This is a genomic window from Pseudomonas sp. UMAB-40, from assembly GCF_900095275.1.
Lineage (GTDB): Bacteria > Pseudomonadota > Gammaproteobacteria > Pseudomonadales > Pseudomonadaceae > Aquipseudomonas > Aquipseudomonas mandelii_B.
On sequence record NZ_LT607551.1, the window covers coordinates 113,497 to 168,153 of the forward strand.

Sequence of the window (54,657 nt, forward strand, 5' to 3'; positions counted from 1 at the left end):
CGCTTTCCATTAGCTCATTGAAAAATTTGCTCATGGTTATCTCCGGTATTTGACGCTCGACGTTCCAAGAGCCGAACGAGGAGCGTCCGTAGAGGCATTCCCACGCGGAGCGTGGGAACGATCTTCTTACTCGACGTCAGGCGGGTGCTTTCCAGCCGATCATGCGTTGTTGGGCGACTTGCAGTAGGTCGCAGCCGTCCTGGGCCAAGAGGTAGAGCGCGTGGGTGATGTGCGGAATGTCTTCGACGTCGCCGTGTTTGAAGCAAACGCAGTGCAGGGTTTTGAGGAGGTCGCTGGAGGCTCGGATGCGCTGGAGGGCGGCTTCGAGGATGTCCTGGGGGTTGGCCTCTGTGTCGATGATCAGGGGCGGGGAATCGGTGAGGTTGGTTTGCAGTGGGAGGTAACGATTGTTTGAAAGCGGATTCCATTTTTTCATAGTGAGAATTCTCAAGTACATCGGGGAAACCGCCACCAGCGTGACCAAGCGATGGAGGCGGACTGTGTTCGGGTTGGTCAAACCGGTGAGAACTCACTTAGCCGGTACGCCCGTAGGCGTCCCGAACACAGCCACCATATAGCGTGCAGCACTTGAGGTGCCGCAGCATACAACGGAAGCGAAATGAGTTCTCTAATCAGGTGACCAAGCCCGAGTCGCGGATTCGCTGCGACAATCACGACTATAGGTGTGAGCCGCCGAGTAGCGATAGGCGACAAAGAGTCTTCGCTTGTAGGACCCGGACGAAGCTTTGATAGGGCGTTGCCTACGGATTTATCCCCGGCCGCCAATTCTCTCGTTTGCTACCAGGTGCACCGCGTCATCGTTCATCGCGAGCAGGCTCCCACAGTGGATTGTGGTGAATGCGTCAATCGGTGGTGGTTTTTGGCAGGCGCTGTCGGGCGATGTCGAGCAGTTCATTGCCGTCCTGGGTCAGCAGGTACAACCCGTTGATGATGTTGGGGATGTCGTCCGCATTGGCCTGTTTGAAGCACAGGCAATACAGCGTTTCGAGCAGATCGCTGGCGGCGCGGATGCGTTGTCGGGCAGCGTCGAGGATGTCGTGAGGGTCGGCCTCCGTATCGATGACCAACACGGGCGTTTCGCTGTAGCTGGTTTTGAGCGGGCGATAGCGGTCTTGCATGAGGTCTGTCCTGTATTCAGCGGCGCGGCAAACTATAGAGGCGCGCATCCAGGCGTCGCAATACCGCGCAAATGGACGGGGTTTGTAGGGGATTTACCTGCGTTGTGGCCTTTTGCCTACGTGTTCCCCGAGGCTTTTTTCAGCAATTCCCCTAGAGGTCGAATTTCCTACGTGTTTGTCAGGCGAAGCGCATCAATCCTCTGTAAGGTGCGCGCCAGAATCTGTAGGACGTTTCGAAAAACGTCCTTTCAACGCTTAAAGGGAATTAAGTATGCAATGGCTACGTATGGCCTCGGTTTTGTTGCTGTGGGCGGGTGTTTGTCGGTTGGCGAGCGCAGCTGACGCTAGCAACCCGATGGTCCTCGCCAATATGGATCGCACCGGTTGGCCGGATGCCCTGACCAGCCAGGCGAACGTGGACACCGCGTCCCGCGCCGAGGTGTTGATGTTCGGCAAGGCACTGCTGGCCAGTGAAATGCTCGACGAACACAGTCTGAAACAGCGACTGGGCGTGCAGGATGTGAAGCTCAAGTCGGTCAGGCAGGTGCGTGACGGGTTGTGGGATCGGTTACTGGCCACTTACCGCGGCGCCAGTCAGAACTGCGACGACGAACCCTTCTGCCCCCGCGTGCGAAGCGTCGCCGACTTGCGTCAGTTGGCGGCGGCTTTCACGGGGGAAATCAGCCCGGCCCATGCGGTTTGGGCGAGTAGAAGCCAGGTGTTTCATGAGCAGGCGCTGAATGAGCAACTGCGGGTGGCGGTGTTGGTGCCCTGAGTCAATTCCGGTTGTTGCGCTGACTTGACTGGCCTCTTCGCGAGCAAGCTCGCTCCCACATTGAAATGCATTTCCCTGTGGGAGCGGGCTTGCTCGCGAAAGCAATCTCCCCACCGCCCGAATCCTCAAGTCTGACCTTGTCCATGTTGCATCCGCTGTATCATCCCGTATCGTTTTGGTCCCCGACCTTTTCTCGACTCGCTGCGTTTGCCGGCTAGGCTTTGGGCTTCGCAGCGGTCAACGGAGTGACAGCTTATGCACAACACCCTGGAACAGGTTTTCGGTTATCCACAGTTTCGGCCTGGCCAGGAGGCGGCGGTCAGCGCGGTGTTGGCCGGGCGCTCGGCGGCGGCGATTTTCCCCACCGGCTCGGGCAAGTCCCTTTGTTATCAATTGCCGGCCCTTTTACTGCCGCATCTGACGCTGGTGGTCTCGCCACTGCTGGCATTGATGCAGGATCAGTTGGCGTTCCTTCAACGCCATGGCATTGCAGCGGGCAGCATCGATTCGGCCCAGAGTCGGGACGACGCAAGTGATGTGATGGCCCGGGCCAGGTCCGGCGAGCTGAAGATTTTGATGATCTCCGTGGAGCGCCTGAAGAACGAACGCTTCCGCAATTTCCTGCAGCAGGTGCCGATCTCGTTGTTGGTGGTGGACGAGGCCCACTGCATCTCGGAGTGGGGCCACAATTTCCGCCCCGACTACCTCAAGCTTCCCGACTACCAACGCCAGTTCAACATTCCGCAGGCGCTGCTGCTGACCGCCACTGCGACGCCCAAAGTGATCGCGGACATGGAGGCCAAATTCGCCATCGCCCCCGAAGACGTGGTGACCACCGGTTTCTACAGGCCGAACCTTAATCTGCTGGTCGAGCCGGTACGTGGTCAGGACAAACGCCGACGACTCGTCGAATGGATGAGCGAACGTCCCGGTCAGCCGAGCATCGTCTACGTCACCCTGCAAAAAACCGCCGAACATATCGCCGAACACCTGGGACGCAACGGCATTCAGGCCGAGGCCTATCACGCTGGTTTGCCCCACGAACAACGCGAAGCCATCCAGAAACGCTTCATGGGCGGGCAGTCGAATTGCATCGTTGCCACCATTGCCTTCGGCATGGGCATCGACAAGAGCGACATCCGCAACGTCGTGCATTTCGACCTGCCCAAATCCATCGAAAACTACAGCCAGGAAATCGGCCGCGCCGGACGTGACGGGCAGCCATCCGACTGCCTGGTATTGGCAAACCGCGACAGCCTCAACGTGCTGGAAAATTTCGTCTACGGCGACACGCCAGAACTGGACGGCATTCGCTGTGTACTCGATGAGATGCAAGCTGCTGCGCCGGAGGGGCAGTGGGAGTTTCTGTTGGGACCCTTGTCGGACCAGAGCAACATTCGCCAGCTGCCGCTCAAGACCTTGTTGGTGCAACTCGAACTGCGTGGTTTGATTGCCCCGCGTTACGCCTATTACGCCGAATACCGCTTCAAGTATTTGCAAGAACCGGAAGCTTTGCTGGCCCGCTTCGAGGGCGAGCGCAAAGACTTTGTCGCGGCCATTATCCAGACCTCCAGCCGCGCCCGAACCTGGGCCACAGTGAATTTCGATGCGCTCTATGAACAGCACCAAGCCGAGCGCAACCGGGTGGTCAAGGCGCTGGATTATTTCCAGGAGAAAGGCTGGGTCGAACTGGAAAGCAAGCAAATGACCGAGGTCTACAGCCTGCTGCAAGCGAATGTCGACAGTCAGGCACTGAGCGCCGAACTGCACGCCTATTTCACCCAGCATGAACGTACCGAGATTGCTCGGATTCACGCGATGCTGGATCTGTTCGCCACCGACCATTGCCTGGGCTATCGCCTGGCCGAGTACTTCGGCGATGAAAACGCGCCTCGTCAGTGCGGGCATTGTTCGGTGTGTCATGGGCAAGTGGCGCGGCTGCCATCGCCGCCGGAATTGCCGGCGCTTGTGGATAAAAACTTTGAAGCGCTGTGCGGTGATTTTATCCACAGGCATGAGCAGCACACCGGCAATGTGCCGTCGGCTGAACGCGTCACCCGGTTTTTGTGCGGGATCAGCGTGCCGCTGTTTACCAAGCTCAAGGCGCGTTCGATTTCGGGATTTGCGGCGCTGGAGAATTATCCGTATGCCGACGTGCGGGAGTGGGCTGAACAACATCTCGCAGGCTGAATTGTGCCCCACTGTGGGAGCGAGCTTGCTCGCGATGGCGGCGCTACAGTCAACATCAATGCTGAATGTGATGGCCCCATCGCGAGCAAGCTCGCTCCCACAGGGATTTGCATTAATCCTGCGGGCTCATCCATCCGCTGAATGTTGCTCATCACAGGAATAAATTTCAAAAATACCCAGCGGCTGACTATGGTGAGGTCTGTCTATGGATCGCCAACAAGAGAGCAAACATGAGCCAGACACCGTTCAACATTCAGCGCGCCGCCGTGATCGGTGCAGGCACCATGGGTCGTGGCATTGTCATGTGCCTGGCCAACGCCGGCGTTCCGGTGCAGTGGGTCGATAACAATCCGCAGATGCTGGAACAGGCGCTGGCCACCGTGGCGGACACCTGCGCGCACAATGTGCGCCAGGGTCGCATCGATCAGGCCGAGGCGGATGCGCGCATCGCACGGGTCACGGCGGCGGCCGATTATGCGTCGATCCGCGAGGTTGATCTGGTGATCGAAGCGGTTTACGAAAACCTTGAGCTCAAGCAAAAGATCTTCCGCGAACTGGACGGGCTGCTCAAACCCGAAGGCATTCTGGCCAGCAACACGTCGGCGCTGGATATCGACGCCATCGCCGCGGCGACTCGCCGTCCGGCACAGGTCTTGGGGCTGCACTTCTTCAGCCCGGCGCACATCATGAAATTGCTGGAAATCGTTCGCGGTGCGCAGACTTCGCCCGCCGTACTCGATGCGGCGCTGGAGCTGGGCAAGCGCATGGGCAAGGTCAGCGTGGTAGCGGGCAACTGCAACGGTTTCATCGGCAACCGCATGCTCAATACCTACGTGCTCGAAGCACGCAAGATGCTGCTTGAGGGCGCTTATCCCTATCAGGTGGATGCGGCGCTGCAAGGTTTCGGTTTTGCCATGGGGCCGTTTCGCATGTACGACGTGGTTGGCGTCGATCTGGGATGGCGCGCTCGGGAATTGGCTGGCGAAGGGCAGGATGCGCCTGAGGTTCAGGTGGATAACCGCTTGTGCGAATTGGGGCGTTTTGGTCAGAAGAGCGGCAATGGCTATTACCACTATGAACCGGGCAGTCGACAGGCTGAACACGATCCTGAAGTCGATGCGCTGGTGCTAAATGTTAGCGAAGGGCTTGGCTTCCAGCGTCGCGAGATAAGCCCTGAGGAGATTCTCGAGCGCTGTCTGCTGGCGCTGGTCAATGAAGGCGCGAAGATCCTTCAGGAAGGTATTGCGGGGTCGGCGCACGACATCGATCTGGTGTACCTCAACGGGTACGGTTTCCCGGCGGACAAGGGCGGGCCAATGGCGTGGGCGGATCAGCAAGGGCTGGCGGATATTCATCAGCGGTTGATGGCGCTGGAGACCCGTCAAGGCGATCACTGGAAACCGGCGCGCCTGATTGGTGAGTTAGAGGCGGTGGGTAAAGGGTTTGCGGATCGGTAGACTTCATCCACTTCAAGACGAGAGCTGCGCATGAACCAACGCACCGACTACCCGCACTTCCAGCCCATCACCACCCGTTGGCACGACAACGACGCCTACGGTCACGTCAACAATGTCACTTACTACAGCTTTTTCGACACGGCAGTGAACACCTACTTGATCGAAGTCGGCGGCCTGGATATCCATGACGGCGAGGTGGTGGGTTTTGTGGTGAGTTCGTCTTGCGATTACTTCGCCTCCATCGCCTTTCCAGACCGAATCGAGATCGGTCTGCGGGTGGGCAAGCTGGGCAACAGCTCGGTGCAGTACGAACTGGCGGTGTTCAAGGCTGGGGAAGACGAGGCCTGCGCGGCGGGGCGCTTCGTGCATGTGTTTGTGGATCGGACGTCGAATCAACCGGTGGCGATTCCAGCCGGATTGCGTGGTGCATTGGAGCGTCTGGTGGTTTGACGGACAAAAAAAATCGCAGCCCTTGGGCTGCGATTTTTTATCTATCGATCAGCGAAGCCGTTCAGGCCTCAATGATGACGATAGTGCTTGTTATGTTTGCGATGACCATAGGCATGACCTCGGCCCGGGTGGCCGTCACGGTAGTAACGACGGTCATCACGGCCGCCGCGATACGAGCGACGATCATCGTCTTCATCGCTCTTGTTGCCCATATAGTTACCCAGCGCGCCACCGGCGCCGCCGCCTGCTGCGGAGCCGATCAGGCTGCCGGTGGTGCCGCCCATGCTGCGGCCGACCACGTTACCGCCTGCTGCGCCCAACGCACCGCCAATGGCGGCTTCGCCACGGCTGCGTTTGTCTGCGCCGACTGCGCTACCACCCGCGCCGCCCAGGGCCGCGCCAATGGTGGAACCTGTATTGCCGCCCAGCGACTGACCGACGACCGAGCCAAGAACCCCGCCCAATGCGCCGCCCACTCCTGCTTCGGTGGTGCCTCCGGCAGAAGCGAAGCCACTGACCAGGCCAAGGGACAACAAGAGAATCGAGGAGAACTTCATAGAGGAACCTCAAGGGGATGACGGCGCGATCCTGAGGCTGTGTCCTGGTCGTGACAATCGAAATCCGACGAGTAACACGACTTGAGCACATTTCTATAAGTTACTGTTTTTTGGGCGGAACTTAAGGGTTTTTCGCCGGTCTTTAGCTACTTCGGATAGGCCGTTTTTGTGAAAAAACGGCCTTTTTTGTGGGCGATTGGAAAGTTGCGGGAGGCGATCATGTGTTGCCCTTGCGGGCGCCTTCGCGGGCAANAACCTGTGGGAGCGAGGCTTGCCCGCGAAAAGTCCGGACCTGCTGTCGCGTTAAGCCGACTTGGCCAAAATCAACCCGGTATCACTCGCCATTTCCAGACGGATCGCCACAAACTTCGACGTCGGCGTATGGCTGCCATCCCCGGTGCTTTCCAGTGGCACCAGCGGATTCACTTCTGGATAGTAAGCCGCCGCCTGCCCCGCAGGAATATCAAACGCCAGCAGCGTAAAGCCCTTCACCCGACGCTCACGCCCATCGTCCCAGATCGAAACGATGTCAGCCTTCTGCCCAGGCTTGAACCCCAGGCGGATGATGTCCGCTTCATTGACGAACAACACATCCCGCTGACCCTTCACGCCACGATAACGGTCATCCAGCCCATAAATCGTGGTGTTGTACTGATCGTGAGAACGCATCGATTGCATGATCAGGTCCGGCAACACGCCCGTAGCGCGGGTGCGTTCGTGCACCAGGTCTTTGGGCAGGACGTTCGGGCGGAAATTGGCGCGCCCTGACGGGGTGTTCCACTTGCGTGCCCCGGCGCTGTTGCCGAGGTAGAAACCGCCCGGATTCTTGATCTTCTCGTTGAAGTCGCGAAAGCCCGGAATGGTATCGGCGATCAGATCGCGAATGCGGCTGTAATCGGCCACGAGCCAGTTCCAGTCCACCGGTTTGCTGCCCAAGGTCGCGGCAGCGATGCCGGCGATGATCCACGGCTCCGAGCGCATCTGGTTCGACAGTGCCTGCAACTGGCCGTTGGAGGCGTGGACCATGCTGAACGAATCTTCGACGGTCACCGCTTGCGCGCCTTCGGTCTGGATGTCGATGTCGGTACGGCCCAGGCACGGCAGGATCAGCGCCTCTTTACCGTGGGCCAAATGGCTGCGGTTGAGCTTGGTGCTGATCTGCACGGTCAGGTCGCAATTGCTCAGGGCCTGGAAGGTGCGCGGGCTGTCCGGGGTCGCCTGGGCGAAGTTGCCACCCAGACCGATAAAGACTTTGGCGCGACCTTCGGCCATCGCGTGGATCGCCTCGACCACATTATGACCGTTTTCACGCGGCACCTTGAACTGGAAGCGCCGCTCCAGGGAATCGAGGAACGCCACCGGCGGACGTTCGTTGATGCCCATCGTCCGGTCGCCTTGCACGTTACTGTGGCCGCGCACCGGGCACAGGCCGGCGCCGGGCCGGCCGATGTTGCCGCGCAGCAACATCAGGTTGGCGATTTCCTGGATGGTTGCCACCGAGTGGCGGTGCTGAGTGATGCCCATGGCCCAGCACATGATGACGTTCTTGCCTTTGGCGTACATGCGCGCCGCTTGCTCGATTTCCACCAGGGTCAGGCCGGATTGCTCGACGATCTGCGCCCACGGCGTGTCATCAATGGCGCCCAGGTATTCCAACACGTTGGCGCTGTGTTCATTGAGGAAGTCGTGATCGAACACGGAAGGGTTACCGGTCTGCTGCGCTTCGCGCTCCCAATGCAGCAGGAATTTCGCCATGCCGCGCAACACCGCCATGTCGCCGCCGAGCGCCGGGCGGAAGTAGGCGGTGTTAGTCGGCTTGTCGCCGTTGGTGAGCATTTCGATCGGGTGCTGCGGGTGCTGGAAGCGTTCCAGGCCCCGCTCTTTCAGTGGGTTGACGCACACCACTTGCGCGCCGCGTTTCACGGCTTCGCGCAAAGGTTCGAGCATCCGCGGATGGTTGGTGCCCGGGTTCTGGCCCCAGACAAAAATCGCATCGGCGTGTTCGAAGTCGTCGAAGGTCACGGTGCCTTTGCCGACGCCGACGCTTTGCGCCAGTGCCACACCGCTGGCCTCGTGGCACATGTTCGAACAGTCGGGGAAATTGTTGGTGCCGTAGGCGCGCACGAACAGCTGATACAGGTACGCCGCTTCATTGCTGGCGCGGCCCGAGGTGTAGAACTCGGCCTGATTCGGGCTCGACAGGCCCTGCAAATGTTTGGCGATCAAGGCGAACGCCGCTTCCCAGCTGATCGGCTTGTAGCGATCTGTTTCCGCGTCATAGCTTAATGGCTCGGTCAGACGGCCCTGATATTCCAGCCAATAGTCGCTCTGTTCCAGCAACGAGCTGACGCTGTGCTTGGCGAAGAACGCGCCATCGACACGCCGCTTGGTGGCTTCCCAGTTCACCGCTTTGGCGCCGTTCTCGCAGAACGCCACCATGCCGGCTTCGTTGGAATCGCCCCAGGCGCAACCGGGGCAGTCGAATCCGCCGTTCTTGTTGGTTTTGAGCATCATGCGCAGGTTTTTCAGCGCGTTGTCACTGGTCAACCAGGCCCGGGCAACGCTGGCCAGTGCGCCCCAGCCGCCGGCCGGGCCTTTGTAGGGCTTGTAGCGAGGGACGGGTTTCTGGTCGGCTTGACGGTGTTGACTCACGCTTGTTTCTCCAATGCCGGGCTGTAGACCCGCGGTGCATTCTTCTGGGGCAGATGGATGAGGTTGAGGTTGTGACGACGGGCCCATTGCACGGCGAGGCCCGTGGGCGACGACAGGCTGACCAGGGTCTGGATGCCGGCGCGCAGTACTTTCTGAATCAATTCGAGGCTGCAACGGCTGGTGACAATCGCCAGGCCGCCTTCAGTCGGGATCTTCTGGCGGATCAGCCCGCCAATCAGTTTGTCGAGAGCGTTGTGCCGGCCGATGTCTTCGCGGCCCAGCAGCAATTCGCCCTGACCATTCATGAACACCGCTGCATGCACTGCGCCGGAGTACTGGCCAAGAGGCTGGAACGCACCGATGCGCTGGCGCAAACCGTCCAGCCATTCGGCGGGAGGCAGGGGCGCACCGGGCAACACTTTTAGGTCCGGCAATGCCTGTTCCACCGCCTCCACGCCGCAGAGCCCGCAGCCGCTGGTGCCGGCCATTTGCCGACGCTGCTGCTTGAGGTTCCAGAACGCGCGATTGGCGATGGTCACTTGCGCGTATTGCGCCGAGCCCGAACCGCTGAGTTGCAGGTCATAGATGTCGGACGCGTCTTCGATGATGCCGCTGCCGAGGCTGAAACCGACGATGAAGTCTTCAAGATCAGTCGGCGTGACCAACATCACCGCCTGGCTGATGCCGTTATAAGCGATTGCCAGCGCGACTTCCTCGGCGAGCGCGGTGCTGGCCGATTCGGTGTATTGAAGGTCGTTGTAACTGTAGGTCTGGCTGGCGGCGGGCGCGGGCGTTTCTGTGGCCGGCACCGGGCAGGCAGGGCGCTTGGCGTTCATGGGGCATCACCGACGGTTTGGTCAGGTTTAAGCCTAGGCGCGTCAACATGTCGCGTCTAATCGCTATTACTGATCTGCCGATAGATGACGTCGATCAAGAAGCTGTCAGCGATTTCTGATAGATCGCAAAGCAGGCTTCGGCCAGCGCTGAGCGCGGGGCGCTGCGGCGCATGATCAGCCCAAGCCGGGCAAGGGTTTTGGCGTTTTCGATGGGTTGCAAACGCAAGTGATCGGTGAGGTTTTCCAGGCCGCCATCCAGCGGCATCACCGCGCAGCAGAGGCCACCGTGCACCGCTTGTAACAATTGATGGACGGCGTCGGTTTGCAGAAGCGGCTGGGGCGTCAGGCCGCGGCTGTGGAAATTGTGATCGATGGACTGGCGAAAGTGCATGCCGCTGGTGAGCATGCCCAAGGGCAACTCGATCAATGACTCCCAACTCAACGGCGCCTCGCCGAAGCTGAAGAAGCGCTGATCGTAGAGCAGGCCCATGCGGGTTTCGCTGAAGGCCAGGGAGTCGAAACGCTCGTTGTCCAGTCGCTCCAGGTACGACACGCCTAGGTCCAGGCGATTGTTCGCCAGTTGTTCGAGGATTTGTTCGGAGCTCAGGGCCGAGAGTTCAAAGCGCAGGTTCGGGTGTTCGGCATGCAGGCGTTGCATCAACGGCAGCGGATCGAAACTCGACAGCGGCACCACGCCCAACCGCAGCGTACCGACCAGATTGCCGCGACAGGCGGCGGCCTCGGCCTGCAAGCCGTCATAGGCCGCCAGCACCGTGCGCGCCCACGCCAACACGCGCTCGCCCGGCGCAGTGAACCCTTCGAAGCGCTGGCCACGATTGACCAGCGGCAGGTCGAGTTCTTCTTCGAGGCTGCGCAGGCGCATAGACAGGGTCGGCTGGGTGATATGGCAGCGCGCGGCGGCCTGGCCGAAGTGGCGGGTTTCGTCGAGGGCGATGAGGAATTTCAGCTGCTTGATGTCCATCTTCGCTCCAGGGTGCGGTGAGGGTCGGGATTCTAGCGCTTGTGCCGGATCAGCGTCATTGGTCGGGTTGGAATCGGGGGTTTCAAGCTTGGTCTAGGCTTTTGCGTCTGGAACCTAAAACCCAAGGAGAGTGCACCATGAGTATTTTTAGCTTTGTGAAAGAAGCAGGCGAAAAACTTATCGACCTGCTGACGCCGGGCAACGCCAATGCCAGCGAGCAGTTGAAGGAACACATCAGCAAAGTCGGACTGGGTAACCCGAATGTGCAGGCCACGGTGGATGGCGACAAGGTCACCGTGACGGGTGAAGTCGGCAGTCAGGAAGAGAAGGAGAAGATCCTGCTGGCCGTAGGCAATATCGCCGGTGTTGGTAGTGTGGATGACCAGATTACTGTGACCGGGCCGGTGGTAGTGGCCGCAAAGTTTGTCACCGTCGTGAAGGGCGACACTCTCAGCGCGATTTCCCTGCGCGTGTATGGCGATGCCAACAAGTACAACAAAATCTTTGAGGCCAACAAACCGATGCTCAAGCACCCGGACAAAATCTATCCGGGGCAGTCGTTGCGGATTCCTGAGTAACCCTCAAGACCATGTGATGGCCATCGCCAGCAAGCCGGCTCCTACAGGATTGAGTCGTACGCACTATTTGTGAACGACACAAAACCTGTAGGAGCCGGCCTGAACTGGCGATGAAGGCGCCTCGGTCTAAAGCCCTGCAATCAACTCCCGATAATCCCCCACCGCCGCAAACTCCGCCGTGTCCTTCGGCCCTTTGCGACTGTCCGGCTCACTCACCGCCAACAGGTGCGCCACCCCAAACCTGCGCGCACTGCGCAGGATCGGCAACGTGTCGTCAATAAACAGGCTGCGCGCGGGGTCGAACCCGATGTCGGCCTGCAACGCCTCCCAGAACTGCGGATTCTCCTTGGGAAAACCGTAGTCATGCGAGCTGATCAACCGTTCGAAGTAGGGTGCCAGTTCAATCCGTTCCAGTTTCAATGACAGCGAGTCACGGTGCGCATTGGTGATCATCACCACGCGTTTGCCCGCCTGTTTGATCGCCGCCAGAAACGTGTCCGCATCCGGGCGCAGGGCGATCAGGTGTGCGGTTTCCAGTTTCAACTCACGCACCGGCAGTTTCAGCTCGGCGCTCCAGAAATCCAGGCAATACCACTGCAACTGACCGGCGTTGCGTTCGAACAGCGGCTGCAATTCCATCTCGGCCATGGCCCGGCTGACCCCGTGCAACTCGGCATAACGCTGAGGCAGGTGCTCCATCCAGAAATGGTTGTCGTAGTGCAGGTCCAGCAGCGTGCCGTCCATATCCAGCAGAACGGTGTCGATGTCGCGCCAGGGCAGCAGGGACATAAAAAACTTCTCCAACGGTAAAAAAGATATCCGAGGTCAACAATCAGGATAGGCCGGGTATAGTAACCCGCTTACGCCAAGGAGCCTTTCATGCGCCAGAAACCCACCGTACTCGCCCGCGAGATCGTCGCCACCAGCCGTTTATTCTGCGTCGAGGAGCTGAAGCTACGCTTTTCCAATGGCGTGGAGCGCACTTACGAGCGCTTGGTCGGCAAAGGCGCCGGGTATGGCGCGGTGATGATCGTGGCGATGCTCGATGCGGATCATGCCGTGCTGGTCGAAGAGTATTGCGGCGGCACCGATGCCTATGAACTTTCGTTGCCCAAAGGCTTGATCGAGCCGGGCGAGGACGTGCTGGCGGCGGCCGAGCGCGAGCTCAAGGAAGAGGCCGGGTATGGCGCGCGGCAGCTGGAGCATCTGACCGAGTTGTCGTTGTCGCCCGGTTACATGAGCCAGAAGATCCAGGTGGTGCTGGCCACCGATCTGTACGAAGAAAGTCTGGAAGGCGACGAGCCCGAGCCGATGGGGGTCGACAAGATCAACCTGCGCGAGCTGTCGGCCCTGGCGCAGAACCCGCGATTCACGGAGGGCCGTGCCTTGGCGGCGCTGTATCTGGCCCGTGATCTGTTGACTCAGCGTGGGGTGTTTGTGCCATGAATTTCCCGCATCCGTTGATGGCGCCGGTGGTGGAACTGGCGTTGAAGGCTGGCGAAGCGATTTTGCCGTTCTGGCGCACGGGGACTGCGGTGACGGCGAAGGCTGACGACTCGCCGGTCACCGCCGCTGACCTGGCGGCTCATCACCTGATTCTGGCCGGGTTGACGGCGCTGGACCCGAGTATTCCGGTGCTGTCCGAAGAAGACGCCAACATTCCCCAAATCGTGCGAGCCGGCTGGCAGCGTTGGTGGCTGGTGGACCCGTTGGACGGGACCAAGGAGTTCATCTCCGGCAGCGAAGAGTTCACCGTCAACATCGCGCTGATCGAGCAGGGCCGGGTGGTGTTCGGCGTGGTGTCGATGCCGACCAACGGGCGGTTTTATGTCGGCGGTGCCTGTCTGGGCGCGTGGCGCGGTGATAAAGGTGCCGAGGCGTTGCCGATTCAGGTTCGCGAGGTTCCTGCTGCGGGTGAGGCGTTTACCGTCGTCGCCAGCCGCCGGCATTCAAGCCCCGAGCAAGAGCGTTTGCTGGCCGGGTTGAGCGCCAGTCTGGGTGAGTTGCAACTGGCGAACATCGGCAGTTCGTTGAAGTTTTGCCTGCTGGCGGAAGGTGCGGCGGATTGTTATCCACGGTTGGCGCCGACTTCGCAGTGGGACACGGCGGCAGCGCAAGGTGTACTGGAAGGCGCTGGCGGTGAAGTGCTGGATTTGAGCGGTGCGCCGTTTTGTTATCCGGCGCGGGAATCGCTGTTGAATGAGTTTTTCCTGGCGTTGCCGGCGAAGGCCGCGTGGCGAGAGAAGTTACTGGAACTGGCCCGATCCTGAGTTCACCCAAACCTGTGGCGAGGGAGCTTGCTTCGGCTGGGTTGCGAAGCGGCCCCAAAACCTGCAACTCAATTACACCAGGCAAACAGTGGTGACAGGAATGGGAGTGCTGCGCACTCCAACGGGAGCAAGCTCCCTCGCCACAGGTTTTGTGTCTTTACCGGTGGAGGACGTACTGCCCGGTAAACCTCACCGCATCGTCATCGCTATCGGCATTGACGATCCTTGAATGCAACGTCAACCGCGCCCGCCCGTATCGCTCATACGTCGCCAGAAACTTCTTCCACACCACCGCACTCGGTGCCTGGCAAATCGCGATCGCGTCCATGGTCACCGGCAGTGGATAAGTGATGTGCCCTTCGTGAATCACGATGTGCCCGCCTTCAATCCCTTCTTCATGCAAGCGCAAATGCAGCCAGCCCCAGCCTGCCAGCACCGCGCCGCAGTACAGGCTGCCGCCGAACATGGTGCTTTTGTGATTGACGTTGGCCTCTAGCGGCATATGCAGGCGCAGTTGCTGGTCGTGCCAGTCGAGCACTTTGAGGCCCATGTCCCGGGTCAACGGAATATCGCGGTGGAGGACTGATTCCAGGTGACGACTGTCGCGGCTCATTCACGGGTCTCTTTTTTAAAGATGATGATGGGACGGTAGCTCAATCGAGTTCGTCGGTGTGGCTGCTGGCGCCACCGTCGGCGAAGTTCAGGCCGTGCTTGCGCAGTTTGTCGTGCAGAGTCTTGCGCGGAATGCCGAGGGCTTCGGCAAGGCTCCGCACCGAGCTGTGAGGGCGCGCCAGTTCGGCGGCAATCAACGATTTCTCGAAGTTTTCCACTTGCTCGCTCAGGCCGCCGCTGACCACTTCGACCGTCATGCCGGCAGCGCCCTCCGGTGCGTTGTTGTCCAGGGCCAGTTCCAGACCCAGGGCGAAACGTTCGGCTGCGTTTTGCAGTTCCCGCACGTTGCCCGGCCAGGTGTGGCGCAGCAGCAGGGCGCGTTGCCCCGGTTGCAGTTCATGGGGCGGCAAGCCATGGCGGGCGCTGGCTTCGTCGGCAAAATGCTGGAACAGCATCAGCGCGTCTTCGCCGCGTTCACGCAACGGTGGAATACGCAGCGGCGCGACGTTCAGGCGGTAATACAAGTCGGCCCGGAAGCGACCCTGATCGGCAGATTGACGCAGGTCTTCCTTGGTCGCGGCGATGATGCGGATGTCCAGCGGGATCAGTTGATTACCGCCCAAACGCTCGACCACGCGCTCCTGAAGCAAGCGCAGCAATTTCACCTGCACATCCAGGCTCATGCTTTCGATTTCATCGAGGAACAGCGTGCCGCCGTTGGCGAATTCGAATTTGCCGATGCGGCGCTTTTGCGCGCCGGTGAAGGCGCCCGGCTCGTGACCGAACAGCTCACTTTCCACCACCGATTCGGCCAACGCCCCGGCGTTGATCGCCACGAATGGGCCATTACGCCGGTTCGACAAATCATGCAGCGCCCGGGCGACCACTTCTTTGCCGGCACCGGTTTCGCCAAGAATCAGCACGTCAGCCTTGGTCGCCGCCAATGCACCAATCTGCTCACGCAAGCGCAGCATCGGCGCCGATTGCCCGACCAGTCGGGTGCTCAGTTCATTGCGATCGCTCAGGGCCAGACGCAGGCTGCGGTTATCCAGCACCAGTCGGCGCAGAGCCAATGCGCGGCGCACGCTGTCGAGCAGCGCGTCGCTGGCGAAGGGTTTTTCGAGGAAGTCATATGCCCCGGCGCGCATCGCTTGCACGGCCAGCGGCACATCGCCGTGGCCGGTGATCAGCAATACGGGCAACTCCGGGTCCTGGGCATGCAGTTCGGTCAGCAGTTCAAGGCCGTCCATGCCCGGCATGCGGATGTCGCTGACCACCACGCCCGGCCAGTCGCGCTCCAGTTGACCGGCCAGGCCTTTCGCTTCGGCCAGTGGCAGGATTTTCAGGCCCGCCAGGTCCAGCGTCTGGCTCAAGGCCTGACGCAGGTGGGGATCGTCGTCGATCAGCACGACCTGGACACGGTTATCGATGGTCATGCACTTCGGTCCTCGGACGGTTGCAGGCTCACACCCGGTGCGCCTGCGCGCAACTTCAGGGTAATCAGGGCGCCGCCTTCCTTGTGGTTGGCGAACGACAGTTCACCGCCGAAGGCGCGCATCAGGGTTTCGCAAATCGCCAGCCCCAGGCCAAGCCCCTGGGTGCGGGTCTTGGTGGTGTAGAAGGGCTCGCTGGCGCGGCCAAGGGCTTCCATGCAGAAGCCGGGGCCGTTGTCGCGAATGTACAGCGTGACGCCGTCCGCAGTGGATTGGGCACTCAACCAGAGTTTACGCGGCGGGCCTTTTTCGGTCAGCGCGTCCAGCGCGTTGGCCAACAGGTTGCCGAGCACCTGGCGCAGACGGGTTTCCCCGGCCTCGACCCACAACGTGGCCGCCGGCAAATCGCGGATCAGTTCGACTTCCATGCTGCGCCGACGCTTGGCCAGCAACGCCAGGGCGTCATCCAGCGCTGGTTGCAGAGCGACACTTTCCGGCGCATGGCGATCGCGCCGGGCGAAGGCACGCAAATGAGCAATGATCGACGCCATGCGTCCGGTCAGTTCGCTGATCAGTTTGAGGTTGCCGCGGGCATCGTCGGTGCGCTGATGATCGAGCAGCACTTCAGCGTTTTCCGCGTAGCTGCGAATGGCGGCCAACGGTTGATTCAATTCGTGGCTGATGCTCGCCGACATCGTCCCCAGTGCCGACAACTTGCCGGCCTGCACCAGGTCGTCCTGGGCGCGCACCAGTTCCTGCTGGGCATGTTCGCGTTCCAGCACTTCCTGTTTTAGTCGACGGTTGAGGCCTTCGAGGTCGCTGGTCCGTTCGGCGACCCGGCCTTCCAGTTCGCGCCGCGCCTTGGCTTCGAAGGCGATGCGTTCGAGGTAATGGCGACGGCGCTGCATCATCAGGCCTAGCAGCAACATCAAGACCAGTAACGTCGCGCCGCCAATGGCGACGACGGTTCGCACCGGGCGGTCGATCAGGGTGCGTGGGGCGAGGATGCTGACGTTCCAGCCGGTTTCGGCGATCTGCTGGGTTTGGGTCAGCCAGGCGTTGGGGTTGAGCTCCAACGGTTTTGGATCGCGGGTCGGGTACGGCTGGATCGCGGTGATCGCTTTGCTTTCTTCTTCGTTCAACGGCCGGGTTGAGCGGAATCGCCACTCAGGCCGCGACGTGAGGATGACCACGCCGTTATGGTCGGTCAGCAGCAGTTGTTCCGGGGTTTTACCCCACAGGCTTTCGGTGTGGTCAAGGTCGACCTTGACCACCAGCACGCCGATGATTTTCTCGCCGTTGCGCACGGCGGCGGCGAAGAAATAGCCGCGCTTGGCTGACGTGGTGCCTAAGCCGAAAAAGCGTCCGAGCCGACCGGCCATGGCTTCGCTGAAATACGGCCGGAAGGAAAAATTGCGGCCGACAAAACTGTCGTGTTTATCCCAGTTCGACGCGGCCAGGGTCTTGCCCGTGGTGTCCATCAGGTACATGACTTCGGCGCCGGTCTGGGCGCTGATGTTTTTCAACAGGCGATTGGCATTGCCTTGGGTGACGCTGTCGTCAGGCGCACCGAGCACTGCGCGCAGGGCCGGCAGGTCGCCGAGGATCTGCGGCAACACTTCATAACGGTGCAGCGTACCCAGCAGGTTGGCGACGTAAAGGTCGAGGGTCTGACGGTTCTGCCCGGCCAGCTCGCTACGGTAGTAACGCTCGGCCAGATGCTCCAGCGGCCACAGCAACGGCGCCAGGCACAGTGCAAGCAGTGCGAGGCTGCGCCAGCGGGGTCTGCGGGGAAGGGTCGGAGTCATGAGCATCGGGCGCCTGTGGGTACAGGCGCATTATGCCTAGGCTTGCTCGGCAAGACACTCGCGCAGCGCGGTTTGCCAATCAGGCTGGCTGACGCCCCATTCGCGTTGCAGGCGGCTGCAATCCAGGCGCGAGTTCAGCGGCCGGGCGGCCGGCGTCGGATAGTCGCTGGAGGGGATCGGCAGCAGGTTTGCGCAAGGCTTGCCCTGATCCCGCAGCGCTTCGCCGATGGCTTGGGCGAAACCGAACCAGGAAGTCTCCCCCTGAGCGGTCAGGTGATAAGTGCCCCAGACACCGGCCTGTCCCGCTTGCCAATGTTCGATCAGCGCGAGGGTGCTGGCAGCGATAGTGCCGGCCCAGGTGGGTGCACCGATCTGGTCAGCGACAATGCGCATCTCCGGTTTTTCTTGCAGCAGGCGTTGCATGGTCAGCAGGAAATTACGACCGTGGCTCGAGTAGACCCAACTGGTCCGCAGGATCAGGTGCTGGCCTTGAACTGCGTTGATCGCTTGCTCACCGGCCAGTTTGCTCTTGCCGTAAACGCCGAGCGGGTTAGGCACGTCGGTTTCGTCGTAAGGCTCGGTTTTACTTCCATCGAACACGTAATCGGTGGAGTAGTGAATCAGCGGGATGCCCAGTGCCAATGCTTCTTCGGCCAAAACGCCCGGGCCGGTCGCGTTAATGGCAAACGCCAGTTCCGGCTCGTTTTCAGCTTGATCAACCGCTGTATGAGCGGCTGCGTTGATGATCAGGTCGGGACGAACTCGTTGCACTTGCTGACGAATCTGCAGCGGTTGAGCCAGATCGAGTTGATCACGCCCCAAAACCACCAACTCGCCGACAGCGCCCAAGCGGCGTTGCAATTCACGCGAAACCTGACCGTGCTGACCGCTGATTAGAATCCTCATGGAAACAGATCAGCCTCTTTCAACCTTTTGCCGTTCTGATCCTTGGCCGAAAGCTTGGGCGCTTCATCCAGTTGCCAGTCGATGGCCAGCGTCGGATCGTCCCAGCGAATGCAGCGCTCAGCGGACGGCGCGTAATAGTCCGTAGTCTTGTAGAGAAACTCGGCGAAATCGCTGAGCACCACAAACCCATGGGCAAAACCTTCCGGGACCCATAGTTGGCGACGGTTTTCTGCGGACAGGCGTAAGGCTTCCCACTGACCGAAATTCGGCGAACTGCGACGGATATCCACCGCCACGTCGAGCACTTCACCGACGGTCACCCGCACCAGTTTCCCCTGGGTATTTTCCAGCTGATAGTGCAGGCCGCGCAGCACCCCTTTCTGCGAGCGGGAGTGGTTGTCCTGAACGAATGGTGTGTTCAGGCCTGTCGCTTCTTCAAACAATTTGGCATTGAAGCTTTCGTAGAAAAAGCCGCGCTCGTCACCGAAGACCGTGGGCTCGATGATCAATACGCCGGGAAGAGAGGTTTCAATTACATTCATTGTTCTTCCCCGGCCAGTTTGAAGAGGTACTGGCCATAGCCGGTCTTGCCGAAATAGCTGGCGCGCTCCAACAGTTGTTCGCGGTTGATCCAGCCATTTTCGTAGGCGATTTCTTCGAGGCAGGCGACTTTCAGGCCCTGGCGGTGCTCGATGGTCTGCACGTATTGCGAGGCTTCGAGCAGGCTGTCGTGAGTGCCGGTGTCGAGCCAGGCGAAACCGCGACCGAAGCGCTCGACCTGCAGATCGCCGCGTTGCAGATAGGCATTGTTGACGTCAGTGATCTCCAGCTCGCCGCGTAGTGACGGCTTCACCGCTTTGGCGATCTCGATCACATCGTTGTCGTAGAAATACAGGCCGGTCACGGCATAGCTGGATTTCGGTTTTTTCGGCTTCTCTTCGATCGACAGGGCACGGCCTTCGCTGTCGAAATCAATCACGCCGAAGCGCTCCGGATCCTTGACCCAATAGCCAAACACGGTGGCGCCGGAAGGGCGTATGGCGGCGTTCTTCAACTGGTCACCAAAGTGCTGACCGTGGAAGATGTTATCGCCCAGGATGAGGCATACCGAATCGTCACCGATGAATTCTTCACCAATCAGAAAGGCCTGCGCCAAGCCATCTGGCGAAGGCTGTTCGGCGTAGTTGAAATTGACCCCGAACTGACTGCCGTCACCCAGCAGGTTGCGGTACTGCGGCAGATCCTGAGGCGTGGAGATCAGCAAAATATCTTTGATGCCGGCCAGCATCAGCACCGAGATCGGGTAGTAGATCATCGGTTTGTCGTACACCGGCAACAGCTGTTTGGAGACGCCGAGTGTGATCGGGTGCAGACGCGTTCCCGAGCCTCCGGCCAAAACGATGCCTTTCATCATGCGAGCAGCTCCTTGGTATTGAGGGCGCCCAGGCGTTCGCCCTGATAGCTGCCGTCCTGAACACGACGGCACCACTCCAGGTTATCGAGGTACCACTGAACGGTTTTGCGCAGTCCGGTTTCGAAGGTTTCTTCGGGCACCCAACCCAGTTCGCGCTCGATCTTGCTCGCGTCGATGGCGTAGCGCACGTCGTGGCCCGGACGGTCCTGGACAAAGGTAATGAGGTCGGCGAAGTGCGCCACGCCTTCAGGCTTGTTCGGCGCCAGCTCTTCGAGCAACGCGCAGATGCCACGCACCACGTCGATGTTCTTCTGTTCGTTGTGACCACCAATGTTGTAGGTCTCGCCGACCACGCCTTCAGTGACCACTTTGAGCAGCGCCCGGGCGTGATCCTCGACAAACAGCCAGTCGCGCACTTGCAGGCCGTTACCGTAAACGGGCAGCGGCTTGCCGGCCAAGGCGTTGAGGATTACCAGCGGAATCAGCTTCTCGGGGAAGTGGAACGGGCCGTAATTGTTCGAGCAATTGGTCAGCAGCACCGGCAGACCGTAGGTTCGCTGCCAGGCGCGGACCAGATGGTCGGACGCCGCTTTGCTCGCCGAATACGGCGAGCTCGGCGCGTAGGGCGTGGTTTCGGTGAACAGATCATCGACGCCGTGCAGGTCGCCGTAGACCTCATCCGTGGAGATGTGATGGAAGCGCAAGGCGCTTTTTTCCGGCTCGGCCAGCGCCTGCCAGTAAGCGCGAGTGGCCTCCAGCAGGCTGTAGGTGCCGACGATATTGGTCTGGATGAAATCCGACGGACCGTCGATGGAACGGTCGACATGGGATTCTGCTGCCAGGTGCATGATCGCGTGCGGCTGGAAACGTGCCAGTACCGCACTCACGGTGGCCTGGTCGACGATATCGGCCTGGACGAACTCGTAGCGGGTGTCGGTGGCAATGCTGTTCAGCGACTCGAGATTGCCGGCGTAAGTCAGCTTGTCCAGATTGAGCACTTCATGTTCGGTGTGCCGAATCAGGTGGCGAATCAGGGCAGAGCCAATGAAACCGGCACCGCCGGTGATGAGAATACGCATGTTGGCCAGCCTTTTTCTGTAAGACGATAAAGCGAATGAGCACAGCTTGTCGGCAGGAGCAGGGCGGTGCAAGAGGGTTGTTGGTCGTATTTGGCATTTGCCGCGCCGTCGGGGGTTGATTATCGACCGATGCAGTGGCGATATAAGCGCCTAATAAAATTTCAGGGGTCGTTGTATGCCGCTCGCCACGTTGATTCACCGCGCCAGTTTGCCCAGCCCGCAAGTGTCTGCGGAGCAAGCGCTCGAGCTACTGGAGGGACATTACGGGCTGAGTGGAAGGTTGCACACCTTGGGCAGCCAGCAGGACCTCAACTTTCGGGTCGACAGCGATCAAGGGCGTTTCGTCCTGAAAATCTGCCGTGGCGATTATTCGGCGCTGGAGCTGCAAGCCCAACATGCCGGACTCAAGCAGTTGGGTGAACACTCCGGCGTGCATGTGCCGCGAGTGATCCCTGCCAAAAACGGAGCTGATCTGCTTACCCTGGAAGTTGGTGGTCAGGCCGTGCATGTGCGCCTGCTCGATTACATCGAAGGCCAGTCGCTGACGCACCTTAATCATTTGCCCGGCCCGGTGGTGGCCGGTTTCGGTCGGCTCTGCGGCGAAATGGACCTGGCACTGGCCGCTTTCGAGCATCCGGGCCTTGAGCGCACGCTGCAGTGGGACGCCCGCCACGCCAGCGCGCTGATCGGCCATTTGCTGCCGGTAATCAAGGATGACGCCCAACGCCGGTTGATCGCCGACGCGGCGGAACGGGCCGAGCATCATTTGCTGCCGCTGGTGGACAAGCTGCCGGTGCAGGCGATTCACATGGACATCACCGACGACAACGTGGTCTGGCAGCGGGACTCGCAACGCCAGTGGCAGTTGCAGGGCGTGATTGATTTCGGCGACCTGATCCGTACCTGGCGCATTACCGATCTGTCGGTCACCTGCGCGGCGTTGCTGCATCACGCCGGTGGCGATCCTTTCTACATTTTGCCGGCGGTCCGGGCGTATCACGCCGTCAATCCGCTCACTCATGAAGAACTGCTGGCGCTGTGGCCGCTGATCGTCGCGCGCGCGGCGGTGCTGGTGCTCAGTGGCGAACAGCAAGTCAGCATTGATCCGGGCAATGATTACAGCCGCGACAACCTGACCCACGAGTGGGAAATCTTCCGCGTGGCCACGTCGCTGCCGCTGGAATTAATGGAAGCGGCGATTCTGACGTCGGTCGGCCAGACGCTGCCAAACATTGGCAGCGAAGGTTTCGCACCGTTGCTGCCGAGCCTGGTGGGGCGTGAATTTGCCTTGATCGATCTGGGCGTGCTGAGCCCGCATTTTGAGGCGGGCAACTGGGAACAGGAGGGGATTGATCAGCGTTTGTTGACTGAAGCTGCTGCGACTCACGGATTGGCAGCCAGTCGCTATGGTCAATATCGTTTGTCCCGCACCCAACCGGACAGCGCCGCAGAGCCCGACACTTGCCCGTTGCACGTGGAGTTGCGCGTGCCGCACGGCACGGCGGTCGAATCGCCATTTGCCGGCGTGGTGCATCAACCGGCGGCGGGTGTGCTGCAACTGGACGGCCCGCAACTGAGCGTGCGGTTGTGGGGCGTGACGCCGTCGCTGCACACCGGTGCGGCGTTGGTCAAAGGTCAGGTGTTGGGCGCGGTCAGCGGGCCGTTGATTGTGCAGTTGTGCCGAGGCGCTTCGTTCGATGCGCCGTTGTTTTGCACGCCGTCCCGCGCACCGGCCTGGCAAGCGTTGTGCCCGTCACCGGCGGCGCTGCTGGGGCTGGCTTGCGATGCTGAAGCCGAGCTCGATTCGCAGACATTGCTGGCGCGCCGCGACGCTAGTTTCGCGCGTACGCAGAAGCATTATTACGTCGACCCGCCGCGCATCGAGCGCGGCTGGCGCAATCACCTGATCGACATGCAGGGCCGCTCCTATCTGGACATGCTCAATAACGTCGCAGTGCTTGGTCATGGGCATCCGCGCATGGCCGCGGTGGCCAGCCGCCAGTGGTCGTTGCTCAATACCAACTCGCGCTTCAACTACGCCGCGGTGGCCGAGTTTTCCGAGCGCTTGCTGAAGTTGTCGCCGGAGGGCATGGACCGGGTGTTTTTGGTCAACAGCGGCAGCGAGGCCAATGACCTGGCGATCCGGTTGGCGTGGGCTTACAGCGGCGGTCGCGACATGCTCAGCGTGTTGGAGGCCTATCACGGCTGGACCGTGGGCGCGGACGCGGTCTCGACGTCGATTGCCGACAACCCGAAAGCCTTGAGCAGCCGTCCCGATTGGGTGCATCCGGTGAGCGCGCCGAATACCTATCGCGGCGAATTCCGTGGTCCGGGCAGCGCGCCGGACTACGTGCGCAGCGTCGAACACAACCTGGCAAAAATCGCTGAGCAGAAACGCCCGTTGGCCGGTTTCATCTGCGAACCGGTGTACGGCAATGCCGGCGGGATCTCGCTGCCACCGGGTTATCTGAAACAGGTCTATGCGCTGGTTCGCGCGCAGGGCGGTGTGTGTATTGCCGACGAAGTGCAGGTTGGTTACGGGCGCATGGGCCATTTTTTCTGGGGCTTCGAGGAGCAAGGCGTGGTGCCGGACATCATCACCATGGCCAAAGGCATGGGCAACGGCCAGCCGTTGGGCGCGGTCATCACCCGCCGGGAAATCGCCGAGGCGCTGGAGGCCGAGGGTTACTTCTTCTCGTCGGCCGGTGGCAGCCCAGTCAGTTGCCAGATCGGCATGGCGGTGCTGGATGTGATGGAGGAAGAAAAGCTCTGGGAAAACGCTCAGGTGGTGGGCGGGTATTTCAAGGAGCGACTTGAGGCGCTGATCGATATTCATCCGCTGGTAGGCGCGGTGCATGGTTCCGGCTTCTATCTGGGTGTCGAGCTGATCCGCAACCGCGAGACCCTGGAACCGGCGACCGAAGAAACCACGGCACTGTGTGACCGGTTGCGGGAGTTGGGGATTTTCATGCAGCCGACGGGGGATTATCTGAACGTGCTCAAGATCAAACCGCCGATGGTGACCTCGCGCCGGAGTGTGGATTTCTTTGTCGACATGCTTTCGAAGGTGTTGGATGAAGGGTTGTAAGGCTTGAGATCGCCTTCGCGGGCAAGCCACGCTCCCACAGGTCCGCGTCATACGCAGGGTTCGCGTACGACAAGAAACCTGTGGGAGCGGGCTTGCCCGCGAAGGCGGCATCAGAAATGCCGACAAAACATCGATTGTTATCGGGTTTAAGTGCGTAAAAATAGACGGATGGAAGACTGATTGCTTTTAAAGCCGATATTTATCGGCTATAAAGTCGTCACTGCCAACGTTAAGCACTTGCCCGGAGATGATTCATGAGTCGTATCGTTACCGTCGCCGCCACCCAGATGGCCTGTTCCTGGGACCTTGAAGCCAACATCGAGACCGCTGAGAAACTGGTCCGTGAGGCTGCGGCCAAAGGCGCGCAGATCATCCTGATCCAGGAACTGTTCGAGGCGCCGTACTTCTGCCAGAAGCCGAACCCGGATTACCTGCAACTGGCCACGACGGTTGAAGATAACGTCGCCATCAAGCACTTCCAGAAAGTCGCCAAGGAACTGCAAGTGGTGCTGCCGATCAGCTTCTACGAACTGGCCGGCCGCGCCCGTTTCAACAGCATCGCGATCATCGATGCCGATGGCAGCAACCTCGGGATTTATCGTAAAAGCCACATCCCGGATGGCCCGGGTTACCACGAAAAGTATTACTTCAACCCGGGCGATACCGGCTTCAAAGTCTGGAACACCCGTTACGCGAAAATCGGTGTGGGCATCTGCTGGGATCAGTGGTTCCCGGAGTGCGCCCGCAGCATGGCGTTGCTGGGCGCGGAAATCCTGTTCTATCCGACCGCCATCGGCAGCGAGCCGCACGACAAGACCATTTCTTCCCGCGACCACTGGCAGCGCGTGCAACAAGGCCATGCCGGCGCCAACCTGATGCCGCTGATCGCCAGCAACCGCATCGGCAATGAAGAACAGGACGGCTACGACATCACGTTCTACGGCTCGTCGTTCATCGCCAACCAGTTTGGCGAGAAGGTCCAGGAGCTCGACAAGACCGAGGAAGGCGTGCTGGTTCACAGCTTCGATCTCGATGAACTCGAGCACATTCGCAGCGCATGGGGCTCGTTCCGCGATCGTCGCCCGAACCTATACAATGCGCTCAAAACCCTCGACGGTTCCCTGGAGTCCTGATCGCATGACCACTTTAAACAGCACCCCGCGCGCCGACGGCTTCTACATGCCCGCCGAGTGGGCGCCACAAACCCAGACCTGGATGATCTGGCCGGAGCGCCCGGATAACTGGCGCCTGGGCGGCAAACCCGCGCAAGCCGCGCACGTGGCCGTGGCCAAAGCCATCGCCCGTTTCGAACCGGTGACCGTGGCGGTCTCCGCCGGCCAATACGAAAACGCCCGGGCCCGCCTCGATGCGCCAAATGTTCGTGTGGTCGAGATGTCCAGCGACGACGCCTGGGTTCGCGACACCGGCCCGACGTTCGTCATCAATAACAGTGGCGAAGTCCGTGGCGTGAACTGGGACTTCAACTCGTGGGGCGGTTTCGATGGCGGGTTGTACTCGCCGTGGAACCGCGACTCGCAGGTGGGCGGCAAGATCCTCGAGATCGAACGCAGCCAGCGCTATCGCACCGAAGGCTTTGTGCTTGAAGGCGGTTCTATTCACGTCGATGGTGAAGGTACCCTGATCACCACCGAAGAATGCCTGCTCAACCGCAATCGCAACCCGCACCTTAATCGTGCAGACATCGAAGCGGTGCTCAGCGCCCATCTGGCTGTGGATAAAATCATCTGGCTGCCGGACGGTCTGTTCAACGACGAAACCGACGGCCATGTGGATAACTTCTGCTGCTACGTGCGTCCGGGTGAGGTTTTGTTGGCCTGGACCGATGATCCGCAGGACCCGAACTACCCGCGCTGCCAGGCGGCAATCAAAGTGCTGGAAAGCAGCACGGATGCCAAAGGTCGCCCATTCACGGTGCACAAGATGCCGATCCCGGGGCCGTTGTATGCCACCGAGGAAGAGTGCGCGGGCGTGGATCCGGTGGACGGGACTCAGGAGCGTAATCCGAGCGTGCGTCTGGCCGGTTCCTACGTGAACTTCCTGATCGTCAACGGCGGAATTATTGCGCCGAGTTTTGACGACCCGCTGGACGGCCCGGCAAAAGAGATTTTGCAGGCGCTGTTCCCGCAGCACGAAGTGGTGATGGTGCCGGGCCGCGAATTGTTACTGGGAGGCGGTAACATCCACTGCCTTACTCAACAACAGCCTGCGCCGCACAAAGAGTGAGTGGGGTTGTAACAGCCTGAACCGGTCAAAAAACCACCAAGGCAAAGGTTTGGCCCCGCCGTTCATCAAGAAGCCCGCAGCCCGAAAGGACCGCGGGCTTCTTTGTATCCGCTTGTCGACACTTGAGAAATATTGGCACAGCTCTTGTATCTGTCATGGGGTGAAACAGGGAGGGGGAGGACTTCGATGTTCTGTCATAAACCTTGGATAAGTTAGCCGCTCACAAACCGGGAGAGAGCGCCGAAATGAACGCCGAAGTGAACGTAGTGAGCGAGCGGGCATTGCATCCCCTGGCAGTCAATAGCGAATCGCTCCAGGTCCTTGCGCACTGGTTGAAGTCCAATGGAACGCGTCAGATCAGAGAACCTGATCCGCGCCGGATGATGATCGAGCGTTACCCCGCTGGTTTGTTCAGCGAGGCGGAATTGGAAGCGTTGTGGGATGTGATGGAAGGATAAGAAGAAAAAACAAAGGATTGATAAAAGCGCTGCCGGGAAGGCGGCGCTTTTTTATGGGCGATGGATTTTTGAAATACAGCGCTTTGGTCACCCCCAGCCACTGTTGGAGCGAGCTTGCTCGCGATGGCGTTGGATCATTCAGCATCGATGTTTACTGAACTACCGCTATCGCGAGCAAGCTCGCTCCCACAGGTATTTGGTGTGGATGCTTTATTTGTGGTCCTCACCGGTTAAACAGTGTTTAGAAGCTGTAGGTCCCCGTCACCACCAGGCTGCGCGGTTCGCCGGGTTGAATCTGCGCGGCGCTGGTGGCCGACGAGTAATAGGTCTTGTCGCTGATGTTGTTCAGCGCCGCGCGCAAGTCCCAATCCTTCTGCCGGAACCCGGCCAGTGCATCCCAACGGCCATAACCCGGCAGCACGACGGTGTTGAGGTTATCGGCGTAACGCTGGCCCACCAGGGTCAAACCGGTTTCCGCATACCAGCCCATTTCCGGTTTCCAGGTCAGGAACAGGCTGCCGTTGTGCTTGGCCACGTTGCTGATGCGTTTGCCTTCAAAGCCGTTGTTGTCCTTCTCGACAGTTGCGTCTTGCACGCCGACGCCACCGCGCACGTACCAGTTGCCGGCGATTTTGCCGGCGGCGGTCAGCTCGATCCCGCGGGAACGTTGCAGGCCCGAGAGCAACGTGATGGTCGGGTTGAGCGGATCGCTGGTGCGGCGGTTGTAGAGTTCCAGTTCGTAGATCGCGAGCGTGGTGCTCAGGCGGTCGTCGAGCCAGTCGCTCTTCACGCCGATTTCCTTCTGCTTGGTCAGCTCCGGGCTCAAGTCGTTGCTGTTACCGGCAACGCCCGGCGTGATGCCGATCAAGCCGCCGCCCACTGGCGAGAACGTCTTGGTCCAGGACGCATAGAAGGAATGGTTCTGCAGCGGCGTCCAGACCAGGCCGACACGCGGGCTGGTGCTATGGCTGTCACGGTCTTCGGAAATGTTGCGCAGCTTGTTGGTCGATTCGATGTCGAACGTGTCGTAGCGCAGACCGGCCAGCAGTTGCCATTGATCGTTCAGGCGCAATTGATCCTGCACGTACACCGCACGACTTTCGACTTCGGTGTGGTTGTCGCTGGACACCTGCATGCGCCCGGTATGACGCAGATCGCGATTCGGGTTGTACAGGTCCAGCGCGGGCACCGGTGAGCTGCCCCGCCCGGAAGTGGCCGCGTTGTACAAGGTCGGATCACGGCGCTGGCTGCCGGTCTCGATGCCGGTCAGCAGGCGATGCTCCAGGCCGAACGTATCAAAACCCCCTTCCAGTTCGACGTTGTTGTACACGTTGCGGGTGGTCAGGTCCTGCTGCCAGTGCTGGCGCGTGACCTTGTTGGTGGCCGGGGTGTAACCGGTCAAATATGTGTTGTCGAAATCGCTGTCGAGCTTGAACACGCCTAAGGTGTGGCGCAGCTGCCAGTTGTCGCTGAGTTCATAGCTGAGTTTGGAACGCAGGGATTGCGACTTGTCGTCGATGAAATCGTGCTCGCTGCCGTAGGTCGTATCGCGTCCTACGTCTGCCGGGCGCCCGTTGACCCCAGGAATACCGCGATCCGGCGTGCGGTTGTAACGGCTATATTCGTACTGCACCAGCCAGTTCAGGTCCGGCGTCAGTTGCCAGCTCATGGACGGCGCAAACAGTTGGCGGTTGCCGCTCACACCATCGCGAAAGCTGTTCTGATCCATGTTGCCCATGTTCAGGCGCAGGCTGATGTTCTCGGACGGATCGGTGCTGAGGTCGGCATAAAGGCTGCGCAAATCATCGCTGCCGCCCTGGGCTTCGATGGTCGAACGGCGGCCGAACTCGGGCAGTTTGCTGACCCGGTTGACGATCCCGCCCTGGCTGCCACGGCCGTATAGAACGGCCGCCGGGCCCTTGAGGACTTCGATGCGCTCGATGTTGTGCAAGTCGCGCACGTATTGGCTGTCGTCACGAATGCCATCGAGGTAGAAGTCGTTGCTCGCGTCGAAACCGCGGATGCGCAGGCTGTCGAAACGGGTGTCGGCACCGCTGCTGACGTTGGGGATGCCGCTCAACGCAGTGCCCAGATCATTGGTGCCGTAATCCGAGACGTTCGAGGTTTTAATCGAGTCGATGGCTTGGGGCACGTAGCGGACTGGTGTCGCGGTGCGGGTGGCGGTGCTGGTTTCCTTCACTCGCGGGTCATCGGCTTCTGCTTCGGCACTGATCGAGGTTTCGGGTAAAACGGTGGTCGCGGCGCAGGTGAAACCGGCAGACAGAAAAGCAGAAAGCCCAAGGGTGACGGGCGTAAGGCGGAAGGGGGCAGGCATCTGAAGCGCATCCGAAAGGGTGGAAGAATTCGAGGGCGCGAATGGTAATGCTTGTTATTTACTTTCGTTAATTATTCTTGAAAAGTTCCTTTGTTTGATTGTTTCGAATTGTGTCGAGATTCCTACAAAGCCTCGGCGAGGCCATTCGCCCGATTCATGAAACAGACTGAAAGCCATTCCAGCGTTTTTCCGCAACGGTCCGAGGATTAGTCTGCCGGCACTGAATTCCCCTGATTGGTTGCCGGAGTCTCGCCATGATCCTTCACTACATTTACGACCCTTTATGCGGCTGGTGCTACGGCGCCAAACCGCTAGTGCAAGCCGCCCAAGGCGTTTTACCGGTGATCGCCCACGGTGGCGGCATGATGAGCGGCGCCAACCGCCAAGCCGTTTCGCCACAATTGCGCAACTACGTCATGCCCCACGACCGCCGCATCGCCGAATACACCGGCCAGCCATTTGGCGAAGCGTATTTCGAAGGTCTGTTGCGCGATGAGACCGCTGTGTTCGATTCCACACCGCCAATTGCTGCGGTGCTGGCCGCCGAACACATCGCCGGCCGAGGGCTTGAGTTGCTGGGGCGGTTGCAAATCGCGCATTACGTGGAAGGTCTGCGCATCGCCGATGAAGCGGTGTTGTTGGCGCTTGCCGAAGACATCGATCTTGAACCTCAAGCCTTCCAGATGGCATTCAAAGCAGTCGGAACCGATCACCATATAAAAGACAGCCGCGCATTCTTGGCCAAGGTCGGCGGCCAGGGTTTTCCGACCTTCGTCCTTGAACAGGATGGACAATTTACCCTGGTCGATATCAGCCCCTGGCTCGGCAAGCCGCAAGCGTTCGCACAATGGTTAAGCGAATCGCTTCCTTCACAAGCACCATCAATACCCGTGCAAGCCTGTGGCATCGACGGCTGCGCCCCTTGAATTCATCCGGAGTTACCATGGACAACCTGAGCCTGATCAAAAGCACCTACGAAGGCGCCAACTCCCAGGAAAACGCACGCAACACCGCTGCGGCCCTGGCCGTGGATGCACGCTGGACCGAATCTGCGGGCTTCCCTTACGCCGGCACCTACGTCGGTTTCGATGCCATCGTCGAGAACGTGTTCAAACGCCTGGCCACTGAGTGGGACGATTTTCAGTTGAAGATCGAGGACTACGTCGCACAGGGTGACAAGGTGTTTGCCTACGGCAATTACAACGGAATCTACAAGGCCACCGGCCTGCCGATGAACGCTCGCGTTGCGCATCTGTGGACCTTGGCCGATGGCAAGGTTACCCACTTCGAACAATTCGTCGACAGCCATACGGTGCAACTAGCGATCGCTGGCAAGTGATTGCTTAGATTATTTTCGCCTTTTCATAGACGATTCATGAAATTGACACATCATTGAAGGCGCGGATAGCATTCGCCCAACGCCTGTGGCTAACCGCCATGACTCATAAAATAATAAAAAGGCCCGCCACGATATTCTCGTGGGCGGGCCTTTTTGTTTTGGGGTGAAAAAAGAGTGCGATAGCGCCGTTTCAGCCGTTCGACACAGCGCGTATCAACCGGTAATAAGGAAAAGAACAAAATGTTGAATAAGCGAATCAGCCTGATCGCTCTGGGGATGTTGAGCGCTACACAGGCCATGGCTAACGACCAGGCCGAATCCAAGGGATTTGTTGAAGACAGCAGCCTCAAAGTGCTGCTGCGCAACGCCTACATCAATCGTGACTACAAAGACGGCAACCCGGACAAAGCCGAGTGGGGCCAAGCGGCCATCGGTACCTTCTCGTCCGGCTTCACCCAAGGCACCGTCGGTGTGGGTGTGGATGCTTTCGGTATGTACGCCCTGCGTCTGGATGGCGGCAAGGGTCGCACCGGCGCACAAGGCATCGACTTCTTTAAAAAGGGCGACAGCGGCAACGCGGCTGACGACCTGTCCAAGGGCGGTGCAGCGGTCAAATTCCGTCTCTCCAGCACCACGCTGACCTACGGCGACCAGATGCCGGCCCTGCCGGTGCTGAGCTACGACAACGTGCGCCTGCTGCCAGAAAGCTATACCGGCACCTTGATCACCTCCAAGGAGATCAAAGGCCTGGAGCTGAACGCCGGTCGCTTCACCGCCGAGTCGCGCAAAAGCGCTGAAGGCCGTGACAGTGGTGGCCTGAAGTCGATCAACGTGTTGGGCGGTAGCTACCAGTTCACCGAACAATTCAAGGCTGCGCTGTACGCATCCGATGTCGAAGACGTGTTGAAGAAGCAATACGTGAACGCCAACTACGTGTTCCCGATCGACAAGGATCAGTCCCTGACCCTGGACTTCAACGGCTATCGCACCAAGCTGGATGATTCCTACGTCCGCGAAAGCGGTGCTACCGGCGACGACAACAAAATCTGGAGCCTGGCGGCGACCTTCGCCACCGGCCCGCACTCGTTCACCCTCGCTCACCAGCGCAGCACTGGCGACAGCAACCTGGGCTACGCCTACGGCGGTTACCAGAAGGGTCAAGGTCGTGTCGGCGACGGCGGCAACACCATCTACCTGGCGAACTCCTACTGGTCCGACTTCAACGCCGAAGACGAGCGCAGCTGGCAGTTGGGCTACGGCCTGGACTTCAGCGCCTTCGGTATTCCGGGGCTGAGCTACAACTTCGCCTACGTGCGCGGTGACAACATCACCACGTCTACCAGCGAAGGCGGCACCGAGCGTGAAATCTTCAACCAGTTCAAGTACGTCGTGCAAAGCGGCCCGGCGAAAGACCTGAGCGTGAAACTGCGCAGCTCGATCCTGCGTGTCTCGCAGAAATCCAGCGAATACAACGTGAGCGGCAACGAAGTACGTGTGTTCGTGGATTATCCGATCAACATCTTCTGATGATCGATTGAGTGTTCGACACTCGATAAAAAACCCCGACTGGTTCGGGGTTTTTTTTTCGCCTGAGAACCTTCGAAAAACGCATAAAACGGCCATTTTCGATCATGAAAAGTCGAATTGAAGCATCGTCATGCCCCGTTTCAAGCAGCGCTTGATATGCCTCAAATTCTTTCTCATGGACGTAAATCCTGTGCTCTCTAGATTAGGCAGCTAAATGCACGGAGATTTTTAAAATGATCGTTTTGAACAAAGAAGTGGGCGAATTTCTACGGCGTGACAAATATGCCAACGTTCGGGGTGCTGACTTCAATCTTTTCGGTCATTTCAACGATTTCGTCAGATTGACCAGAAGTTGGGAAAACATGGAGCCGGACAGTTACTACGGTCAGGCCGAGGCGGGTATGCGCTATCGTCGCTACAGCGATTTCGAGTACAACCCGGTCACGCGCGACCTGAAGCAACTGGAACACCGCGCGTATGTTCAGTCCAAGGCGAACAACAGTTACGTTGGCGGGATGGTTCGGCACTTCCAGGACTTCTCCGATGAAATCATCAGTTCGCCAGTGATGCGCAGCCTGATCGACACCGATTTCGAAGTGTACAAAAACGTGTTGCCACCTGAGTTGCACGACGAAATCTGGCAATGCCAGATTCATCAGATCCGCATCGAGATCAAGCCTGGCAAACAACTGGAAATCACCCCGGAAGGGATTCACTGCGACGGTTATCCGTTCAGCGGCGTGCACTTCTGGGGACGCAATAACGTTGAAGGGGCAGAGAGTCGTTTATACGACACTGAAAACCAGGAACACCTGGCCTCGACGACGTATCAGGAAATCCTCGACACCACCTACTTTCTCGATCGCGACATGCGTCACTACGTGACACCGGCACGCAATACCCATTCTCACGACATGGCGTACCGGCAAATTCTGGCGATCTCTTTCTCGCGGCCCGGGACCGCTTTCGACATTGTTCGCTGAACAGTACAACACCGTGACCAGCCTCGCCGAGTGCCCTGCACCGGTGATGCTGCGGCGCACCACGGCCAAGGATGCACAGCGCCTGGAACGCTTCTTTCGGCAGTTCGAAGAAGTGTCTTTCTGTGAGTGGCAGGATGCCAAATGCCTGCGCAGTGTGCTGGTGCAGAAGACCACCACCGCGTTTATCGCACTGGACGTCAGCGGCGAAATTGTCGGCGCGGTGTTGGGCGGAATGCTCGGCAGTCGCGGCACGATCAACCACCTCGCCGTGAGCCCGGATTACCGCAGCCAAGGCGTCGGTCAACGCCTGGTTGAAGCGGCGTCCTCAGACATGAAGCGCGTGGGCGTGCTGCGGATGTTCCTGTTTGTCGACGATGCTAACCTTGCCGGCCAGCGCTTCTGGAGTGCCCAGGGTTTTTGCGAACCGCGCGGTGAAAGAACATTTGAGAGGGACCTATGAATGAGACGTCCAGCCGCCAGCCGCTGATGGTCGAGCCCCACGCTTCGCGCACCTTCGCCGAAGCCAGCCCGGTGGTTGCGGGTTACTTCACGGTGTCGTTTGTGTTCGGTTTGATGGCGGTGAATGCCGGGTTGCCCGTATGGCTGCCGGTCGCCATGTGCCTGTTCGTTTACGCTGGCGCTTCGCAGTTCGCCGCCCTGGCGCTGATTTCCAGCGGTGCTTCGCTCACCACGATCATCCTCACCACGTTTCTGATCAACGCGCGGCACATGCTGATGTCGGTCTACATGGCCAAGGCGTTGCAAGCAATGGGCCTCAGTCGAATGGAGCGCTGGTGTTACGCGGGTGGGTTGACCGATGAGTCGTTCGCTTTTCACAGCGTCAAACTGGGCAAGGGTTCGCCGGTCAACGTGCGTTACTTGATCGGTTTCAATCTGTATTGCCACACCTCATGGGTGCTCGGCGGTTTGCTGGGGGCAATTTGCGCACAGTACGCAGCGCACTTGATCCAGTATCAACTCGATTACGCGCTGACCGCGATGATGCTCTACGTGCTGGTGTCGCTGTGCAACACACGTAACAAACTCATCGCCGCACTGGCCGCCGTCGCCTGTATGGGCGCGCTGAGCCTGGTCGGCAGCTCGCCCTTCAATGTATTTATCGCCACATTTGTGGGCTGCGGGGTGGGCGTATGCCTGACCAAACGTTCCTGATTTTGGTGGTCGCGCTGATGATGGCCGTGACCTTCCTGCCGCGTGCGTTGCCGCTGCAAGTGAACACTGACCACTGGCCGCCCTTCGTCGCCCGTGCGCTGGAATACCTGCCGGTGGCGATCGTCGCTGCAATCAGCCTTACGCCGTTGTTGATCAAGGATCAGCACGTGCAGCTCGATCGCCCGGAATTCTATGCCGCGATTCCGACGTTGTTATGTGCGTATTTCAGCAAAAACCTCTTTCTCTCCGTTGCGGTGGGAACGGCTGCGTACATTGCGCTCGGCTCGTTCATGTAGCGGGAGGTCGACCACATCGTGCAAGGCCTGCCCCGACAACTCCGGATTATTGATCGCCAGCCGCACTTCGAGGGCATCCTCGAAACCGGGAAAAATCGTCAGGCCATTCCGCTGGGCCGCATCCCGCGAGACCATGCCGAGGCCATCCATTTGCGTGATCAACGACAACGTCAGAGTTTCGCTGCAGGAATAGACCATCCGCTTGCCCGACTCGTAATTGCCCAGACCGGCGTCGAGAAAGCGCAAGAAGCTGTGGGAATACGGACAATCGTCTGCCGGGCGCACCTGAAACTTGTTGCCGAGCAGCACCAGCGGATCATGTTCCTGACCGCAATGCGCACCGACCACCTGCACCTGGACCTCGGGCAGGATGATGCTGGGCAATCCCGGCTTCTGCGGACCAATCAGCACCGCCAGGTCGAAGTCTTCGTTCTTCAGCTTGCTGAGATTTTCCATCGACTCGGCGTAGCTAAATTCCAGCTGATAGTCGGGAAACACCTCAATCAGGCGTCCGATCATCCGCCGATTGAAGTCAGCCGACAGCGTCGTGTTCAGCGCCACCTTGAGCGTGCGCTGCCCAGGCACCTTCAGCGCGGCGACTTTTTCTTCCAGTTGCCGCGTGGCAACCAACACCTTGTCCATGTAAGGCGTGAGTTCCGTGCCCTGCGTGGTCAGGGTCAACCCCTTGTTGGAGCGACGAAACAACCGAAAACCGAACAGTTCTTCGACCTTGTTCAACTGCGCGGCCAACGCCTGCACGGTTAAACAGGAATGCTCTGCCGCCGCCGACAAAGAGCCGGTCTGCACAATGCGCATCAGGTTGCGTAGGGTTCTGCTATCCATTGGGTAATGCCCTCTAAAGTGGGCTGGCTATTGTTGAGTACCTGGCCGCCGGTTGGGAGATACGTGCTGGCTATAATCCTGCACATGAACACGCTTGTCCCGAGTTTAGTAGCGAAATGATGCTGCGTCCGATGGCTGGAGGCTTACATAGAGTCGAGGTTTTTTGGGAAAGCTGGGTGATCAGGGTCAAAAAAATGCTCAGGCCGGGAGGTTTGGGCATTTTTTTTGGGGTTGTGAATGCTCGACCTTGCCGCTTTTCTGTATCTGAGGGCGGCTACTGCGGTGGCTGGCAAAGGTATTTGTGAAAAAACAGGTTTCCTCCATAAATGATCAAAACGATCATTTGAATGATTGGTTTGCGCAATTAAGAACGAAAGCCTAAGATTATTTTGACTGACTCAATCACTAAATGATCGAATCAGTCAGTTTCGAGGTGAAGTACGTCTTACCAAACAATTATAAAAGGAGACCCTCGTGGCCCAAATTCCTATCAAGCGCACCATTGAACGCATCCCTGGCGGCATGATGATTGTCCCGCTGCTGATTGGCTCACTGGTGGCTACATTCCTTCCTGACACACCGAAGTTTTTCGGCTCTTTCACCAATGCGCTGTTCACCGGGGCGTTACCCATCCTCGCGGTGTTCTACGTCTGCATGGGCGCGAGCATCAATATCAAGGCCACGCCTTATCTGCTGAAGAAGGGCGGCACGCTGCTCATCACGAAAGTCGGCATCGCCGTGCTTATCGGCATTGTGCTCGGGCATTTTCTCGGCGAGCAGCCGATCTCGTCTGGCCTCTTCGCCGGCATTTCAACGCTGGCGGTCGTCGCAGCGATGAACGACACCAATGGCGGCTTGTACATGGCGCTGATGGGGCAATACGGTCGCTCCGAAGACGTCGGCGCCTATTCGGTCATGTCTCTGGAGTCCGGGCCTTTCTTGACGATGGTCACCTTGGGCATCGCCGGATTGTCGGCTTTCCCTTGGCCGACGCTGGTGGGCAGCATCCTGCCACTGGCCCTCGGCATGCTGTTGGGCAACCTAGACCGTGACATGCGCGATTTCCTGGCCAAAGCCGTTCCGGTGATGATCCCGTTTTTTGCCCTTGCACTCGGTGCCAGCCTGGACTTGCATAACGTCTGGCAGGCCGGTTTGCTGGGTCTCGGCATGGGCGTTGCGGTGGTTGTGCTGACCGGCATTCCGCTGTTCTTCGCCGATCGTTTGACCGGTGGCACAGGCGTCGCGGGTGTTGCCGCAGCCACCACCGCCGGGAATGCCGCCGCCGTCCCTGCATTGATTGCGGCAGCCAACCCGGTGTACGCCGAAGCGGCCAAGAGCGCGACCATACTGGTAGCCGCCTGCGTCGTGGTCACCGCTATTCTTGCGCCGTTACTCACCGCCGCCGTCGCCAAACGCGTGCAGCAGCGCAATCCTGTCGTCATCCCTGAACCCGGGATCGAACCTCAAAAGCAGGAGGCGTTGCGATGAGGATTCTGATCATCGCTGACGATCTGTCCGGCGCGGCGGATTGCGCCATCGGCTTCGCGAGTGTGGGGATGCAAACGGTCGTCACGCTCGACCCTTTGAATGACAAGGCTGACGCACAAGTGATTGCCGCCGATACGGACACTCGGCGCCTCTCACCAGCGCGGGCTGCCGAGCGCACGGTCGCGGCGTTCAAGGCGCTGCACGAACCTGGACAGCGGTTGTACAAAAAAATCGATTCGACGCTGCGCGGCAACTGGGCGGCTGAGGTTGCCGCCCTGCAACCGTTGGCCGGCCTGGCCATCGTCGCCCCGGCGTTCCCGGCTACCGGGCGCACGTTGCGCGGCGGTCGTGTGTTCGTTAACGGCCAGCCGCTGGAAACCACCGACACCTGGAAACTGGAAAACGCCGACCGTCCGGCCGATGTCGAAGCGATGCTGATTGCCGCAGGCCTGAGCACTGCGAAGCTCGACCTCGACACCTTGCGCGGCAACGAAAAAGCGCTCGAACGGCACATTGCTGAAATTGCCGGCAATGGCACGCAGGCGCTGATCGTCGATGCGCAGACCGAAGACGACCTGCTGACCCTTGCTCGCTTGACCGCGTCGATGGATCAGCCGCTGTTCTGGATCGGTTCGGGTGGCCTGGCGCGAGAAATCGCCAGTCTTTCCGACTTCTCTGAAGCACGTTTCACAGCCATCGAGCCTGATGCCCTCCAAAAAAGTCAGGCGCCGATTCTGATACTCGTCGGCAGCCTCTCCGGCGTCTGCGAACGGCAGTGTGCTTTGCTCAAGGAGCGCGGCGGCGTCAGCGAATTGGTCGTCCCGCCTGAAGTCCTTCGCCAGGGCACGACGCATGCCGACTGGGCACTCTGGCAAGCGCGCATTGGCGAGCAGCTGGACGGCTGGAGTGACCTGCTGCTGCGCATCGGCCGCGATGAAGCGTTCGATCCCCAAGAGGGCGCGCAACTCTCGGCCATGCTCGCCGTGCTGGTCGAACCGCACTTCGCCAAGGTCGGCGGCCTGATCGCCACGGGCGGCGAGACGGCGCGGGCCATATTGACCACCGTCGGCATCGACAGCCTGCAACTGCTGACCGAAATCGAAGCCGGCGTCGCCTTCGCCCGCCCGACCGTTTCCCGCCAGGGCCATCGTCCCGGCATCGTTACCAAGGCCGGCGCGTTCGGTACCGACAACGCCTTATATGCGGCATGGCAACACCTGAGCGACAGCGCCGATCGCTCCCCGCCCCAACGCACACGAATCCAAGGACTCGAATGAACACTATGAGCAATTACCTCCCCATCATCGGCATCACCATGGGCGACGCCACGGGTGTCGGCCCGGAAATCATCGTCAAGAGCCTGACTCACGACATCGTCTACCAACAATGCCGGCCGCTGGTGATCGGCGATGCCCGCCGCCTTGAACAAGCCAACGTCATCGTCGGCGGCAGCGCCAAAGTGCGCCGCATCGAAGACGCCTCCCAAGCCTTGTACGAGGCCGGTACCATTGACTGCATCGACCTCGACCTGATCCCCGACGACCTGCCGTTCGGCGAGTTGTCGCCCATCGCCGGTGACGCTGCTTATCAATACATCGCCCGCGCCGTGCAACTCGCCGAGGCCAGCCAGATCGACGCGATCTGCACCGCACCGCTCAACAAGGAAGCGCTGCACGCCGGCGGCCACAAATACCCCGGCCACACAGAAATGCTCGCGCACCTGACCAACGTCGACGAAGTGTCGATGATGCTGGTGGCACCGCAGTTGCGGGTGATTCACGTCACGACCCACATCGGCATCATCGACGCGATCCGCAAGATCGAACCGGGCCTGGTCCAGCGCACCATCGAGCGCGGCAACGCGACACTGATCAAGGCCGGCATCGCCAGACCGCGAATCGGCGTGTGCGGGATCAATCCCCATGCCGGTGAAAACGGCTTGTTCGGTTATGGCGAAGAGGAAGAAAAAATCATCCCTGCGGTGAAACTGCTGCAGGAACGCGGCCTCGACGTCACCGGCCCGCTGCCCGCCGACACGCTGTTCTTCCGCGCCGGACGCGGCGACTTCGACCTGGTGGTGGCGATGTATCACGACCAAGGCCACGGCCCGGTCAAAGTGCTGGGACTTGAAGCAGGCGTGAACGTGACCGTCGGCCTCGATGTAATCCGCACCTCGGTCGACCACGGCACGGCTTTCGACATCGCCGGCAAGGGCATCGCCGATGAACGCAGCCTGCTCGAAGCGCTGCGCCAGGGTGCGGAGCTCGCCACGCGACGGGGATGAGCCGCGCGGGCGCTGTCGTGTAAGATCGACCACCGTCCACACAACGAGACCCGCCATGAAAGCCTCCGAACGCCACCGCGCCATCCTCGATCTCGTACGCATTGGCGATGCCAACGTCGAGCAATTGAGCGCGGCGCTCGGTGTCTCGGAAGCCACGGTGCGACGCGACCTGACCATGCTCGCCAAACAGCGGCATCTGGTGCGGACCTATGGCGGCGCCACTTCGGTTGTCGGCGTTCATGAGCCGGAAGCTTCCCTTGAAGAACGCAAAACATCCCAGTGGGAGCAGAAAGACGCCATCGCCCAGGCTGCGGCGGCTCATGTTCAGGATGGCGATACTGTCCTGCTCGATGGTGGCACCACGTGTGCTGCGTTGGCCCATCATTTGTGTTCGCGGCAAGACGTGCATGTAGTGACCAACAACTTGCTCGCCGTCATGACTCTGGCCAATGCGCCGGGCGTGCGGTTGACGTTGATCGGCGGTGATCTGCGCGGTTCGAGCATGAGCACGTTGGGGCCGTTGGCGGAACTGACGTTGAGTCGGTTGAGTGTGGACAAGGCTTTTCTGGGTGCGGATGGTGTGGTTGCGGAGTTTGGGTTGTGTGAGGCGAGCGCGCAGCAGGCGTACCTCAAGGAATGCATTATCAAGCGGGCGGCTCAGATTGTTGTGCTCGCGGACACTGACAAGCTGGGACGCGCCCGACAGCAGCACTGGACGCCGATTGAGCGGGAGTGGCGGTTGATTACCGGGGCTTCGGCGGATGAGGCGGCGCTTGCGCCGTTTTATGCGCTGAAGCAGATCACTGTGGAGACAGTAGACGTCGCTTGATTGCTCACCTCTGTGGCGAGGGAGCTTGCTCCCGCTGGGCTGCGCAGCGGCCCCAAAAATCTGCGAAGCAACACCGTTTGTTTGCACTCAAGCAGTAGCAATTGCCCTCGCGACAAGACTCATGTCGCAAAAAGCCAATTTCGGCGACACGTGTCGCCAACATGTCGTCCGCGGCGACACGTTCCAAAGACGTGTCGCAAAAAGTGAAAAATTGCGACACGTTAATCAGTGCGACTCAAAACGCCCCGATAGACTCGGGGCGTTTTTATGCGTGCCATTTTTATGGTGCGACGTTACTGGCTCGGTTGTTACATGGCGCGTCCAACACCTTCACCACATCATCAATGATCGCCTTGCTCATATCCTGTAAGTAATGCGATGCCCAGGCGTGCCGGTCGGTGTCGCGAACCATGGCCGCGTCTGACGCGAGCAGTTTGGCGACGTGGAGCAGATCGGAGGCGTGGGAGAGGGCTGCAATGACCGGGACACCGGCGTTGATGCGGAAGAGCGGTTCGTTGGCGTGGTAGGAGAAAGGGGTGAGGCCGATGGTTTTGAGGTCTTGGGGGTTGGTCATTGGGCACCTCCGGTTTTTGGGCGGTGGTGGGTGATGACAGGCGTAGCAAAGAGGGAAGTTTTGAACGGATCAATAGCGTGCATTTGCAATACTCCAAAATCAAAGTAGAGCTGCCGCGTTCGTTCTCAGGCGAATGGGTGGCAGCTGTGCGCAGGCTGAGAAACCGGTATGCACGACCCGGCAGACCCGAAGGTCTCCCACGCACAGCCGCCATTGCACGGAAATGCAGGCACAAAAAAACGCCGGCAATCGTGATTTAGGGCGCTGGTGCGCGCGCATATTACCCGGGTTCTCAGGCCCGGTCGCTGAATTGGCAGCGACGGGTTGAAGGTAGCTTGAGGGGGGCGGATGCGCAATCGTGGCTAGGTGGTGGCGTAGGGTGAGAGCTTCAGTGATTTACTGGTCCTGAGGCTTGGGAATGCGTGAATGACCCACGTCTAACCTGACGCCGGCTTCATTCTCTTCGACGCCAGGCTTTTGAGGGCAATCAGTGACGATCGATAGCTCCACTTCCCCCACCATTTTGTTGGCGATTTCCTCATCGTGCGTGACATGGAACGGGCTGTCGAAAAATCGAATTGTCATGAACGGTGCTCCATTTTTTGGCGATATCTAAATGTTGCTGTAAATGTAAGTTGGCCGATCAATCATTTTTGATGCAAACAGTTTTAGTGGCTCCCAGCGAGGAAATCATTACACCAGGTAACTAATGATGTTCCCGCCCCCACCTTTATCCCCTCCAGCGAACTCCATACATTGAGCTCCAACGCCGACCCATTCATTCCGAAGGGAAGGTCACTTGGAGAGTCCTCATGCCTTTCGTAAGCGTACGCATCACCCGCGATGGCGTTACCTCTGAGCAGAAAGCTCAGGTGATCGCCGAAATCACTGAAACCCTGGAGCGCGTCCTGAAGAAGGATCCGCACCTGACCCACATCGTGATCGAGGAAGTCGACACCGATAACTGGGGCTACGCGGGCATCACCACCACTAAGTACCGCAAGGAACTGGCAGAGGCGGAGGGCAAGTCATGACCGCGTCCGTCTCCATCGATTTCATCTCCGACGTGGTGTGCCCGTGGTGTGCATTGGGTGCGACGGCGCTGGAGCAGGCGATCGAGAACGTGGCCGGTGAGATCTCGGTGGAGCTGACCTACAAGCCCTTCGAATTGAACCCGGACATGCCGGCAGTCGGCGAAAAAGCGGTCGAGCATTTGATGCGCAAATATGGACGGACCGCCGAGGACGTCGCCGCTGGCAAAGCGATGCAGATCGAACGTGGCGCAGCCCTTGGCTTCAAGTTCGATCTGGAGAAGCGCACCCACTTCTACAACACGTTTGATGCGCATCGACTGCTGTTGTGGGCGTTGCAGGAAGGGCGGCAGGTCGCTCTCAAGAAAATCCTGTTGCGCGCTTACTTCACCGACGGCCAGAACCCGAGCGATCGCGAGACGCTGGTTCGCCTGGCGGCTGAAGCGGGACTGGATGCAGCGGCGGCTCAAGAGGTGTTGGCGTCCGGCGCGTTTGCCAAAGAAGTGCGTGAGCTTGAAGCGTTTTACCGCCAGCACGGCATCAACTCGGTTCCGGCCATGGTGCTGAACGGTCGTCACCTGGTATCCGGTTCGCAGTCGGTCGAGTACTACGAACAGATGTTGAGACAAATGGCCAAGGCCCCCGCCGAAGCCTGATTACTTACTTTTTCAAACCATCATTTATTAGTAGAGGTTCATCATGAGCAATTCGAAGAAAGTCATCGTTATCACTGGCGCATCCCAAGGCCTCGGCGCCGGCATGGTCAAAGCTTTCCGTGATCTGGACTACAAAGTGGTCGCCACTTCGCGTTCGATCAAACCGTCCACCGACCCGGACATCCTCACCGTGGCCGGCGACATCGGCGACCCGGCAGTCGCGCAGCAAGTGATCCGTGAAGCCATCGCCCGTTTTGGCCGCATCGACACCCTGGTCAACAACGCAGGGATCTTCGTCGCCAAGCCGTTCACTGCTTACACCCCTGAAGACTACGCTGCAGTGCTGTCGGTCAACCTGAATGGCTTCTTCTACATCACCCAACTCGCGATCACCGAGATGGAAAAACAAGGCAAAGGCCACGTCGTCAACATCACCACCAGCCTGACAGACCACGCAATTGACGGTGTGCCGTCGGTATTGGCCTCGCTGACTAAGGGTGGTTTGAACTCTGCGACCAAGTCCCTGGCGATTGAATACGCCAAGCGCGGGATTCGGGTGAACGCGGTTTCCCCTGGCATCATCAAGACCCCGATGCACGGCGAAGAAACCCATGCAGCGCTGGGCAGTCTGCACCCGGTCGGCCACATGGGCGAAATCAGCGACATCGCTCAGGCAGTTGTGTATCTGGACAACGCCAACTTCGTCACCGGCGAAATCCTGCACGTCGATGGCGGTCAGAGCGCTGGTCACTAAGACCTCGTTGACTTGTCCACAGCGCCGTCGATCACTATCGACGGCGTTTTTATTGGAGAACGCAGCATGAACAACCACGCTCACAAGGTCTTCCTGATCACCGGCGTCAGTTCAGGTTTCGGCATGGCCTTTTCGCAAGCAGCGCTGGCGGCGGGACACACGGTGGTTGGCACGGTGCGGCGCGAATCCGAGCGCGCCGCGTTCGAAGCGCTGGACGCCCATCGCGCTAAAGCGTTCGTGCTCGACGTCACCGATTTCCCAGCCATCGAACCGCTGGTGGCTGACATCCTGTGCGAGGTGGGGCAGATCGACGTACTGGTGAACAACGCCGGCTATGGGCACGAAGGCATTCTCGAGGAGTCGCCACTGACTGAAATGCAGCGCCAGTTCGACGTCAACGTGTTTGGCGCGGTGGCAATGATCAAAGCAGTCCTGCCCGGCATGCGTGAACGGCGCAGCGGGCATATCGTCAACATCACCTCCATGGCCGGCTTCATCACCTTACCGGGCATCGCTTACTACAGCGGCAGCAAATTCGCCCTTGAAGGCGTCAGCGAAGCGCTGGCCAAAGAAGTCGAAAGCCTGGGCATCCACGTTACCGCCATGGCACCTGGCTCATTTCGGACCGAATGGGCGGGGCGCTCGATGATCCGATCCGGTCGCACCGTTAGTGACTACGACGCGGTGTTCGATCCAGTGCGCAAGGCGCGGGAAGAGAAGAGTGGTCAGCAGGCCGGTGATCCGCACAAAGCTGCCCAGGCGTTACTGACACTGGTCGCTGCTGAAAAGCCGCCGGTTCATCTGTTGCTGGGTAAGGATGCGGTGAGGTTGGTGCGTGAAAAGATTGCGCAGCTTCAGGCAGAAATTGATGCGTGGGAGCATCTTGCGGTTTCGACGGAGTTTGAGTGACTTGCTGGCCGGTGGATAAAAATCCAGAACCCAGAAACAACAAAGCCCTCCTACTTCTACGAGGGCTTTATTGTTTGGTGTTGGCACCAGATCTGAAAAATAGATCTGAGAATCATCTGGGCACCCCCCACCTCTCGTAGATGTCGAGGGATCCCATTCGCTACAGACAGAAAAGCTCCACATCTTCGTCGTCGGGGACTTCGTCCGTAACAATCACTCGTGCGTGTGCGCTGTGTTCGTCCTCCATGCGCAACCCGAAGTAGCGGGTATCGTTGGCGTCCCAAAATGCCTCTATCTGCGCCATGGGTGCATGTTCAAGCAGCACCTCGGCGCTGTGCTCCAAGATGATCGAGTAACGTCGTTCGGTGTTCATTACAAAGGGGCTCGCAACGGCGGAGAGAAGTGGCAGGTTGTGCATCAGCACTGCTGTCATTATGCCGCCTCACTGATTTTCGACCGTAACCGCTCATCGTTTCGGTGATGTATGTAGACAGCCGGTGCCAGAATTGGATGCGTCGATTCGGAGCGAGAGGGGCGGAAGAGGAGCGAACACGAAACGGGGAGCGAGCAGGGGAAACTCAGGAGCGTAAAATCCATAAACGAAAAAGGCCCACCTTTCGGTGAGCCTTTTTCGGTATTGCGTATGGTGCCGGCACCAGGAGTCGAACCCGGGACCTACTGATTACAAGTCAGTTGCTCTACCAACTGAGCTATACCGGCGTGTTAGGGCGACGATTATAGCGATTGGGTTGGTTCTGTAAACCCCTGAATTCAGACTATTTTTACGCAGCCTTCAAGTCAGGCTCGAAGGAGTGTTTTCTTGAGTTTCTGAAGGGCTTTCCAGGTTCGACTGTTTTGCATCGCTCGCAGCTGTGCTTCGGCCTGTTCAGCGCGTTGCAGGGCGGCGGCGAGCTGGTGTTCGGCGTCGCTGACGGGGTGGCTGAAGTTGTGGCCTTTGCAGAACTGGAACTCGTCCAGGTTGCACGGCGGGATGTCGAAGGCAGGTTTTAGGTTCAGGTGTTCGTTGGCCAGGTAATAGGTGTTGATGCCGTCGAACAGGATGGACTGATAGCCGGCGTCGGTGACGAGGGTTTCCCAGGTCTGGTCGCGGTCCCATGGGGTTTCGATGAGGATGACCCACGGCCGCCATTGGCTGAAGTCCATGCCGCGCAGGACGGTTTCTTCGTGGCCTTCGACGTCGATTTTCAGGAAGTGGATCTCGCGGCCCTGGGCGTGTTCTTCGCAGATGGAGGTCAGGGTGCGGGATTGGACGGTTTGGCTGCGCACGTCCATGCCGGCGTCTTTGTGCATTTGCGCCATGGCCGGGTCGAGGGTGGAGAGGCCGGTGCCGGCGATGCCGTAGAAGGTCAGGTCGTTGGCGCTTTCACCGGCCACGCATTGCAGGTTGGTGTCGTTGGGGCGTTCCTGGCACAGAGCGTCGTAGTAATTTGGCATCGGTTCGACGTTGATGCCGGTCCAGCCACGGTCATAAAAAGCTTTAGTCACGGAGTCGTGGGTGGGATGGTTGGCACCGACGTCGATGTAGAAGCCGTTTTCGACAGTTTTGAGGGCGCGCCACAGGCGTATGTCTTCGAAATTCTGTGCGTAAGAAATGAACGTCACTGTGGCTTCCTGTCTGTCAGAGATTTCTTGTTCGTGAGCGCACTGTTGGCGCTCTTGTCTGCCTGTATAACAAGGGTGGTCGCGGCACGCAATTTTCCGCCGAACGCGACCGGGTTTCGGCGGTTATGTCCTTTTCGTCGGATGCTTATGCACAACGGGCGCACTCGGAAGTATCGCTCATGACATTTTTGCGGACCCATTCTCATTTGTACGCAAATGCCTGTTTTTCTCGGTTTTTTATCATGTGTACGAAAATTGAACAGTAGCGTTTCACCCCTGAAACAGGCGCTTATATTGGATCCACGATAATTTCATCAACAGAGTTATCCACAGGCTGTGGCTTTTTATGGACGTTCCGCCAGGAACAGGAAATTGCGCGGCGTGAGCGGGGTTTCGCAGAAGGTGCCGAGGCGAACGGTGTAGCCCTGATCGGCCAGGAAAAGTGCCCGATCGAGTACCAGCCAAAGCTCTAGCGGGCGTCGGAAAAGGCCGCGCAGCAACTCCAGATTGCGCACTTCGGCAAGTCGCTGCCAGCCAGCGGCTTCGAGTGCTGACCAATCTTGCGGGCCGATTGTGGATAACTCTTTCAGTGCGGCCAAATGATGGCAGTAGTCGGCGAAGGTTTTATCCAGCCAGGCACTCGGTAGGGAGGGAGTTGGCAGGTACTCGTCAACGCCACGCAGTTGTCTTTGCAGCAGGTCGAAGCCGAGGCGCCGGGCCATGGAAGTGTCGCGCTGACGTCTGACACGAGCCCCGGCGGTGACGGTTTCGCTCATCGGCAACGAGAGATCGTCGAGGGAGAGTTGTAGGTCGGATCGCAAACCGGCCGAGGAAAGCGGTTGGTACGCAGGACGACTAATCCGGTTATAGCAGCAGGGCGCGATGGCCAATTGTTTACAGCCTGACGCACTGGCGAGCTGAATGAGCCGCACGTGCAAATCTCCGCAGGCGTGCAGCGCTACTGGCGTGTGGTCGGGACTCAAGAAAGACGCAGCGTCAGCCGCGAGCACATCCTGTTCAACATGCAGCGCATGCAGGTGATGGCGTTGACTGAGGGCCTGGCCGCTGGACACCAGCGCCGGGTCGTATTCCAGACACGTCAGTTGTTGGCCGTGTTGCAGCAACCGCCGACCCAAGTGGCCCTTGCCTGAACACCAATCCAGCCAATGCCTGGGCGGCGAGGTAAACGACAAGCGACTGGCGAACGCTTCAATCTGCTGCCACTTGCGTCCGGGCACATCGACATTCAATCGATGCCCGGCCGCTTCCAGTGCATGCGCCGGCAATTCGCCCACCGAACTCAACTCAAGGGACAACGCCGCCAACGCAGTAAACGGCTGCGGCGCGTCCAGCAAACCGGGTTGGTTATGGCTACTTTCCGCGTCCTCCAGCGACCGGCTGCGTAGCCACAATGCCAGTTCCGGGTAGGACGCTTCCCAAGGAAGCTGCAGATGAGTAAACGGACGAGGCTTCCACAACGCCTGATGCTCAATCAGAAAAGCATCCAGCGCCGTGAAACGGGCGAGTAGGGCCTCGCCCGTCAGCACGTGGGAATCAACGCCCTTGGCAGGCATCGACGCGCAACCAGCGCTCCAGCAGCTTGAAGCCGCGCACCAGCACGTAAGCCATCAGCAGGTAGAACATGCCCGCGGCGAAGAAGATCTCCACCGGCAGGTAGGTCCGGGCAATGATGGTGCGCGCCATGCCGGTCAGTTCCAGCAGGGTCACGGTGCTGGCCAGTGCGCTGGCCTTGAGCATCAGGATCACTTCGTTGCTGTAGGCCGGCAGGCCGATACGCGCCGCACGGGGCAGGATGATGTAGAACAGCGCTTTTGGCCGGGACATGCCCAGCGCCCGCGCGGCTTCGATCTCGCCTGGCGGGATCGCCTGAATCGCGCCGCGCAGAATTTCAGCGATGTAGGCCGCCGTGTGCAGGGTCATGGTCGCCGTGGCGCACCAGAACGGATCGCGCAGGTAGGGCCACATCGCGCTGTTACGGATCGCATCGAATTGCGCCAGGCCGTAGTAGACGAGGAACAGCTGAACCAGCAACGGCGTACCACGGAAAAAGAAGATGTAGGCGTAGGGAAATGCCCGCACGTACCAAAGCCGCGACGAGCGCGCGATGCCCAGCGGAATGGCCAGCAGCAAACCCGCGATGACGGCGATGGCCACCAGTTCGAGGGTCAATGTTGCGCCCTGAGCCAGTTTCGGCAGCCACTTGATGATGACTTCCCAGTTCATTGGGTGCTCCTCGCGAAGCCGCGAGCGGCACGTTTTTCCATGAAGTACATGCCCGTCATGGCCAGAATGGTCAGACCCAGGTACATGAACGCGGCCACCATATAGAAGGTGAACGGTTGCTTGGACACGGTCACGCCGATTTGCGCGTGACGCATGATTTCTTCCAGGCCGATCACCGACACGAGTGCGGTGTCCTTCATCAGGATCATGAACAAGTTGCCCAAACCGGGCAGGGCGATGCGCCACATCTGCGGCATGATCAACCGGGTGAAGATGCGAAACTTCGACAGGCCCAGCGCAACGCCGGCCTCACGGTGACCTTTGGGAATCGCCAGGATCGCCCCACGAAACACTTCCGTGGCGTAGGCGCCAAAGCACAGCCCCAGCGCAATCACGCCGGCGGCGAAGGCATTGAGCTCGAGGTCGGGATTGCCGAAAAACTCACCCAGTGCACGCATCAGGTTGACCGTACCGAAGTAGATCAACAGCACCCAAAGCAATTCCGGGATGCCGCGAACCAGTGTCGAATAAGTGCCGCCAAGCCATTGCAGCGGCTTGTACGGGGAAGTCTTGGCCAAGGCGCCGAGCAGACCGAGCACCAGCCCCAGGCACAAGGCCGAGAGTGCCAGTTTCACAGTCATCAGCGCGCCAGCGGCGAGCGCCGGACCGAATCCGTAGAGATCGATAGTCATGGATTTCTTTTCAATGTGCAGCAGGCAATGCCAAGGACTGGCGCCGTCAGAGAACGGCACCGGCCAGGCAAGTCAGAATCAATAGATGCTGAACGGGAAGTACTTGTCGTTGATCTTCTTGTAAGTGCCGTCCTCGACGATTTCTTTCAAGGCCAGGTTCAGCTTCGCGCGCAGGGTGTCGCCTTTACGTACAGCGATACCGATCTTGTCGCTTTCTTCCACCGGGTCGCCCTTGAACTCATACGAACGACCGGCGTCGCTTTTCAGCCATTCGTAGTTGACGTACTTGTCCGCCAGGATGCCGTCCAGACGACCGGAAGTCAGGTCCAGGTAAGCGTTTTCCTGGGTGTCGTAGAGTTTGACTTCAACGCCGGGCATGTTGTCTTCCATCCAGGTGCCGGCGAGGGTCGCACGTTGTGCGCCGATCACTTTGCCCTGCAGGGAATCCTTGTCGGTTTTGAACTCTTTGTCTTTTGGCGCGATGAACTGCAGCTTGTTGGAGTAGTACGGGTCGGTGAAGTCCACCGCTTGCTTGCGCTCGTCGGTGATCGACATCGAGGAGATCAGGAAGTCGAACTTCTTGGCGTTCAGGGCCGGGATGATGCCGTCCCAGTCGGACGTGACCACGGTGCAGTCGACTTTCATCTTGGCGCACAGGGCGTCGCCGATTTCTTTGTCGAAGCCGACGACATTGCCACTGGCATCTTTGTTGTTGAACGGCGGGTAGGCCGCTTCGATGCCCATCTTCAAGGTTTCGGCCATGGCACCGGCGCTGAACGCCAGGGTGACGGCTGCGGCCAGAAAGATTTTTTTGTAGTTCTGCATGCGGGTAGCTCCGTTAGCGGTTGCTGGACATGAATTGTTTGCAGCGCGCCGAAAGCGGGTTGTCGAACACCTGCTGTGGCGATCCTTGCTCTTCTACCAGGCCCTGGTGGAGGAACACCACCTCGCTGGACACCTGACGGGCGAACCCCATTTCGTGGGTGACCAGCAGCATGGTGCGGCCTTCTTCGGCCAGTGCGCGGATGACATTAAGTACTTCCTGGACCATTTCCGGGTCAAGGGCGGAGGTGGGTTCGTCGAACAGGATCACCTTGGGCTGCATCGCCAACGTGCGAGCGATGGCCGCGCGTTGTTGCTGGCCGCCGGACAGTTGCGCCGGATAGGCGTGGCGTTTGTCAGCGATACCGACCTTGGCCAGCAGGGCTTCGGCGACTTCGATGGCTTCGGCTTTGCTCTGGCCGAGCACCCGGCGCGGGGCTTCGATGATGTTGTCGAGCACGCTCATGTGCGGCCACAGATTAAAGTTTTGAAACACAAAACCAATCTCGCTGCGCAGGCGGTTGATCTGCTTGCCGTCGGCAGCCACCAGTTCGCCGTTCTTGGCGGCTTTGAGCTTGAGTTCTTCACCGGCCACCAGGATCTGGCCCTGGTGCGGGTTTTCCAGCAGGTTGATGCAGCGCAGGAATGTGGACTTGCCGGAACCGGAAGAACCCAGGATCGAGATCACGTCGCCGTCGCGGGCGGTCAGCGAGATGCCTTTGAGCACCTCAAGCTGTCCGTAGCGTTTGTGCAAGTTGCGGATTTCAAGCGCGGGCGTGGCCTCAGCCATGTGCGTTCCTCATAGTGTTTCGCTCCTGCTGTTGGTTGGCCTTCCTGGCGAGGCGGCCAAGCTAGCATAGCGTCTGAATGGCAGCCAACAGCGCTACGGGCGGTAAACGGGTGGCATGTGGCAGGTTGTCGCATCGGTACAGCAGACTGTCGCGCTGCTATCAACCGAACAGCCGTTTGAACCAGCTGCCCTGCGGGTGTCGCGTAAAAAAGGGCGCGATGGTGCCAGCTTTGACGGGGTGTTGGAAGCACTAACCGGCCAAACGTTCCTGATCTGCACTTTTATTGTGCGTCGACTCATTTTCGGGTGTGTTTCCGGTGCGCTGGTTCGTTCTTAAAGTGGGTCGCAGGGTAACGCTCTGGCAAATTGCCATTAATCTCAAGGACTTGCGATGACTGTCCGGTCACGCCACAAGCCCCGTGCTTGAGGAGTTTGAAACATTTTGGCGCAATTATTGCGTGCGGAATACGGAACGCCCTGTTGGTTTCTTTTTACGAGAAGGAACGCCAGACAGGATGGATGCACATCGCTTTCCCTTACAAAGGTAGTTTCAATGAGCAGTACCCCAAGCTCCAATGGCCTCGAACAGGGGCTCAAACCGCGTCATGTGACCATGTTGTCGATCGCCGGGGTTATCGGCGCCGGCCTGTTCGTCGGCTCCGGCCACGCCATCGCCGCCGCAGGCCCGGCCGTGCTGTTGGCCTACGCCGCCGCCGGTGCCCTGGTGGTGCTGGTCATGCGCATGCTCGGCGAGATGGCCGTCGCGTCGCCCGATACCGGCTCCTTTTCGACGTACGCCGATCGCGCGATCGGTCATTGGGCCGGGTTCACCATCGGCTGGTTGTACTGGTGGTTCTGGGTGTTGGTGATTCCGCTGGAGGCCAACGCCGCCGCGACCATCCTGCATGCCTGGTTCCCGAATGTGGCGATCTGGGCCTTCACTTTGGTCATCACTTTGCTGCTGACAGTGACCAACCTGTTCAGCGTGAAGAACTACGGTGAGTTCGAATTCTGGTTCGCCCTGGTCAAAGTCATCGCGATCATCGGTTTCATCGGCCTCGGCATCATGGCGATCTTCGGCTTCCTGCCGAACAGCCAGGTCAGCGGCGTTGCCCATCTGTTCGACACCCAGGGCTTCCTGCCAAACGGCATGGGCGCGGTACTGGGCGCCATTCTGACCACCATGTTTTCCTTCATGGGCACCGAGATCGTGACCATTGCGGCCGCGGAATCGAAGAACCCAGGCCAGCAAATCTCCAAGGCCACCAACTCGGTGATCTGGCGGATCGGCTTGTTCTACCTCGTGTCGATCTTCATCGTCGTGGCCCTGGTGCCATGGAATGACCCGGTCCTGGCCGCTGTCGGTTCTTACCAGACCGTGCTTGAGCGCATGGGCATCCCGAATGCCAAGTTGATCGTCGACATCGTGGTGTTGGTTGCTGTGACCAGCTGCCTGAACTCGGCGCTCTACACCGCATCGCGCATGATGTTCTCCCTGGGCAAGCGCGGCGATGCACCAGCCGTTTCCCAGCGCACCAACAAAAGCGGCACGCCGTACTGGGCCGTCATGCTGTCCACCGGTGCAGCCTTCCTCGCTGTGTTCGCCAACTATGTGGCCCCGGCTGCGGTGTTCGAATTCCTGTTGGCCAGTTCCGGCGCCATCGCGCTGCTGGTGTACCTGGTGATCGCGATTTCGCAACTGCGTATGCGCAAACAGCGTATGGCTCGCGGTGAAAAAATCGCCTTCAGCATGTGGCTGTTCCCGGTCCTGACCTACGCGGTGATCATCTTCATCGTCGCGGCCCTGACCATCATGCTGTTCCAGGACGCCCATCGCGTGGAGATCCTCGCGACCGGTCTGCTGAGCTTGTTGGTTGTGGCTGCTGGCTTGTTTGTGGCGCGCCGTCGTCGCAACGAAAAGCTGATCGCAGCAGTAGCGCGCTGAGTGTCCTGATTCAAGACAAGCGCTGTTGAAGCATAGAAACGACCGCCATCAGAAATGATCGCGGTCGTTTTTGCTTTCATTCAGGTGAGTTACGAGTGGCTATCTGATGGACAGGATGATGGCCAGATAGTAGCCTTCTCGCCGAATGTGTATCTCGCTGTTGCGGGATACGATGGAGTTTCAGGACACGGATTGTTCGACGCCCCCAGCCTTCCTGGCTAAAGCCCCGGACCCTTTCTTGCCTGCTCCCTCATCTGACGCGAGTCACAGATGCATTTGCGTGTGCTTGCGTTTAAACGAACTGCATGGAGATAGCCCGGCCATTCAGCCAACCCATTGGGGCATCAAGGAGTCAGGCATGGCGTTTACATCGGTTGTGTTCAAAAACCCTAACACCGGAGCCATGAAAGAAGCGCCAATCGGCTTCTCGTGGACTGTGTTTTTCTTTGGCTTTTTCCCGGCCTTGTTCCGTGGTGATTTCAAGTGGGCAGCGATCATGTTCGTCGTGGCCTGCTTCACGTTCAGCCTCAGCAACCTGGTGTTCATGTTCATCTACAACAAGCTGTACGTGCAGGACCTGATCGGCGCCGGTTACAAGGCTCAATCCATCGCCAAAGGCGATCTGAACTATGCCAGCGCCAAGATCGGTATTGAAATTCCGCGTCTGGAAGGTGTTGCTGCCTGATTGTTGTTTTGAAGGTTGTAAAAAAACGGCCGCTGTCAGTGATGACAAGCGGCCGTTTTAGTTTTCCCAGGCGAGTATTTATTCGCTCTTTTCTTCCTGCGCATCCAACGACTGACGATAGCTGTCCAGCGCATCGCCAAAATCAGTGATGAACTGCGGATCGGTCAGCCACGCCTGTGCGGCATCGCGGTCCATGCCATCGGTCCACATGCGGTAGTCGATCAGCATGTCGGCGGCCAGGTGAGTGGCAGCCATGGCTTCATTGTCGGCGTTTTCCATGTCCAGCAGTTCTGGATGGTCGCTGATGATCCCTGCGAGGTCCGATAGCAGGATCTTCAGCATGTCGCCACGGCTGATGGCTTCCGCGTCGCGCATTTTGCTGAACATCGCCAGGGTGTATTCCGGGATCGGCTCGCCGATTTCGCCCAGATCATCGTCTAGCGCGGCGGGTTTGCGGCCGTGGATGTTGATTTGCTTGGCTTTGATCTTGGCGCGTTTGGCGCGTTTTTGCTGCTTGTTCAGGGATGCCATTAAATTCCGTTCGCTTTCTGTTGGGTTTGGGCCGCAATGATGTCGGACGCCGCGACGTAGTCAGCCTGGAAGGCCGGTGATTCGATCCACGCCAGGGCGCCGGCCTCATCGACTTCGGTGGACCATTGGCGATATTCGATCAGCGCCGCGAGGATGAAATCCATCGCGCCTTCTTCGCCTTCCTGCTCGTACACCAGTTCCAGCAGCGGGTCTTCGAGGAAGGCCACGCACGTCGCTTGCTGGCTGGTTTTTTCCGCGTCGATCATTTTCTTGAACAGTTCGGTCAGGTCCACCGACTCGAAGTCGATGCGATCGTCGTTCGGGTCCAGCTCGACCGGCGCGACGGCCCGTTGGGTGCGGTTCTGCTTGGCCTTGGCTTTGGCGCGGGAAGCGCGTTTGTTCTGCTTGTTGGCGGATGCCATGGGTGTCGTTCCGTCATTCGGTGAGAGGGGCGGGTCAATCAGTTGCGTGGCACTCGCCGCCCGGGTATATCGGGGGCCAGTTCGCCGGTCTGCAACCAGGACAATGCAATGGGCCATAGTGTGGCTTGGTATGCGCTGCGAAAAAAGGCGAAATGTCCGACTTCTTCTTCGCCGATGTCTTCGGGGGTGATTCGCAGGTGGGTGTTTGTACTGCCGGTGAAGTAGCCGAGCAGACGTTCAATGGCGGCAATCGTACCGTAAGGATCGTCGCTGATGCTGATCGCCAGCGTTTTTGCGGTAACGGATGCAAAGGGAAGCCGACCGGTCTTCGCGTGCATGACACGACCACTGGGCCGCGTTTCGTAGCGCGCAGTGGGCGTGCTCCAGTCGCGAACCACCGCGGCGGGCGTGTCCTCCAGCCAGCCGAGACGCTTGCCGGGGAAGTAGCCGTACAGCAGGGTCATCAGCGGCATCACCACATGCCACTTACCGAACATTCGCCAGCGATGAGCGGGCGCATAGTCGCGCCAGTAAGCGAATTGCGCGCCGACCGTCACCAAGTGCCGAATCAAATGCCCGGACGCTCCCAGGCCCGCTGCACAGCCTCCAAAGCTGTGGCCGACAACGTCGATGGGTTGGCCGGGGAATTCGCGCTGCGCGCGGTTGAGCATCGCCTCGAAATCCAGCGCGCCCCAATCGGACCATGACGCCTCCAACCCTTTCAACGACATTGGGCGCGACTCGCCGATGCCGCGGTAGTCATAGGTGATGACATCGAAATCGTTGGCGAACAGGTAGTCGGCGAAGCGCGAATAGTGCCGGCAACGAACCGAGGTGGCCGCGTTGATGATGACGACTGGGCGCGCGACGTCCTGAGAGGCGTGCCGCCATGTGAAGCCGCCGAGGATGAAGCCGTCTGCGGCGGGCTCCTTGAACGGTTCGCCAGCAGTGTCG

General features: G+C 59.4%; 56 protein-coding genes, 1 tRNA gene and 1 pseudogene (2 of these 58 cut by a window edge). 28 read left to right on the forward strand and 30 right to left on the reverse strand.

Features of this window, described 5'->3' with window-relative positions; translation table 11 throughout:
• The 3 genes and pseudogenes from K0F88_RS32190 to K0F88_RS00560 all read right to left on the reverse strand — a co-directional run.
• Nucleotides 1-34 (reverse strand): annotated as a pseudogene (locus K0F88_RS32190) (transcriptional regulator) (its annotated part extends 86 nt beyond the left edge of the window); the annotation flags it as partial.
• 102 nt (nt 35-136) lie between these two features.
• Nucleotides 137-436, reverse strand: a complete 300-nt coding sequence (locus K0F88_RS00555) for a hypothetical protein (RefSeq protein ID WP_094469650.1) — start codon at nt 434-436, stop codon at nt 137-139.
• A gap of 427 nt (nt 437-863) precedes the next feature.
• Complete coding sequence (locus K0F88_RS00560; protein ID WP_094469649.1) at nt 864-1,139, reverse strand: hypothetical protein; 276 nt, start codon at nt 1,137-1,139, stop codon at nt 864-866.
• A gap of 271 nt (nt 1,140-1,410) precedes the next feature.
• Between K0F88_RS00560 and K0F88_RS00565 the strand changes: the two genes are divergently transcribed.
• The 4 genes from K0F88_RS00565 (at nt 1,411) to K0F88_RS00580 (ending at nt 6,011) form a co-directional block, all read left to right on the forward strand.
• Nucleotides 1,411-1,914, forward strand: a complete 504-nt coding sequence (locus K0F88_RS00565; RefSeq protein WP_094469648.1) for a polysaccharide deacetylase — start codon at nt 1,411-1,413, stop codon at nt 1,912-1,914.
• A 255-nt stretch (nt 1,915-2,169) separates the two neighbouring features.
• Nucleotides 2,170-4,104, forward strand: a complete 1,935-nt coding sequence (locus K0F88_RS00570; protein WP_219093240.1) for an ATP-dependent DNA helicase RecQ — start codon at nt 2,170-2,172, stop codon at nt 4,102-4,104.
• Between the two features lie 230 nt (nt 4,105-4,334).
• Nucleotides 4,335-5,561, forward strand: a complete 1,227-nt coding sequence (locus K0F88_RS00575; protein ID WP_094469644.1) for a 3-hydroxyacyl-CoA dehydrogenase — start codon at nt 4,335-4,337, stop codon at nt 5,559-5,561.
• Between the two features lie 30 nt (nt 5,562-5,591).
• Entirely contained in the window at nt 5,592-6,011 is a 420-nt protein-coding gene (locus K0F88_RS00580; RefSeq protein ID WP_219093242.1) for a thioesterase family protein, read from the forward strand.
• A gap of 68 nt (nt 6,012-6,079) precedes the next feature.
• Here K0F88_RS00580 and K0F88_RS00585 read toward each other — a convergent pair whose 3' ends face one another.
• The 4 genes from K0F88_RS00585 to K0F88_RS00600 form a co-directional block, all read right to left on the reverse strand.
• Nucleotides 6,080-6,568, reverse strand: a complete 489-nt coding sequence (locus tag K0F88_RS00585) for a glycine zipper domain-containing protein (protein WP_010464721.1) — start codon at nt 6,566-6,568, stop codon at nt 6,080-6,082.
• Between the two features lie 303 nt (nt 6,569-6,871).
• Nucleotides 6,872-9,220 (reverse strand): FdhF/YdeP family oxidoreductase, encoded by a 2,349-nt coding sequence (locus K0F88_RS00590; protein ID WP_219093243.1) that lies wholly within the window; start codon nt 9,218-9,220, stop codon nt 6,872-6,874.
• Nucleotides 9,217-10,056, reverse strand: coding sequence for a formate dehydrogenase accessory sulfurtransferase FdhD (gene fdhD / locus K0F88_RS00595; RefSeq protein ID WP_219093246.1), 840 nt, complete (start codon nt 10,054-10,056; stop codon nt 9,217-9,219). Before fdhD ends, K0F88_RS00590 begins: the two co-directional genes overlap by 4 nt.
• 94 nt (nt 10,057-10,150) lie before the next feature.
• Nucleotides 10,151-11,038, reverse strand: coding sequence for a LysR family transcriptional regulator (locus tag K0F88_RS00600; protein WP_010464716.1), 888 nt, complete (start codon nt 11,036-11,038; stop codon nt 10,151-10,153).
• A 137-nt stretch (nt 11,039-11,175) separates the two neighbouring features.
• Between K0F88_RS00600 and lysM the strand changes: the two genes are divergently transcribed.
• Entirely contained in the window at nt 11,176-11,616 is a 441-nt protein-coding gene (lysM, locus tag K0F88_RS00605; RefSeq protein WP_219093248.1) for a peptidoglycan-binding protein LysM, read from the forward strand.
• 126 nt (nt 11,617-11,742) lie between these two features.
• Here lysM and yrfG read toward each other — a convergent pair whose 3' ends face one another.
• The gene (gene yrfG, locus K0F88_RS00610; RefSeq protein ID WP_219093250.1) at nt 11,743-12,405 is read right to left on the reverse strand and encodes a GMP/IMP nucleotidase; all 663 of its coding nucleotides are present in this window, start codon (nt 12,403-12,405) and stop codon (nt 11,743-11,745) included.
• A 90-nt stretch (nt 12,406-12,495) separates the two neighbouring features.
• On the opposite strand from yrfG, the gene nudE reads away from it, so the two are divergent.
• Both nudE and cysQ read left to right on the forward strand, forming a co-directional pair.
• Entirely contained in the window at nt 12,496-13,062 is a 567-nt protein-coding gene (nudE, locus tag K0F88_RS00615) for an ADP compounds hydrolase NudE (RefSeq protein WP_219093252.1), read from the forward strand.
• Nucleotides 13,059-13,886 (forward strand): 3'(2'),5'-bisphosphate nucleotidase CysQ, encoded by an 828-nt coding sequence (gene cysQ / locus K0F88_RS00620; protein ID WP_219093254.1) that lies wholly within the window; start codon nt 13,059-13,061, stop codon nt 13,884-13,886. Before nudE ends, cysQ begins: the two co-directional genes overlap by 4 nt.
• Nucleotides 13,887-14,043: 157 nt before the next feature.
• Here cysQ and K0F88_RS00625 read toward each other — a convergent pair whose 3' ends face one another.
• The 7 genes from K0F88_RS00625 to rfbB are packed head-to-tail and all read right to left on the reverse strand — an operon-like array spanning nt 14,044 to nt 21,138.
• On the reverse strand, nt 14,044-14,499 hold the full coding sequence (locus K0F88_RS00625) for a thioesterase domain-containing protein (protein WP_094469631.1): 456 nt from the start codon (nt 14,497-14,499) through the stop codon (nt 14,044-14,046).
• Between the two features lie 40 nt (nt 14,500-14,539).
• Nucleotides 14,540-15,934 carry a sigma-54 dependent transcriptional regulator gene (locus tag K0F88_RS00630; RefSeq protein ID WP_219093256.1) on the reverse strand — a complete coding sequence of 465 codons (1,395 nt, stop codon included), beginning with the start codon at nt 15,932-15,934 and terminating at the stop codon, nt 14,540-14,542.
• On the reverse strand, nt 15,931-17,739 hold the full coding sequence (locus K0F88_RS00635) for an ATP-binding protein (protein ID WP_219093258.1): 1,809 nt from the start codon (nt 17,737-17,739) through the stop codon (nt 15,931-15,933). Before K0F88_RS00635 ends, K0F88_RS00630 begins: the two co-directional genes overlap by 4 nt.
• A 36-nt stretch (nt 17,740-17,775) precedes the next feature.
• A complete protein-coding gene (gene rfbD, locus K0F88_RS00640; RefSeq protein ID WP_094469629.1) occupies nt 17,776-18,645 on the reverse strand; it encodes a dTDP-4-dehydrorhamnose reductase in 870 nt (289 codons plus the stop codon).
• Entirely contained in the window at nt 18,642-19,187 is a 546-nt protein-coding gene (gene rfbC, locus K0F88_RS00645) for a dTDP-4-dehydrorhamnose 3,5-epimerase (protein WP_094469628.1), read from the reverse strand. The genes rfbD and rfbC overlap by 4 nt, the downstream gene beginning before the upstream one ends.
• Nucleotides 19,184-20,059: a glucose-1-phosphate thymidylyltransferase RfbA gene (gene rfbA, locus K0F88_RS00650; RefSeq protein ID WP_094469627.1), complete on the reverse strand. Its 876-nt coding sequence runs from the start codon at nt 20,057-20,059 to the stop codon at nt 19,184-19,186. The genes rfbC and rfbA overlap by 4 nt, the downstream gene beginning before the upstream one ends.
• Nucleotides 20,056-21,138 carry a dTDP-glucose 4,6-dehydratase gene (gene rfbB, locus K0F88_RS00655; RefSeq protein WP_219093260.1) on the reverse strand — a complete coding sequence of 361 codons (1,083 nt, stop codon included), beginning with the start codon at nt 21,136-21,138 and terminating at the stop codon, nt 20,056-20,058. Before rfbB ends, rfbA begins: the two co-directional genes overlap by 4 nt.
• A 175-nt stretch (nt 21,139-21,313) precedes the next feature.
• Between rfbB and K0F88_RS00660 the strand changes: the two genes are divergently transcribed.
• The 4 genes from K0F88_RS00660 (at nt 21,314) to K0F88_RS00675 (ending at nt 26,928) form a co-directional block, all read left to right on the forward strand.
• On the forward strand, nt 21,314-24,226 hold the full coding sequence (locus K0F88_RS00660) for an aminotransferase (RefSeq protein ID WP_219093262.1): 2,913 nt from the start codon (nt 21,314-21,316) through the stop codon (nt 24,224-24,226).
• A gap of 254 nt (nt 24,227-24,480) precedes the next feature.
• Nucleotides 24,481-25,359 (forward strand): N-carbamoylputrescine amidase, encoded by an 879-nt coding sequence (aguB, locus tag K0F88_RS00665; protein WP_054047721.1) that lies wholly within the window; start codon nt 24,481-24,483, stop codon nt 25,357-25,359.
• A 4-nt stretch (nt 25,360-25,363) separates the two neighbouring features.
• Nucleotides 25,364-26,470, forward strand: a complete 1,107-nt coding sequence (aguA, locus tag K0F88_RS00670) for an agmatine deiminase (protein WP_219093265.1) — start codon at nt 25,364-25,366, stop codon at nt 26,468-26,470.
• 245 nt (nt 26,471-26,715) lie between these two features.
• Nucleotides 26,716-26,928, forward strand: a complete 213-nt coding sequence (locus K0F88_RS00675; protein WP_094469623.1) for a hypothetical protein — start codon at nt 26,716-26,718, stop codon at nt 26,926-26,928.
• Nucleotides 26,929-27,169: 241 nt separating this feature from the next.
• Here K0F88_RS00675 and K0F88_RS00680 read toward each other — a convergent pair whose 3' ends face one another.
• Nucleotides 27,170-29,263 carry a TonB-dependent siderophore receptor gene (locus K0F88_RS00680; RefSeq protein ID WP_219093267.1) on the reverse strand — a complete coding sequence of 698 codons (2,094 nt, stop codon included), beginning with the start codon at nt 29,261-29,263 and terminating at the stop codon, nt 27,170-27,172.
• A 254-nt stretch (nt 29,264-29,517) separates the two neighbouring features.
• Between K0F88_RS00680 and K0F88_RS00685 the strand changes: the two genes are divergently transcribed.
• The 7 genes from K0F88_RS00685 to K0F88_RS00715 all read left to right on the forward strand — a co-directional run bounded on the left by K0F88_RS00685 (nt 29,518) and on the right by K0F88_RS00715 (nt 34,581).
• A complete protein-coding gene (locus tag K0F88_RS00685) occupies nt 29,518-30,189 on the forward strand; it encodes a DsbA family protein (RefSeq protein WP_219093269.1) in 672 nt (223 codons plus the stop codon).
• A 17-nt stretch (nt 30,190-30,206) separates the two neighbouring features.
• Complete coding sequence (locus tag K0F88_RS00690) at nt 30,207-30,602, forward strand: nuclear transport factor 2 family protein (protein WP_219093271.1); 396 nt, start codon at nt 30,207-30,209, stop codon at nt 30,600-30,602.
• A 240-nt stretch (nt 30,603-30,842) separates the two neighbouring features.
• The gene (locus tag K0F88_RS00695) at nt 30,843-32,129 is read left to right on the forward strand and encodes an OprD family porin (RefSeq protein WP_094469619.1); all 1,287 of its coding nucleotides are present in this window, start codon (nt 30,843-30,845) and stop codon (nt 32,127-32,129) included.
• A 233-nt stretch (nt 32,130-32,362) separates the two neighbouring features.
• The gene (locus K0F88_RS00700; protein WP_094469618.1) at nt 32,363-33,112 is read left to right on the forward strand and encodes a 2OG-Fe dioxygenase family protein; all 750 of its coding nucleotides are present in this window, start codon (nt 32,363-32,365) and stop codon (nt 33,110-33,112) included.
• A 46-nt stretch (nt 33,113-33,158) separates the two neighbouring features.
• Nucleotides 33,159-33,572, forward strand: coding sequence for a GNAT family N-acetyltransferase (locus K0F88_RS00705; protein ID WP_169857613.1), 414 nt, complete (start codon nt 33,159-33,161; stop codon nt 33,570-33,572).
• Nucleotides 33,569-34,285, forward strand: a complete 717-nt coding sequence (locus K0F88_RS00710) for an AzlC family ABC transporter permease (RefSeq protein ID WP_094469617.1) — start codon at nt 33,569-33,571, stop codon at nt 34,283-34,285. The genes K0F88_RS00705 and K0F88_RS00710 overlap by 4 nt, the downstream gene beginning before the upstream one ends.
• Nucleotides 34,264-34,581, forward strand: a complete 318-nt coding sequence (locus K0F88_RS00715) for an AzlD domain-containing protein (RefSeq protein WP_094469616.1) — start codon at nt 34,264-34,266, stop codon at nt 34,579-34,581. Before K0F88_RS00710 ends, K0F88_RS00715 begins: the two co-directional genes overlap by 22 nt.
• Here the strand turns inward: K0F88_RS00715 and K0F88_RS00720 are convergent.
• On the reverse strand, nt 34,498-35,424 hold the full coding sequence (locus tag K0F88_RS00720) for a LysR family transcriptional regulator (protein ID WP_094469615.1): 927 nt from the start codon (nt 35,422-35,424) through the stop codon (nt 34,498-34,500). The two genes, K0F88_RS00715 and K0F88_RS00720, sit on opposite strands and share 84 nt — an antisense overlap.
• Nucleotides 35,425-35,898: 474 nt before the next feature.
• On the opposite strand from K0F88_RS00720, the gene K0F88_RS00725 reads away from it, so the two are divergent.
• Genes K0F88_RS00725 through K0F88_RS00740 form a run of 4 tightly spaced genes read left to right on the forward strand, consistent with a single transcriptional unit; the run spans nt 35,899 to nt 40,025 of the window.
• Nucleotides 35,899-36,912 (forward strand): 2-keto-3-deoxygluconate permease, encoded by a 1,014-nt coding sequence (locus K0F88_RS00725; protein ID WP_077747522.1) that lies wholly within the window; start codon nt 35,899-35,901, stop codon nt 36,910-36,912.
• Nucleotides 36,909-38,189 (forward strand): four-carbon acid sugar kinase family protein, encoded by a 1,281-nt coding sequence (locus tag K0F88_RS00730; protein ID WP_094469614.1) that lies wholly within the window; start codon nt 36,909-36,911, stop codon nt 38,187-38,189. Before K0F88_RS00725 ends, K0F88_RS00730 begins: the two co-directional genes overlap by 4 nt.
• 5 nt (nt 38,190-38,194) lie before the next feature.
• Nucleotides 38,195-39,196: a 4-hydroxythreonine-4-phosphate dehydrogenase PdxA gene (gene pdxA / locus K0F88_RS00735; RefSeq protein WP_094469613.1), complete on the forward strand. Its 1,002-nt coding sequence runs from the start codon at nt 38,195-38,197 to the stop codon at nt 39,194-39,196.
• 55 nt (nt 39,197-39,251) lie between these two features.
• Nucleotides 39,252-40,025 carry a DeoR/GlpR family DNA-binding transcription regulator gene (locus K0F88_RS00740; protein ID WP_094469612.1) on the forward strand — a complete coding sequence of 258 codons (774 nt, stop codon included), beginning with the start codon at nt 39,252-39,254 and terminating at the stop codon, nt 40,023-40,025.
• A gap of 280 nt (nt 40,026-40,305) precedes the next feature.
• On the opposite strand, the gene K0F88_RS00745 is transcribed toward K0F88_RS00740, so the two are convergent.
• Together K0F88_RS00745 and K0F88_RS00750 are read right to left on the reverse strand one after the other, a co-directional pair.
• Nucleotides 40,306-40,599 carry a DUF3077 domain-containing protein gene (locus K0F88_RS00745; RefSeq protein ID WP_094469611.1) on the reverse strand — a complete coding sequence of 98 codons (294 nt, stop codon included), beginning with the start codon at nt 40,597-40,599 and terminating at the stop codon, nt 40,306-40,308.
• Between the two features lie 396 nt (nt 40,600-40,995).
• On the reverse strand, nt 40,996-41,184 hold the full coding sequence (locus tag K0F88_RS00750; RefSeq protein ID WP_109627434.1) for a hypothetical protein: 189 nt from the start codon (nt 41,182-41,184) through the stop codon (nt 40,996-40,998).
• Between the two features lie 227 nt (nt 41,185-41,411).
• Between K0F88_RS00750 and K0F88_RS00755 the strand changes: the two genes are divergently transcribed.
• The 4 genes from K0F88_RS00755 to K0F88_RS00770 all read left to right on the forward strand — a co-directional run bounded on the left by K0F88_RS00755 (nt 41,412) and on the right by K0F88_RS00770 (nt 43,949).
• Nucleotides 41,412-41,633, forward strand: a complete 222-nt coding sequence (locus K0F88_RS00755) for a 4-oxalocrotonate tautomerase family protein (protein ID WP_094469609.1) — start codon at nt 41,412-41,414, stop codon at nt 41,631-41,633.
• Nucleotides 41,630-42,286, forward strand: coding sequence for a DsbA family oxidoreductase (locus K0F88_RS00760; protein ID WP_094469608.1), 657 nt, complete (start codon nt 41,630-41,632; stop codon nt 42,284-42,286). The genes K0F88_RS00755 and K0F88_RS00760 overlap by 4 nt, the downstream gene beginning before the upstream one ends.
• Before the next feature lie 43 nt (nt 42,287-42,329).
• Complete coding sequence (locus tag K0F88_RS00765; RefSeq protein ID WP_094469607.1) at nt 42,330-43,040, forward strand: SDR family NAD(P)-dependent oxidoreductase; 711 nt, start codon at nt 42,330-42,332, stop codon at nt 43,038-43,040.
• A 66-nt stretch (nt 43,041-43,106) separates the two neighbouring features.
• Nucleotides 43,107-43,949, forward strand: coding sequence for an oxidoreductase (locus K0F88_RS00770; RefSeq protein WP_219093273.1), 843 nt, complete (start codon nt 43,107-43,109; stop codon nt 43,947-43,949).
• A 160-nt stretch (nt 43,950-44,109) separates the two neighbouring features.
• Here K0F88_RS00770 and K0F88_RS00775 read toward each other — a convergent pair whose 3' ends face one another.
• From K0F88_RS00775 to K0F88_RS00810, 8 genes are all read right to left on the reverse strand, one after another.
• On the reverse strand, nt 44,110-44,322 hold the full coding sequence (locus K0F88_RS00775; protein WP_094469636.1) for a hypothetical protein: 213 nt from the start codon (nt 44,320-44,322) through the stop codon (nt 44,110-44,112).
• Between the two features lie 271 nt (nt 44,323-44,593).
• Nucleotides 44,594-44,669, reverse strand: a tRNA-Thr gene (locus K0F88_RS00780).
• A 78-nt stretch (nt 44,670-44,747) separates the two neighbouring features.
• Nucleotides 44,748-45,572, reverse strand: coding sequence for an FkbM family methyltransferase (locus tag K0F88_RS00785; RefSeq protein ID WP_094469605.1), 825 nt, complete (start codon nt 45,570-45,572; stop codon nt 44,748-44,750).
• Nucleotides 45,573-45,916: 344 nt separating this feature from the next.
• A complete protein-coding gene (locus K0F88_RS00790) occupies nt 45,917-47,146 on the reverse strand; it encodes a methyltransferase (RefSeq protein ID WP_094469604.1) in 1,230 nt (409 codons plus the stop codon).
• Entirely contained in the window at nt 47,127-47,816 is a 690-nt protein-coding gene (locus K0F88_RS00795; RefSeq protein ID WP_219093275.1) for an ABC transporter permease, read from the reverse strand. Before K0F88_RS00795 ends, K0F88_RS00790 begins: the two co-directional genes overlap by 20 nt.
• Entirely contained in the window at nt 47,813-48,508 is a 696-nt protein-coding gene (locus K0F88_RS00800; protein WP_010464638.1) for an ABC transporter permease, read from the reverse strand. Before K0F88_RS00800 ends, K0F88_RS00795 begins: the two co-directional genes overlap by 4 nt.
• 78 nt (nt 48,509-48,586) lie before the next feature.
• Nucleotides 48,587-49,333 (reverse strand): ABC transporter substrate-binding protein, encoded by a 747-nt coding sequence (locus tag K0F88_RS00805; protein WP_219093278.1) that lies wholly within the window; start codon nt 49,331-49,333, stop codon nt 48,587-48,589.
• A gap of 13 nt (nt 49,334-49,346) precedes the next feature.
• A complete protein-coding gene (locus tag K0F88_RS00810) occupies nt 49,347-50,120 on the reverse strand; it encodes an ABC transporter ATP-binding protein (RefSeq protein ID WP_027922189.1) in 774 nt (257 codons plus the stop codon).
• Nucleotides 50,121-50,673: 553 nt separating this feature from the next.
• Here K0F88_RS00810 and gabP point away from each other — a divergent pair.
• The gene (gabP, locus tag K0F88_RS00815) at nt 50,674-52,065 is read left to right on the forward strand and encodes a GABA permease (RefSeq protein WP_219093281.1); all 1,392 of its coding nucleotides are present in this window, start codon (nt 50,674-50,676) and stop codon (nt 52,063-52,065) included.
• Between the two features lie 358 nt (nt 52,066-52,423).
• Nucleotides 52,424-52,750, forward strand: a complete 327-nt coding sequence (locus K0F88_RS00820) for a hypothetical protein (protein WP_094469599.1) — start codon at nt 52,424-52,426, stop codon at nt 52,748-52,750.
• 78 nt (nt 52,751-52,828) lie between these two features.
• On the opposite strand, the gene K0F88_RS00825 is transcribed toward K0F88_RS00820, so the two are convergent.
• The 3 genes in view from K0F88_RS00825 to K0F88_RS00835 are tightly spaced (at most 38 nt apart) and all read right to left on the reverse strand, a layout consistent with a single transcriptional unit that may run on beyond the window.
• A complete protein-coding gene (locus K0F88_RS00825) occupies nt 52,829-53,281 on the reverse strand; it encodes a hypothetical protein (protein ID WP_219093285.1) in 453 nt (150 codons plus the stop codon).
• Nucleotides 53,281-53,703, reverse strand: a complete 423-nt coding sequence (locus K0F88_RS00830) for a hypothetical protein (RefSeq protein ID WP_094469597.1) — start codon at nt 53,701-53,703, stop codon at nt 53,281-53,283. The genes K0F88_RS00825 and K0F88_RS00830 overlap by 1 nt, the downstream gene beginning before the upstream one ends.
• A gap of 38 nt (nt 53,704-53,741) precedes the next feature.
• Nucleotides 53,742-54,657, reverse strand: the 3' portion of a protein-coding gene (locus K0F88_RS00835; RefSeq protein ID WP_219093287.1) for an alpha/beta fold hydrolase. 59 nt of this gene lie beyond the right edge of the window; 916 of the gene's 975 nt are visible here — the last part of the coding sequence; its start codon lies beyond the right edge, outside the window — the gene reads right to left on this strand; the stop codon is at nt 53,742-53,744.

Excerpts from the sequence above, each read along its gene's own strand:
- K0F88_RS00730 (WP_094469614.1), top strand. The coding sequence starts at position 36,909 with ATGAGGATTCTGATCATCGCTGACGATCTGTCCGGCGCGGCGGATTGC.
- K0F88_RS00600 (WP_010464716.1), bottom strand. The coding sequence starts at position 11,038 with ATGGACATCAAGCAGCTGAAATTCCTCATCGCCCTCGACGAAACCCGC.
- K0F88_RS00765 (WP_094469607.1), top strand. The coding sequence starts at position 42,330 with ATGAGCAATTCGAAGAAAGTCATCGTTATCACTGGCGCATCCCAAGGC.
- K0F88_RS00805 (WP_219093278.1), bottom strand. The coding sequence starts at position 49,333 with ATGCAGAACTACAAAAAAATCTTTCTGGCCGCAGCCGTCACCCTGGCG.
- K0F88_RS00770 (WP_219093273.1), top strand. The coding sequence starts at position 43,107 with ATGAACAACCACGCTCACAAGGTCTTCCTGATCACCGGCGTCAGTTCA.
- K0F88_RS00820 (WP_094469599.1), top strand. The coding sequence starts at position 52,424 with ATGGCGTTTACATCGGTTGTGTTCAAAAACCCTAACACCGGAGCCATG.
- lysM (WP_219093248.1), top strand. The coding sequence starts at position 11,176 with ATGAGTATTTTTAGCTTTGTGAAAGAAGCAGGCGAAAAACTTATCGAC.
- K0F88_RS00795 (WP_219093275.1), bottom strand. The coding sequence starts at position 47,816 with ATGAACTGGGAAGTCATCATCAAGTGGCTGCCGAAACTGGCTCAGGGC.
- K0F88_RS00760 (WP_094469608.1), top strand. The coding sequence starts at position 41,630 with ATGACCGCGTCCGTCTCCATCGATTTCATCTCCGACGTGGTGTGCCCG.
- K0F88_RS00695 (WP_094469619.1), top strand. The coding sequence starts at position 30,843 with ATGTTGAATAAGCGAATCAGCCTGATCGCTCTGGGGATGTTGAGCGCT.
- rfbA (WP_094469627.1), bottom strand. The coding sequence starts at position 20,059 with ATGATGAAAGGCATCGTTTTGGCCGGAGGCTCGGGAACGCGTCTGCAC.
- K0F88_RS00565 (WP_094469648.1), top strand. The coding sequence starts at position 1,411 with ATGCAATGGCTACGTATGGCCTCGGTTTTGTTGCTGTGGGCGGGTGTT.
- K0F88_RS00775 (WP_094469636.1), bottom strand. The coding sequence starts at position 44,322 with ATGAACACCGAACGACGTTACTCGATCATCTTGGAGCACAGCGCCGAG.
- K0F88_RS00630 (WP_219093256.1), bottom strand. The coding sequence starts at position 15,934 with ATGACCATCGATAACCGTGTCCAGGTCGTGCTGATCGACGACGATCCC.
- K0F88_RS00570 (WP_219093240.1), top strand. The coding sequence starts at position 2,170 with ATGCACAACACCCTGGAACAGGTTTTCGGTTATCCACAGTTTCGGCCT.
- K0F88_RS00800 (WP_010464638.1), bottom strand. The coding sequence starts at position 48,508 with ATGACTATCGATCTCTACGGATTCGGTCCGGCGCTCGCCGCTGGCGCG.
- K0F88_RS00705 (WP_169857613.1), top strand. The coding sequence starts at position 33,159 with ATGCTGCGGCGCACCACGGCCAAGGATGCACAGCGCCTGGAACGCTTC.
- K0F88_RS00555 (WP_094469650.1), bottom strand. The coding sequence starts at position 436 with ATGAAAAAATGGAATCCGCTTTCAAACAATCGTTACCTCCCACTGCAA.
- K0F88_RS00580 (WP_219093242.1), top strand. The coding sequence starts at position 5,592 with ATGAACCAACGCACCGACTACCCGCACTTCCAGCCCATCACCACCCGT.
- K0F88_RS00790 (WP_094469604.1), bottom strand. The coding sequence starts at position 47,146 with ATGCCTGCCAAGGGCGTTGATTCCCACGTGCTGACGGGCGAGGCCCTA.
- K0F88_RS00625 (WP_094469631.1), bottom strand. The coding sequence starts at position 14,499 with ATGAGCCGCGACAGTCGTCACCTGGAATCAGTCCTCCACCGCGATATT.
- K0F88_RS00715 (WP_094469616.1), top strand. The coding sequence starts at position 34,264 with ATGCCTGACCAAACGTTCCTGATTTTGGTGGTCGCGCTGATGATGGCC.
- nudE (WP_219093252.1), top strand. The coding sequence starts at position 12,496 with ATGCGCCAGAAACCCACCGTACTCGCCCGCGAGATCGTCGCCACCAGC.
- fdhD (WP_219093246.1), bottom strand. The coding sequence starts at position 10,056 with ATGAACGCCAAGCGCCCTGCCTGCCCGGTGCCGGCCACAGAAACGCCC.
- K0F88_RS00830 (WP_094469597.1), bottom strand. The coding sequence starts at position 53,703 with ATGGCATCCGCCAACAAGCAGAACAAACGCGCTTCCCGCGCCAAAGCC.
- K0F88_RS00810 (WP_027922189.1), bottom strand. The coding sequence starts at position 50,120 with ATGGCTGAGGCCACGCCCGCGCTTGAAATCCGCAACTTGCACAAACGC.
- K0F88_RS00585 (WP_010464721.1), bottom strand. The coding sequence starts at position 6,568 with ATGAAGTTCTCCTCGATTCTCTTGTTGTCCCTTGGCCTGGTCAGTGGC.
- K0F88_RS00710 (WP_094469617.1), top strand. The coding sequence starts at position 33,569 with ATGAATGAGACGTCCAGCCGCCAGCCGCTGATGGTCGAGCCCCACGCT.
- yrfG (WP_219093250.1), bottom strand. The coding sequence starts at position 12,405 with ATGTCCCTGCTGCCCTGGCGCGACATCGACACCGTTCTGCTGGATATG.
- K0F88_RS00750 (WP_109627434.1), bottom strand. The coding sequence starts at position 41,184 with ATGACAATTCGATTTTTCGACAGCCCGTTCCATGTCACGCACGATGAG.
- K0F88_RS00740 (WP_094469612.1), top strand. The coding sequence starts at position 39,252 with ATGAAAGCCTCCGAACGCCACCGCGCCATCCTCGATCTCGTACGCATT.
- K0F88_RS00685 (WP_219093269.1), top strand. The coding sequence starts at position 29,518 with ATGATCCTTCACTACATTTACGACCCTTTATGCGGCTGGTGCTACGGC.
- cysQ (WP_219093254.1), top strand. The coding sequence starts at position 13,059 with ATGAATTTCCCGCATCCGTTGATGGCGCCGGTGGTGGAACTGGCGTTG.
- K0F88_RS00675 (WP_094469623.1), top strand. The coding sequence starts at position 26,716 with ATGAACGCCGAAGTGAACGTAGTGAGCGAGCGGGCATTGCATCCCCTG.
- rfbC (WP_094469628.1), bottom strand. The coding sequence starts at position 19,187 with ATGAATGTAATTGAAACCTCTCTTCCCGGCGTATTGATCATCGAGCCC.
- K0F88_RS00560 (WP_094469649.1), bottom strand. The coding sequence starts at position 1,139 with ATGCAAGACCGCTATCGCCCGCTCAAAACCAGCTACAGCGAAACGCCC.
- aguB (WP_054047721.1), top strand. The coding sequence starts at position 24,481 with ATGAGTCGTATCGTTACCGTCGCCGCCACCCAGATGGCCTGTTCCTGG.
- K0F88_RS00575 (WP_094469644.1), top strand. The coding sequence starts at position 4,335 with ATGAGCCAGACACCGTTCAACATTCAGCGCGCCGCCGTGATCGGTGCA.
- K0F88_RS00660 (WP_219093262.1), top strand. The coding sequence starts at position 21,314 with ATGCCGCTCGCCACGTTGATTCACCGCGCCAGTTTGCCCAGCCCGCAA.
- K0F88_RS00690 (WP_219093271.1), top strand. The coding sequence starts at position 30,207 with ATGGACAACCTGAGCCTGATCAAAAGCACCTACGAAGGCGCCAACTCC.
- K0F88_RS00680 (WP_219093267.1), bottom strand. The coding sequence starts at position 29,263 with ATGCCTGCCCCCTTCCGCCTTACGCCCGTCACCCTTGGGCTTTCTGCT.
- K0F88_RS00720 (WP_094469615.1), bottom strand. The coding sequence starts at position 35,424 with ATGGATAGCAGAACCCTACGCAACCTGATGCGCATTGTGCAGACCGGC.
- rfbD (WP_094469629.1), bottom strand. The coding sequence starts at position 18,645 with ATGAGGATTCTAATCAGCGGTCAGCACGGTCAGGTTTCGCGTGAATTG.
- rfbB (WP_219093260.1), bottom strand. The coding sequence starts at position 21,138 with ATGCGTATTCTCATCACCGGCGGTGCCGGTTTCATTGGCTCTGCCCTG.
- K0F88_RS00700 (WP_094469618.1), top strand. The coding sequence starts at position 32,363 with ATGATCGTTTTGAACAAAGAAGTGGGCGAATTTCTACGGCGTGACAAA.
- K0F88_RS00745 (WP_094469611.1), bottom strand. The coding sequence starts at position 40,599 with ATGACCAACCCCCAAGACCTCAAAACCATCGGCCTCACCCCTTTCTCC.
- gabP (WP_219093281.1), top strand. The coding sequence starts at position 50,674 with ATGAGCAGTACCCCAAGCTCCAATGGCCTCGAACAGGGGCTCAAACCG.
- pdxA (WP_094469613.1), top strand. The coding sequence starts at position 38,195 with ATGAGCAATTACCTCCCCATCATCGGCATCACCATGGGCGACGCCACG.
- K0F88_RS00755 (WP_094469609.1), top strand. The coding sequence starts at position 41,412 with ATGCCTTTCGTAAGCGTACGCATCACCCGCGATGGCGTTACCTCTGAG.
- K0F88_RS00635 (WP_219093258.1), bottom strand. The coding sequence starts at position 17,739 with ATGACTCCGACCCTTCCCCGCAGACCCCGCTGGCGCAGCCTCGCACTG.
- aguA (WP_219093265.1), top strand. The coding sequence starts at position 25,364 with ATGACCACTTTAAACAGCACCCCGCGCGCCGACGGCTTCTACATGCCC.
- K0F88_RS00825 (WP_219093285.1), bottom strand. The coding sequence starts at position 53,281 with ATGGCATCCCTGAACAAGCAGCAAAAACGCGCCAAACGCGCCAAGATC.